The organism is Colwellia sp. RE-S-Sl-9 (assembly GCF_048296855.1).
In the GTDB taxonomy this organism is placed as follows: Bacteria; Pseudomonadota; Gammaproteobacteria; order Enterobacterales; family Alteromonadaceae; genus Pseudocolwellia.
Window position 1 is genome coordinate 2,709,772 of the sequence record NZ_CP182631.1, and the last position, 57,671, is coordinate 2,767,442.

General features: G+C 36.7%; 56 protein-coding genes, 1 tRNA gene and 3 rRNA genes (2 of these 60 only partly in view). 33 read left to right on the top strand and 27 right to left on the bottom strand.

Annotation, left to right across the window (positions count from 1 at the left end; all coding sequences use genetic code 11):
- From priA to rraA, 6 genes are all read left to right on the top strand, one after another.
- Positions 1–456, top strand: the final stretch of a protein-coding gene (gene priA, locus ACM9HF_RS11665; RefSeq protein WP_473608278.1) for a primosomal protein N'. The gene continues 1,761 nt to the left of window position 1, outside the view; only the last 456 of its 2,217 coding nucleotides appear in the window; its start codon lies beyond the left edge, outside the window; its stop codon occupies positions 454–456.
- Between the two features lie 129 nt (positions 457–585).
- Entirely contained in the window at positions 586–1,143 is a 558-nt protein-coding gene (locus ACM9HF_RS11670) for an SPOR domain-containing protein (RefSeq protein ID WP_473608281.1), read from the top strand.
- A gap of 109 nt (positions 1,144–1,252) precedes the next feature.
- Positions 1,253–1,771: an ATP-dependent protease subunit HslV gene (hslV, locus tag ACM9HF_RS11675; RefSeq protein WP_076417304.1), complete on the top strand. Its 519-nt coding sequence runs from the start codon at positions 1,253–1,255 to the stop codon at positions 1,769–1,771.
- Positions 1,772–1,794: 23 nt separating this feature from the next.
- Entirely contained in the window at positions 1,795–3,123 is a 1,329-nt protein-coding gene (hslU, locus tag ACM9HF_RS11680; protein ID WP_473608287.1) for an ATP-dependent protease ATPase subunit HslU, read from the top strand.
- A gap of 72 nt (positions 3,124–3,195) precedes the next feature.
- Entirely contained in the window at positions 3,196–3,591 is a 396-nt protein-coding gene (locus tag ACM9HF_RS11685) for a gamma-butyrobetaine hydroxylase-like domain-containing protein (RefSeq protein WP_473608291.1), read from the top strand.
- Between the two features lie 107 nt (positions 3,592–3,698).
- Positions 3,699–4,184, top strand: coding sequence for a ribonuclease E activity regulator RraA (gene rraA, locus ACM9HF_RS11690; protein ID WP_473608294.1), 486 nt, complete (start codon positions 3,699–3,701; stop codon positions 4,182–4,184).
- 84 nt (positions 4,185–4,268) lie between these two features.
- Here the strand turns inward: rraA and ACM9HF_RS11695 are convergent, their stop codons facing one another.
- From ACM9HF_RS11695 to ACM9HF_RS11720, 6 genes are all read right to left on the bottom strand, one after another.
- Positions 4,269–6,353: an EAL domain-containing protein gene (locus ACM9HF_RS11695; protein WP_473608299.1), complete on the bottom strand. Its 2,085-nt coding sequence runs from the start codon at positions 6,351–6,353 to the stop codon at positions 4,269–4,271.
- Positions 6,354–6,594: 241 nt separating this feature from the next.
- Positions 6,595–6,783: a hypothetical protein gene (locus ACM9HF_RS11700; RefSeq protein ID WP_473608303.1), complete on the bottom strand. Its 189-nt coding sequence runs from the start codon at positions 6,781–6,783 to the stop codon at positions 6,595–6,597.
- A gap of 212 nt (positions 6,784–6,995) precedes the next feature.
- Positions 6,996–7,841 carry a Rossmann-fold NAD(P)-binding domain-containing protein gene (locus ACM9HF_RS11705; protein WP_473608306.1) on the bottom strand — a complete coding sequence of 282 codons (846 nt, stop codon included), beginning with the start codon at positions 7,839–7,841 and terminating at the stop codon, positions 6,996–6,998.
- A 44-nt stretch (positions 7,842–7,885) separates the two neighbouring features.
- Complete coding sequence (gene dtd, locus ACM9HF_RS11710; RefSeq protein ID WP_473608310.1) at positions 7,886–8,323, bottom strand: D-aminoacyl-tRNA deacylase; 438 nt, start codon at positions 8,321–8,323, stop codon at positions 7,886–7,888.
- 8 nt (positions 8,324–8,331) lie between these two features.
- Positions 8,332–9,300 (bottom strand): prolyl aminopeptidase, encoded by a 969-nt coding sequence (pip, locus tag ACM9HF_RS11715; RefSeq protein ID WP_473608314.1) that lies wholly within the window; start codon positions 9,298–9,300, stop codon positions 8,332–8,334.
- Between the two features lie 13 nt (positions 9,301–9,313).
- Positions 9,314–10,177 (bottom strand): virulence factor BrkB family protein, encoded by an 864-nt coding sequence (locus tag ACM9HF_RS11720; protein ID WP_473608318.1) that lies wholly within the window; start codon positions 10,175–10,177, stop codon positions 9,314–9,316.
- Positions 10,178–10,375: 198 nt separating this feature from the next.
- Between ACM9HF_RS11720 and ACM9HF_RS11725 the strand changes: the two genes are divergently transcribed.
- Positions 10,376–10,600 (top strand): hypothetical protein, encoded by a 225-nt coding sequence (locus tag ACM9HF_RS11725; protein ID WP_473608322.1) that lies wholly within the window; start codon positions 10,376–10,378, stop codon positions 10,598–10,600.
- 57 nt (positions 10,601–10,657) lie between these two features.
- Here the strand turns inward: ACM9HF_RS11725 and ACM9HF_RS11730 are convergent, their stop codons facing one another.
- Positions 10,658–10,831, bottom strand: coding sequence for a hypothetical protein (locus tag ACM9HF_RS11730; RefSeq protein WP_473608324.1), 174 nt, complete (start codon positions 10,829–10,831; stop codon positions 10,658–10,660).
- Between the two features lie 510 nt (positions 10,832–11,341).
- Positions 11,342–13,159 carry a translational GTPase TypA gene (typA, locus tag ACM9HF_RS11735; RefSeq protein ID WP_473608328.1) on the bottom strand — a complete coding sequence of 606 codons (1,818 nt, stop codon included), beginning with the start codon at positions 13,157–13,159 and terminating at the stop codon, positions 11,342–11,344.
- 330 nt (positions 13,160–13,489) lie between these two features.
- Here typA and glnA point away from each other — a divergent pair, with 330 nt between their 5' ends.
- The 4 genes from glnA to glnG all read left to right on the top strand — a co-directional run bounded on the left by glnA (position 13,490) and on the right by glnG (position 18,110).
- Positions 13,490–14,896 carry a glutamate--ammonia ligase gene (gene glnA, locus ACM9HF_RS11740; protein ID WP_473608331.1) on the top strand — a complete coding sequence of 469 codons (1,407 nt, stop codon included), beginning with the start codon at positions 13,490–13,492 and terminating at the stop codon, positions 14,894–14,896.
- Between the two features lie 111 nt (positions 14,897–15,007).
- Entirely contained in the window at positions 15,008–15,538 is a 531-nt protein-coding gene (locus ACM9HF_RS11745; RefSeq protein ID WP_473608334.1) for a DUF4124 domain-containing protein, read from the top strand.
- Between the two features lie 83 nt (positions 15,539–15,621).
- A complete protein-coding gene (gene glnL, locus ACM9HF_RS11750) occupies positions 15,622–16,707 on the top strand; it encodes a nitrogen regulation protein NR(II) (RefSeq protein ID WP_473608338.1) in 1,086 nt (361 codons plus the stop codon).
- Positions 16,707–18,110: a nitrogen regulation protein NR(I) gene (gene glnG, locus ACM9HF_RS11755; RefSeq protein ID WP_473608341.1), complete on the top strand. Its 1,404-nt coding sequence runs from the start codon at positions 16,707–16,709 to the stop codon at positions 18,108–18,110. The genes glnL and glnG overlap by 1 nt, the downstream gene beginning before the upstream one ends.
- Before the next feature lie 3 nt (positions 18,111–18,113).
- Here the strand turns inward: glnG and ACM9HF_RS11760 are convergent, their stop codons facing one another.
- From ACM9HF_RS11760 to ACM9HF_RS11785, 6 genes are all read right to left on the bottom strand, one after another.
- The gene (locus ACM9HF_RS11760) at positions 18,114–18,494 is read right to left on the bottom strand and encodes a MerC domain-containing protein (RefSeq protein WP_473608345.1); all 381 of its coding nucleotides are present in this window, start codon (positions 18,492–18,494) and stop codon (positions 18,114–18,116) included.
- A gap of 74 nt (positions 18,495–18,568) precedes the next feature.
- Positions 18,569–19,546 (bottom strand): elongation factor P--(R)-beta-lysine ligase, encoded by a 978-nt coding sequence (gene epmA / locus ACM9HF_RS11765; RefSeq protein WP_473608349.1) that lies wholly within the window; start codon positions 19,544–19,546, stop codon positions 18,569–18,571.
- Positions 19,547–19,958: 412 nt separating this feature from the next.
- Positions 19,959–20,073, bottom strand: a 5S ribosomal RNA gene (rrf, locus tag ACM9HF_RS11770).
- 141 nt (positions 20,074–20,214) lie between these two features.
- A 23S ribosomal RNA gene (locus tag ACM9HF_RS11775) occupies positions 20,215–23,105 on the bottom strand.
- A gap of 458 nt (positions 23,106–23,563) precedes the next feature.
- Positions 23,564–23,639, bottom strand: a tRNA-Ala gene (locus tag ACM9HF_RS11780).
- Between the two features lie 105 nt (positions 23,640–23,744).
- Positions 23,745–25,287: ribosomal RNA gene (locus ACM9HF_RS11785) — 16S ribosomal RNA — on the bottom strand.
- The 16S, 23S and 5S rRNA genes sit together here with 1 tRNA gene alongside, the layout of an rRNA operon.
- Before the next feature lie 811 nt (positions 25,288–26,098).
- Between ACM9HF_RS11785 and ACM9HF_RS11790 the strand changes: the two genes are divergently transcribed.
- Both ACM9HF_RS11790 and trmA read left to right on the top strand, forming a co-directional pair.
- Positions 26,099–26,539 (top strand): RNA recognition motif domain-containing protein, encoded by a 441-nt coding sequence (locus tag ACM9HF_RS11790; protein WP_473608353.1) that lies wholly within the window; start codon positions 26,099–26,101, stop codon positions 26,537–26,539.
- Between the two features lie 234 nt (positions 26,540–26,773).
- Entirely contained in the window at positions 26,774–27,868 is a 1,095-nt protein-coding gene (gene trmA, locus ACM9HF_RS11795; RefSeq protein WP_473608357.1) for a tRNA (uridine(54)-C5)-methyltransferase TrmA, read from the top strand.
- Between the two features lie 3 nt (positions 27,869–27,871).
- On the opposite strand, the gene fabR is transcribed toward trmA, so the two are convergent.
- Positions 27,872–28,495 carry an HTH-type transcriptional repressor FabR gene (gene fabR / locus ACM9HF_RS11800; protein WP_076420104.1) on the bottom strand — a complete coding sequence of 208 codons (624 nt, stop codon included), beginning with the start codon at positions 28,493–28,495 and terminating at the stop codon, positions 27,872–27,874.
- A gap of 150 nt (positions 28,496–28,645) precedes the next feature.
- Between fabR and ACM9HF_RS11805 the strand changes: the two genes are divergently transcribed.
- The 3 genes from ACM9HF_RS11805 (at position 28,646) to ACM9HF_RS11815 (ending at position 31,522) form a co-directional block, all read left to right on the top strand.
- A complete protein-coding gene (locus tag ACM9HF_RS11805) occupies positions 28,646–29,764 on the top strand; it encodes an acyl-CoA desaturase (protein WP_473608363.1) in 1,119 nt (372 codons plus the stop codon).
- A 103-nt stretch (positions 29,765–29,867) separates the two neighbouring features.
- Positions 29,868–30,359, top strand: coding sequence for a histidine phosphatase family protein (locus tag ACM9HF_RS11810; protein ID WP_473608367.1), 492 nt, complete (start codon positions 29,868–29,870; stop codon positions 30,357–30,359).
- Between the two features lie 95 nt (positions 30,360–30,454).
- Positions 30,455–31,522, top strand: coding sequence for a trypsin-like peptidase domain-containing protein (locus tag ACM9HF_RS11815; RefSeq protein WP_473608371.1), 1,068 nt, complete (start codon positions 30,455–30,457; stop codon positions 31,520–31,522).
- A 67-nt stretch (positions 31,523–31,589) separates the two neighbouring features.
- On the opposite strand, the gene murA is transcribed toward ACM9HF_RS11815, so the two are convergent.
- From murA to mlaF, 7 genes are read right to left on the bottom strand one after another with little or no spacing between them, the layout of a single operon-like run.
- Positions 31,590–32,849 carry a UDP-N-acetylglucosamine 1-carboxyvinyltransferase gene (gene murA / locus ACM9HF_RS11820; RefSeq protein WP_473608375.1) on the bottom strand — a complete coding sequence of 420 codons (1,260 nt, stop codon included), beginning with the start codon at positions 32,847–32,849 and terminating at the stop codon, positions 31,590–31,592.
- A gap of 24 nt (positions 32,850–32,873) precedes the next feature.
- Complete coding sequence (locus ACM9HF_RS11825; RefSeq protein ID WP_076420108.1) at positions 32,874–33,131, bottom strand: BolA family protein; 258 nt, start codon at positions 33,129–33,131, stop codon at positions 32,874–32,876.
- 47 nt (positions 33,132–33,178) lie between these two features.
- Entirely contained in the window at positions 33,179–33,478 is a 300-nt protein-coding gene (locus ACM9HF_RS11830) for an STAS domain-containing protein (protein WP_473608380.1), read from the bottom strand.
- Positions 33,478–34,176 carry an MlaC/ttg2D family ABC transporter substrate-binding protein gene (locus tag ACM9HF_RS11835; protein ID WP_473608383.1) on the bottom strand — a complete coding sequence of 233 codons (699 nt, stop codon included), beginning with the start codon at positions 34,174–34,176 and terminating at the stop codon, positions 33,478–33,480. Before ACM9HF_RS11835 ends, ACM9HF_RS11830 begins: the two co-directional genes overlap by 1 nt.
- 21 nt (positions 34,177–34,197) lie before the next feature.
- Positions 34,198–34,665, bottom strand: coding sequence for an outer membrane lipid asymmetry maintenance protein MlaD (gene mlaD / locus ACM9HF_RS11840; RefSeq protein ID WP_473608387.1), 468 nt, complete (start codon positions 34,663–34,665; stop codon positions 34,198–34,200).
- Between the two features lie 55 nt (positions 34,666–34,720).
- Positions 34,721–35,497 carry a lipid asymmetry maintenance ABC transporter permease subunit MlaE gene (gene mlaE, locus ACM9HF_RS11845; RefSeq protein WP_473608390.1) on the bottom strand — a complete coding sequence of 259 codons (777 nt, stop codon included), beginning with the start codon at positions 35,495–35,497 and terminating at the stop codon, positions 34,721–34,723.
- Between the two features lie 2 nt (positions 35,498–35,499).
- Entirely contained in the window at positions 35,500–36,303 is an 804-nt protein-coding gene (mlaF, locus tag ACM9HF_RS11850) for a phospholipid ABC transporter ATP-binding protein MlaF (RefSeq protein ID WP_473608393.1), read from the bottom strand.
- Positions 36,304–36,617: 314 nt separating this feature from the next.
- Here mlaF and ACM9HF_RS11855 point away from each other — a divergent pair, with 314 nt between their 5' ends.
- The 12 genes from ACM9HF_RS11855 to mgtE all read left to right on the top strand — a co-directional run bounded on the left by ACM9HF_RS11855 (position 36,618) and on the right by mgtE (position 46,085).
- Complete coding sequence (locus ACM9HF_RS11855; protein WP_473608397.1) at positions 36,618–37,598, top strand: calcium/sodium antiporter; 981 nt, start codon at positions 36,618–36,620, stop codon at positions 37,596–37,598.
- A gap of 126 nt (positions 37,599–37,724) precedes the next feature.
- The gene (locus ACM9HF_RS11860; protein ID WP_473618293.1) at positions 37,725–38,579 is read left to right on the top strand and encodes a KpsF/GutQ family sugar-phosphate isomerase; all 855 of its coding nucleotides are present in this window, start codon (positions 37,725–37,727) and stop codon (positions 38,577–38,579) included.
- A complete protein-coding gene (kdsC, locus tag ACM9HF_RS11865) occupies positions 38,580–39,125 on the top strand; it encodes a 3-deoxy-manno-octulosonate-8-phosphatase KdsC (RefSeq protein ID WP_473608400.1) in 546 nt (181 codons plus the stop codon). It begins immediately after the preceding gene.
- Positions 39,122–39,688: an LPS export ABC transporter periplasmic protein LptC gene (gene lptC / locus ACM9HF_RS11870; protein WP_473608405.1), complete on the top strand. Its 567-nt coding sequence runs from the start codon at positions 39,122–39,124 to the stop codon at positions 39,686–39,688. Before kdsC ends, lptC begins: the two co-directional genes overlap by 4 nt.
- Positions 39,654–40,193, top strand: a complete 540-nt coding sequence (gene lptA, locus ACM9HF_RS11875; RefSeq protein WP_473608409.1) for a lipopolysaccharide transport periplasmic protein LptA — start codon at positions 39,654–39,656, stop codon at positions 40,191–40,193. The genes lptC and lptA overlap by 35 nt, the downstream gene beginning before the upstream one ends.
- 3 nt (positions 40,194–40,196) lie before the next feature.
- A complete protein-coding gene (gene lptB, locus ACM9HF_RS11880) occupies positions 40,197–40,928 on the top strand; it encodes an LPS export ABC transporter ATP-binding protein (protein WP_473608412.1) in 732 nt (243 codons plus the stop codon).
- 77 nt (positions 40,929–41,005) lie between these two features.
- Positions 41,006–42,448, top strand: a complete 1,443-nt coding sequence (rpoN, locus tag ACM9HF_RS11885) for an RNA polymerase factor sigma-54 (RefSeq protein ID WP_473608416.1) — start codon at positions 41,006–41,008, stop codon at positions 42,446–42,448.
- Between the two features lie 33 nt (positions 42,449–42,481).
- Positions 42,482–42,769: a ribosome hibernation promoting factor gene (gene hpf, locus ACM9HF_RS11890; protein WP_473608420.1), complete on the top strand. Its 288-nt coding sequence runs from the start codon at positions 42,482–42,484 to the stop codon at positions 42,767–42,769.
- Between the two features lie 29 nt (positions 42,770–42,798).
- On the top strand, positions 42,799–43,254 hold the full coding sequence (ptsN, locus tag ACM9HF_RS11895; RefSeq protein WP_473608423.1) for a PTS IIA-like nitrogen regulatory protein PtsN: 456 nt from the start codon (positions 42,799–42,801) through the stop codon (positions 43,252–43,254).
- A gap of 27 nt (positions 43,255–43,281) precedes the next feature.
- The gene (gene rapZ, locus ACM9HF_RS11900; protein ID WP_473608426.1) at positions 43,282–44,136 is read left to right on the top strand and encodes an RNase adapter RapZ; all 855 of its coding nucleotides are present in this window, start codon (positions 43,282–43,284) and stop codon (positions 44,134–44,136) included.
- A 26-nt stretch (positions 44,137–44,162) separates the two neighbouring features.
- Positions 44,163–44,438, top strand: a complete 276-nt coding sequence (locus tag ACM9HF_RS11905) for an HPr family phosphocarrier protein (protein WP_473608430.1) — start codon at positions 44,163–44,165, stop codon at positions 44,436–44,438.
- A 288-nt stretch (positions 44,439–44,726) separates the two neighbouring features.
- Positions 44,727–46,085, top strand: coding sequence for a magnesium transporter (gene mgtE, locus ACM9HF_RS11910; protein WP_473618294.1), 1,359 nt, complete (start codon positions 44,727–44,729; stop codon positions 46,083–46,085).
- 328 nt (positions 46,086–46,413) lie between these two features.
- On the opposite strand, the gene pmbA is transcribed toward mgtE, so the two are convergent.
- Positions 46,414–47,769 carry a metalloprotease PmbA gene (pmbA, locus tag ACM9HF_RS11915; protein WP_473608434.1) on the bottom strand — a complete coding sequence of 452 codons (1,356 nt, stop codon included), beginning with the start codon at positions 47,767–47,769 and terminating at the stop codon, positions 46,414–46,416.
- Positions 47,770–47,909: 140 nt separating this feature from the next.
- On the opposite strand from pmbA, the gene yjgA reads away from it, so the two are divergent.
- Positions 47,910–48,428, top strand: coding sequence for a ribosome biogenesis factor YjgA (yjgA, locus tag ACM9HF_RS11920; protein WP_473608438.1), 519 nt, complete (start codon positions 47,910–47,912; stop codon positions 48,426–48,428).
- 57 nt (positions 48,429–48,485) lie between these two features.
- Here the strand turns inward: yjgA and ACM9HF_RS11925 are convergent, their stop codons facing one another.
- The 3 genes from ACM9HF_RS11925 to ACM9HF_RS11935 all read right to left on the bottom strand — a co-directional run bounded on the left by ACM9HF_RS11925 (position 48,486) and on the right by ACM9HF_RS11935 (position 51,826).
- Complete coding sequence (locus ACM9HF_RS11925; RefSeq protein WP_473608442.1) at positions 48,486–49,373, bottom strand: DMT family transporter; 888 nt, start codon at positions 49,371–49,373, stop codon at positions 48,486–48,488.
- Positions 49,374–49,438: 65 nt separating this feature from the next.
- Entirely contained in the window at positions 49,439–50,566 is a 1,128-nt protein-coding gene (locus ACM9HF_RS11930; protein ID WP_473608445.1) for a succinylglutamate desuccinylase/aspartoacylase family protein, read from the bottom strand.
- A gap of 27 nt (positions 50,567–50,593) precedes the next feature.
- Entirely contained in the window at positions 50,594–51,826 is a 1,233-nt protein-coding gene (locus ACM9HF_RS11935; protein WP_473608448.1) for a DsbA family protein, read from the bottom strand.
- Positions 51,827–52,012: 186 nt separating this feature from the next.
- Between ACM9HF_RS11935 and ACM9HF_RS11940 the strand changes: the two genes are divergently transcribed.
- Together ACM9HF_RS11940 and arcA are read left to right on the top strand one after the other, a co-directional pair.
- Positions 52,013–53,041, top strand: a complete 1,029-nt coding sequence (locus ACM9HF_RS11940; RefSeq protein ID WP_473608451.1) for a methyltransferase — start codon at positions 52,013–52,015, stop codon at positions 53,039–53,041.
- Positions 53,042–53,424: 383 nt separating this feature from the next.
- The gene (gene arcA, locus ACM9HF_RS11945; RefSeq protein ID WP_473608455.1) at positions 53,425–54,126 is read left to right on the top strand and encodes a two-component system response regulator ArcA; all 702 of its coding nucleotides are present in this window, start codon (positions 53,425–53,427) and stop codon (positions 54,124–54,126) included.
- Between the two features lie 27 nt (positions 54,127–54,153).
- Here arcA and ACM9HF_RS11950 read toward each other — a convergent pair whose 3' ends face one another.
- Positions 54,154–54,504, bottom strand: a complete 351-nt coding sequence (locus ACM9HF_RS11950) for an Hpt domain-containing protein (protein ID WP_473608457.1) — start codon at positions 54,502–54,504, stop codon at positions 54,154–54,156.
- Between the two features lie 309 nt (positions 54,505–54,813).
- Between ACM9HF_RS11950 and folE2 the strand changes: the two genes are divergently transcribed.
- Positions 54,814–55,740: a GTP cyclohydrolase FolE2 gene (folE2, locus tag ACM9HF_RS11955; RefSeq protein ID WP_473608461.1), complete on the top strand. Its 927-nt coding sequence runs from the start codon at positions 54,814–54,816 to the stop codon at positions 55,738–55,740.
- Between the two features lie 513 nt (positions 55,741–56,253).
- Positions 56,254–57,671, top strand: the beginning of a protein-coding gene (gene gltB, locus ACM9HF_RS11960) for a glutamate synthase large subunit (RefSeq protein ID WP_473608464.1). 3,049 nt of this gene lie beyond the right edge of the window; the window shows 1,418 of its 4,467 coding nt (coding positions 1–1,418); its start codon is at positions 56,254–56,256; the stop codon falls past the right edge of the window.

Here is a 57,671-nt window from a genome sequence, read left to right on the forward strand (position 1 = left end):
CTGGTTCAGGTGGCTGGTCGAGCAGGTAGGGAAAGTAAGCCAGGGAAAGTATTAGTACAAACCGCTTATCCCGAGCACCCATTATTACAAGATCTTGTTAATAATGGTTATAAACACTTTGCAGAATATGCGTTGACTGAACGTAAGCAAGCTTATTTACCTCCATTTGGTTTTCAAGCACTATTTAGAGCCGAAGCAAATTACCCTTCTTACCCTGATAAATTTTTACGTGAAATATGTGCGACTTCATACGAAGGATGTGAACTTGCTGGTCCCTTACCTGCAGCAATGGAAAAGCGAGGTGGTAAATATCGCTTTCATCTTATTGTGCAATCAAAAACCCGTAAGCATTTACATCAAGCCATTTACCAAATGTTACAATTGATCCCAAACAACGAATGGCAGTCAAAAGTACGTTGGTCTGTCGACATAGATCCAATAGATTTAAGTTGGTAACAACACCACTACTTAGTTGAAAATTCACTCTGATCTTATCTTGTATAAATGATATGAATAAAAACAGTATCATTTATTAACAAGTTCGTTAAAATTACTTCTTATTTTTTCCTGTAAAATTAGTTTCCCATGGCACATCAAGATTACGTTTCTCGCCCACGCAATACAAAAAAGAGTCCTTACAAAAAGGGCTCTAAAGAACTACCTAAAGGTTTACCGGTAAAAGTTAAACTTATCGGCTTATTTACCCTAATTATTATTTGTGCTTTCACGTATTTTTTATGGAGCATTAAAGATAATGATACTTCTCCACAAGAGACTACGGCACCTTTAGTAGAAGAAAAAGCTAAAGCGGAAACAAGCTTACCTACTCCTCCAAAAGAAAAATGGGCTTACCGCAAAGAGTTAGAAGACAAAAAAATTGAAGTAGGCCAATATGATGTAAAAAAAGGTGGCCCATATAAAATGCAATGTGCATCTTTAAGAACCCTTAAACAAGCTGAAGTACTAAAGGCCCAAATAGCCTTTGTGGGACTTTCTGCACAAATAAGTAAATCAGTGGGTTCTAACGGTACTTATTATAAAGTTTTTCTTGGTCCGTATGAAAAAAAACGTGATGCAGAAAAAGACAAACACAAACTAAAAAACAACAAAATTAATTATTGTCAAATTTGGTTATGGAAATAATTACACTCCTATCCTTGAAAACCCCACCTAGCACCCCTACTTATTGAACATACACATACATTAAATACCGGCATACATAAGTATGCTGGTTAATCTATTAGGGGTTAATGTGACTACTATCGTTTCAGTAAGACGCAATGGCAAAGTAGCTATTGCTGGTGATGGCCAAGTATCGCTTGGCAATACCGTAATGAAAGGAAACGCTCGCAAAGTTCGACGTTTATACAATGATAAAGTGCTAGCAGGTTTTGCCGGTGGCACTGCTGATGCATTTACTTTATTTGAACGCTTTGAAAGTAAACTAGAGCAACACCAAGGCCATTTAACAAAAGCTGCGGTAGAGCTCGCTAAAGATTGGCGAAGTGACCGTGCTTTAAGAAAGCTTGAAGCGCTTTTAGTCGTGGCTGATGAAACAGCATCATTAATCATTACCGGTAACGGCGACGTTGTTCAGCCTGAGCACGATCTCGTTGCTATTGGTAGTGGTGGTAATTTTGCTCAAGCAGCGGCAACCGCACTATTTGAAAATACCGACTTATCAGCCAGAGAAATTGTTGAAAAATCGCTAAAAATAGCGGGCGATATTTGTGTATTTACCAATCATCAACATACCATTGATGAGTTATAAATTATCAGTTTTAAGGAATTAGCATGTCGAACATGACACCTCGTGAAATTGTTTCCGAATTAGATAGCCACATAGTTGGTCAAAGTGACGCCAAAAGAGCCGTTGCTATAGCCTTACGTAACCGATGGCGTCGTATGCAACTTAATGAAGAGTTGCGCGCAGAAGTAACCCCTAAAAATATTTTAATGATTGGACCTACAGGTGTAGGTAAAACAGAAATTGCACGTAGGCTTGCAAAACTTGCTAACGCCCCATTTATTAAAGTAGAAGCGACTAAATTTACTGAAGTAGGTTATGTCGGTAAAGAAGTTGAAAGTATTATTCGTGATCTTGCCGATATGGCAATTAAGTTAACGAAAGAACAAGAAATGGCTCGCGTTAAACATTTAGCTGAAGAAGCAGCAGAAGAACGTATTTTAGATGTGCTTATCCCTAATCCTCGCGACTCTTTCGGTAATGAAGAAGAAACTAACAATTCAAGTACTCGCCAAGTATTTCGTAAGAAATTACGTGAAGGACAGCTTGACGATAAAGAAATTGAATTAGACTTAGCAGCACCACAAATGGGTGTTGAAATTATGGCTCCTCCTGGCATGGAAGAGATGACGTCGCAATTGCAAAACATGTTTCAAGGCATGTCTAACGACAAAACCAAAAAACGTAAATTAACTATTAAAAAAGCCTTTAAAATACTTCAAGAAGAAGAAGCGGCCAAAATAGTTAATCAAGACGATATCAAACAAAAAGCGATTGAGTCTGTTGAACAAAACGGTATCGTATTTATTGATGAAATAGATAAAATCTGTAAGCGTGGAGACTCTTCAGGCCCTGACGTTTCTCGCGAAGGTGTTCAACGTGACTTATTACCTTTAGTAGAAGGCTCAACAGTAAGCACTAAGCATGGCATGATCAAAACAGATCACATCTTGTTTATTGCTTCTGGCGCATTCCAAATGTGTAAACCTTCAGACCTAATTCCTGAGTTACAAGGGCGTTTACCTATTCGTGTAGAACTCAAAGCATTAACCACGCAAGACTTTGTTCGTATATTAACAGAGCCAAATGCATCGCTTACTGAGCAATATATCGCATTAATGGCTACTGAAGGATTAACGATTGAGTTTACTGAAGACGGCATAAGCGCATTAGCAAACGCAGCTTGGCAAGTTAACGAAAGTACAGAAAATATTGGCGCACGTCGTTTACACACTATGATGGAACGACTTGTTGAAGAAGTTTCATTTAATGCTGACGAACGTTCAGGTGAAACCATCAAGATTGATAGTACTTACGTAGAAAACACCTTAACTGAGTTAGTGAAAAACGAAGACTTAAGTCGTTTTATTTTATAACTTAATAAACCATAAGAGAGAAATTTGATCACTTAAATTTCTCTCTTATTTATTCATAGTGGGATTAGTAAGATGTCAAACATATCAAAATTTGTACTTAAGGCTAATCAAAAAGCATTAAACATCGTATTCAACGATATACCACCTCAACAAAATAAAACCCTTTCATTAAATTATGAATATTTACGAATATTCTCGCCTACAGAATGTCATAAAGCTAATTCACCTAAAAGTACCACAACTATCCCTAACGTATACCATAAAAAAAATGTCCGCATTATTTCGATAGAGCCTTTAGGAAAACATGGTCATAGATTTAGCTTTGATGATGGCTTTAACGACATTTATTCTGATAACGAATTACTTCTTTTATCAAACGATTTTGAATCTAACTGGTCGCAATATACTACAAGTTTATCAAGCACTAACAGTAGAGAAGAGTCTATTAACTTCAAACCAATAACCTAAAAGTGCTTAAATGCCCCTTCTTTAAAAAATAGATAGTTGAACCTTATCTCAAGCTAGTTATACTAAAGCTTCTTAGGAAACTTGTTACATAACGCTAGGAAACACCCATGGAATATAATACTACCGAGCTATGCTCTATCTATACTGATTTAGTTGATGTAGTCGACCCTATATTTAGTAACTATGGTGGACGTCATTCTTTCGGCGGAAAAGTAGTTACAATAAAGTGTTTCGAAAATAATGGCTTAATAGCTAAACTTGCTGCCACAGATGGTGAAGGCAAAGTTATGGTTATTGATGGCGGTGGTTCAACCCGCAGAGCGCTACTTAATATTAATATTATTGAAGCAGCTGCAGAAAATGGTTGGGAAGGCATTATTTGTTATGGAAGTGTATGCGATGTAGATGCTTTAGAAGAAGTTGACATTGGTATACAAAGCTTAGTTTCTATCCCCGTAGGCGCATCAACAAGCGAAGCCGGTGAAAATGATTTAGCCATTAATTTCGGTGGTGTCACCTTCTTACCTGATGATTATTTATATGCTGACAATACTGGCATCATCCTCTCTCCAGATCCATTAGATATTAGTTAATCTTAACAATTTAACATTTGAAAATTACATTAGTTTGCCATAATAATTTTATTGTTATGGCAAACTAAATAACCTTTTTTCACTTTAAGCTGGGTTATACAAGCCATTCCACGTGGTAACCCAAGTATCTATTTTATCGGTTGTAACGCCCTTATCTACCACATCTCCTTGTGCAAGTTCACCGCCAATTAAAGTAAATGCTTGTTCTGTTAATTTATCGTTTATTGACGTACCAATTAGGGGTAAATTCATTTTCTGAGTTAAATCGACAAGTGCTGTAATAATCGCCTTTTCAGAGTCATCATCGGTTCTCCCTATATGTTCACAATCAATTTTCACCTGATGAACAGCCATTTTCCTTATATAACGAAGTGACTCATAACTTCCTGAAAAGTCGGAAATTCCTATATTTATATTTAATGATTTGAGCTCATCAATAATTGTCTTTGCTCTAACGCCGGCAGAAAGCACAACCTCTTCGGGTAACTCTATAATTAAATATTTAGCAGGCACATTATATGTTGCTATTTGTTTTTCTATAAAACTCACTAAATCAGGTTCTAATAAATACTGACTCCATAATTTAATAGAAACAGTTTCATAATTTGAAACTCTCTGTAGTTTTAAAATCAGCTTAAATGCTCGTGTGATCATTTGCTTGGTTAATAAATATATTTCACCGCTATGTTCAGCTATATCAATAAAATCTTGGAAAGTAAGAGGAACATTATCAGTATTATGCCATTGTACTAATAACTCAAACCCTACCAGCTTTCGGTCTCTTAATCGTGTTTGAGGTTGTACATACCAATAAAGATTATCTTCGATAATATCGTTTTTCAAACGCTCCATTTGTAATAAATGACGTTCAGTATAAATCACTTCATCTTTATTAAAATAACTTAAAGGAAGCTGCTTATTTTCTGATGAAAGTAATGCATCTTCAGCATGGGCAATTACCTGAGATAAGCCATTTCCTTGCTCACCTAAAAAAGAAATACCGAAAGTTAATTCGAAGTTTAATGAAAAACTCTTAAAACTCATCGCATCAGGGACCGCAAGCATTAATTCTTGGCAAAGCTGTTCGACTAGGTCATTCTCATAGGTGTCATTCTCTTTTAATTGTAAAGCAACTAAAAAATGCAACCCTTGTAAACGCGCAACACGGATAGGCTCATTACGACTATTAAAATTAATGAGACGGTCATTGTTTTCGACACTTTTTTGTAAGCAGTAAGCGAGCTGGAGAAGTAGTATGTCTGAGTTATGATGACCCAATATTTTATTTACTTGTTTAAAGTTGATAGGCTTAAATACAATAATGGCAAGATTAGTATTTTTTTGATTTTTTAATAACTTATTTATAACTTGAACTGCTTCTTGCTGAGAAGGTAAATTAGTCGAAACATCTTTTGGTGTTTTAGCCAAGCCCATTTGTGCTAACCCTAACCTTCCCCCATGCTCAGCATTTTCTTTATTAATTTTTTTGATTACTTTCCAAGAATTTATAAGTAATAATATTGCATAAGACCCCACACTGTTTATGATGAACCATTGCGTATCAATTTCGCCATAAACCCATAAAAACACCGCAACAGAAAAATAAAAAGCAGGCCCCCATTGCATTACAATTTCATGCATAAAAGTAGCTAAATTTTCGCAAGCATACTTAATTTTAACGGCAATTAACGCAAGCACAATTCCACTCGCCACAACCCACAGAATATAACCATTTGTATTAGAGTAAAAACAAATAACTGCTATGTATGTTGCCGCTAAAATCAAGACCATAGCATGACTAATTATTGCTATATTTATTGGCGAATCAATGTGTTTGTGTGACTTACTAAAATAGAGAAACACAAGATATAACATCGAAAAAGTTAAAGGTATTGTTATGCCCGCTTGCCCGTAAAAGGCCACAAAATATAATATCCCCATCAAACTAAATGTTTGCAAAATAAAAAAACGTAATTTAAAAGCGAGTTTAGATTTATACAACAATGCGATCAGTGTTACAGGGAAACTTAATCCCAAAATAAAAGCTAAACTTATTGTTGTAAAAGTTGAGACCGATGTTGCAGAAAAAGCAGGAAAAGACATAAAAAAAAGAATACCTAGGAATAGACCTAAGCTGGTTTGAGAAAAACGCTGAATAAAAAAGTCCATATTTATACTCTGTTCACAAGGAATAAAATATATAATTTCTAATCAAAAACGATAGAAAAAACCACAATTAATACAATAATTAGATTAGAACTTAGCGACTCATTTGTACAGGTTTAAATCACAACGTCCCTTTCATTAATACTATTAATGGGTTACATCAAACTAACAATCAAGTTGTGCGAGTTGTTCTATACTCAAGAAGCGCCTATTTTGCATAGTAGTGGCTATAAATATTAACTCACTAAACCAGTACAAAACCAATGCCTAAGATAAGCACTACAGACCATATTACCCATGTAAAGTCGCTCACTTTCGTATTCGTTTTCCTATAACTACTCATACCCACATTAAGCAGAACATAAAAACCAACACTGACAAAAATAATAAGAAGATGAGTAACAATCGTTTTAATTTCTAGGTTTTTATCCACTAAAAAGACTAGCCCTTTATTCGTTACAAAAAAAAGGTCGAGTAGAGAAACGTGTGTTAATAACACAACAAACAAATAAAATGTTTTGTTTTTGAACCATGTCATAAGTTATTAAAATACTGTAGGTTAATTGGAAATTATTGAATTTATATTTAAGTCTTTACTACAACTAAATATACTAATACTGGTGAAATTTTATCATAAACAGTTAACTAATGATTCTCTAACCATATTAATAAATCATCATGTTGAAAAGTGTAATTTAGTTTTTGTCTTATTTTACTTGATATGATTTTTTTACTTAACTGAAGTGAGTCACTTTTTTTAAGGTCAGGCTCTAAAAACTCTGGTTTAGAATAGCCAATAGCCTGAGCCGCCTTTTCATAGTAATCACGCTTATAAACATGCGTATAACTAGAACCATTATAAATAGCGGTATGATAAGGTTGATTAATTAAGCCAAGTAATAAACCTACGGCATCTTGCTGATGAATAAGATTAGTGATTGCGTTAGGGTCTGATAATTTCCTACCATCTTTTAAAAATTTACCTGGGTGCCTCTCTGGCCCCACTAAACCCGAAAACCTTAGAACAATAGTTTCGCCTTGAAACTCCATAGCTTGCTGTTCAGCTTGATGGATAATTTCTGTTTTTTCTGAAGAGAGTTCTAACTCAGCATTTTCATCTACATCACCAGTTAAACCATTATAAATGGCAGTAGAGCTGATCATAATAAGTTGCTTTACACTGCCTGCTTGTGCAAGTTGCACAATATGCTTTATTTTATCCGGATAATCTGTTTTACCTTGACGGATCATAGGAGGTATAGCGATGATCAAACAAGACTGTTGGAATAGAGATAACTTAAAATCATCTGCTGTTGGTTTGATATTAGATAAAGTAAAACATTCAACTTGAGCACCTAGTTCTGATAAAGCGGCTGCCTTTTCTTGATGCTGAGTAGAAACAACGACCGAATACTGCAGATTCACTAACTCACGTGTTAACGCTTTACCTAACCAGCCACATCCGATAATACTCGCACTGTTTTTTGTCATTCGTTTGACTCGTTTTATACAGAATTTGAACTTAAGTTAAATAACTAGCAGGTTAACCTAAAAGTAACAGGACCATCATTCAATAAGCTCACTTTCATATCGGCACCAAAAATACCTGTAGGTACTTTAAACCCTAAAGATCTTAAGTTTTCACAAAAGCTTTCATACAAGCCATTACTTATTTCAGCTGGTGCAGCATGAGTAAAACTTGGTCTCATACCTCTTGATGTATCAGCAGCTAAGGTAAATTGAGAGACAACTAAAATTTCTCCTTCAACTTGTTTTACGTTAAGGTTCATTTTACCTTGTTCATCTTCAAAAACACGATAACCAGCAACTCTTTCAGCTAAACGCTTTGCCTTTGCTTCACAATCTGTTGGCTCAACTGCCACAAACACTAATAACCCTTTGCCTATTTCACCGGTAATTTTATCATCTACGGTAACGCTGGCTTGCGACACTCTTTGTAATAACGCAATCATATAATTATTTACTTTGTTTTTTCATTTAAAAATTCAGCCATGGTGTCTGTCGCTTTACAAAAAGCGTCTATGGTTTGTCTTTCAAAACCACTATGACCAGCACAAGGCAGAACATGAAGATGTGCATTATCCCATTGGTCAGCAACTTTTTGAGCAATATATAATTGGCATACCATGTCATATCGACCATGTATCAAAATAGCGGGAATATCCTTAATTTTATAAAGGTTATTCAAAATATAATTCTCTTGTATAAAAGCATTTTGAATAAAGTAATGACTTGATATTTTAGCCATGCATAGTGCTTGATGAGCATCTTCTACCTGTAGCATACCAATATGGTGATGCTCTAAACTAGAAAGCCTTAATTCCCATAAGTACCAATCTTTACTGGCTGAAATAGCTGCAATTTCATTTTCTGAATGCAGTTTTTTATGATAATAAGCAAGCGGGTCACACTGCTCATCTTCTGTCATATGTTCAATAAATTCATTGTAGTATTCAGGAAAAAAACGTTGTGCTCCTGCAGGCCTATACAACCAATCATACTCAGCTTGCGTCCCTAAAAATATACCTCTTAATATAAAACCTAGTACATTTTCGGGATGAGCAATACCGTAAACCATAGCGAGTGTACTTCCCCATGAACCGCCACTAATGAGCCATTTAGTGACGTTTAAGTGTTCTCTTATTTTTTCTATATCATTAACCAAGGCTTGAGTATTATTATTGTTAATACTGGGAGCTGGTTTAGATTGCCCGCAGCCTCGTTGATCAAACAAAATGATACGATAAAGATTAGGATCAAAATAACGCCGATGATTTTCACTCGTTCCGCCACCTGGACCACCATGCAAATACAACACAGGTATGCCATCAGGATTGCCTGATTGCTCCAGATACAATTGATGACCATCTCCTACTTCTAACCATTCTTGCTTATAGTCAGTTATTTTAGGGAAAAGTGTTCTAGACATAATTCACCTCACATTATTTATTATTTTGTTCTACTTGTTCATCACTAAAATCCTGTAAAGCTACCGTTAAAACAGCCCCAACCAAGGTAACTAGCCAAGAAAGATAGACCCACAAAAATAAGATAGGAATGGTACCCAATGCTCCGTAAATAGCTTGATATGAAGGTAATTGAGTTACATAAAATGCAAAACCTTTTTTAGCAAACTCAAATAAAATGGCTGCAGTTACGGCACCAGTTAATGCATATTTAAAAACTACCATTTTGTTCGGAACAATCATATATAAAACTAAAAATCCGCCAGCTGAAGCCAGTAAAGGTAATAATCTTAAAAAAATGTTAGCAACTCCGTATACATCATAATCACCTAAAGACACCAACGACGCAATATACGAGGTAACAACAATGCTGCCACCAGCAAGAATTGGCCCTAATGTTAGCACCATCCAATACATTGAAAATGAAGTGACGATTCGTCTAGGTTTATTCACGTTCCATATCCGATTAAACGTTTTATCTATAGCTGAAATAAGCAGTAAAGCGAATAAGAAAAGAAAGGAAACAGCAATAGCTGACATTTTAGAAGCATTATCAACAAAGCCTGTAAGATGATGTTGAACAACATCGCCAGAAGTTGGCACGAAGTTATTATAAATAACCCCTTCTACAACCTCTTTAATATCTGAAAATATAGGAAAGGCCGTCATGATAGATAACATAACCACCATAAGGGGCACTAGCGACATTAAAGTAACATAAGACAAATAACCAGCAACAACGTGTATTTGTTCATATTTCACTCTTTTAAATAGGTAAATAGCGAATTTTGCGATTGTTTTCCAATGTGCGTAATTTCTTACTTTTTCGTAAAAATTCATATTTTCACAATTCGATTTTTAAAAAGTCCATCAATAATAGTATGATAGACTTATTCTTAGTAACACGAAACGAAATTATACCAAGCCTGTAAGTTTTTAATGTGTGGCGAGCTGTAAATACAAATAAAGATAAACGACTTTTCTGTATAAATGGTTATAATTTAGTAAATCAATATATCTATTTAACGAGGTTTAATTATGTCAGATCAAGGTTCGGGCGGTAATGTTTTAGCTGCCATTTGTAATATATTCATTCCCGGCTTAGGGCAATTAGTACAAGGCAGAATATTAGCAGCCATCTTATTTTTTGTATTTACTACAGCAGCTTGGGCAACGACAATCATACTTATAGGGTGGGTATTAGGACCTGTTATGCATTTATGGGCAATTATTGATGCGGCAAGATATAGATCATCTGAATAGATGTTATTTTAGTATGGTAATGGCTTAAGTTTTACTTCTGAAAGCTTTAAGCCATAATTACCCAACACGTTTCTCTGAATACAAAGGCGTAACTTTATTAACCCCTTCCCTGTCCTCATCAATAAAAGTTTTATAAAGCTCTGTTAGCTCTCTTTGTTCTTTCATATTGGCTCCGTTAGATACCATTTTTTCAAAAAGTAAATTCAATCTTGTCATTTCTATTTTTTTCATATTATCAACCTACCTTAGCCTATTAATAAAACAGTTAATTCTATTAATAAATTTATAAAAGCTAAGTTAAGTGTAGTTCGGTTTATAGTTTCAGCCAGTCATAAAAAGAGACTATCAGCACATTAATTCCATAATATATAGGTGAATTTAATTAACTTATTTAAAGAAAAACAGTATAAACAAGTGTTTATATCTGTATAAAAATAAAACATTGTCAGTTGAATTTTATTGCTTACATTTTTTTAAGAGATGTCGCACACACTTGGCTGTTATCACTTACTCAGAAAGCAATAGGGCTTTTATACCCATACCTTAATTTTTATACAATATCTCTTAAGAGTATTAGAATGTGTAGACCTTTGCGGTATATTTGTACAACAAATTTATACCCAAAAGGTCAACATGCTCTCGTGAGATAATTTAATGAACTTGGTATTACCTGTTCTATTATTAAAGACAAAAAAAAGCCATCGCTATTAGCAATGGCTTTTACAATAAATATTTTAAAAACTATTTAGCTGAACGACCTTCACGTTTACGCTCATTCTCTTTCAAGAACTTTTTACGTATACGAATGCTATCAGGTGTTACTTCAACAAGTTCGTCATTATCAATAAACTCTAGAGCTTGCTCTAAAGACATGATAATAGGTGGCGTTAATGTTTGCGCTTCATCTGTACCAGAAGAACGAACGTTAGTTAATTGCTTACCTTTTAACGCGTTAACTGTTAAGTCATTATCACGGCTATGAATACCAATGATTTGACCTTCATAAACATCTACACCATGACCGATAAATAAACGTCCACGAGATTGTAAGTTAAATAATGCGTTAGTTAATGCTTTACCAGTAGCGTTAGCGATAATTACACCATTCAAGCGCTGACCGATTTCACCACCTTTATGAGGTCCGTACTCTAGGAAAGTATGGTAGATCAAACCAGAACCCGACGTTAATGTCATAAATTCAGTTTGGAAACCAATTAAACCACGGCTTGGCATAATAAAGTCCATACGAATACGACCTTTACCATCTGGTGCCATATCAGTTAATTCAGCTTTACGAACCCCCATTTTCTCCATGATAGGACCTTGATGCGCTTCTTCAACATCGATAGTCACTGACTCATAAGGCTCTTCAAGTTGACCGTCTACTTCACGGATAATAACTTCAGGACGTGAAACAGCTAATTCATAGCCTTCACGACGCATGTTTTCAATTAATATACCTAAGTGAAGTTCACCACGGCCTGATACTTTAAACTTATCAGCATCATCTAATTGTTCAACACGTAAAGCAACGTTATGAATAAGCTCTTTATCTAAACGCTCTTTGATATTACGTGACGTAACAAACTTACCTTCTTGGCCACAGAATGGTGAAGTGTTTACTTGGAACGTCATGTTGATAGTAGGTTCATCAACAGATAATGGCGGTAATGCAACAACTTCATTTGGACAACAAATGGTATCTGAAATTTTAAGTTCACCCAAACCGGTAATAGCAATAATATCACCAGCATGAGCTATTTCACTTTCGTGACGCTCTAAACCTAAGTAACCAAAAACTTTACCTACTTTGCCGTTATGTAATTTACCGTTAGCACCTTCAACAGTAACTTGTTGATTAGGTTTAACAGAACCACGCGTAATACGACCAACACCGATAACACCTAAATAAGAGCTGTAATCAAGTTGAGAAATCTGCATTTGGAATGCGCCATCCGCATCAGCATTTGGAGCCGGTACTTCGTCGATTATTGTTTGGAATAAAGGAGTCATATCTTCGCCAACAACATCTTCTTCTAAAGAAGACCAACCGTTAATTGCTGAAGCATAAACCACTTTAAAATCTAACTGATCGTCCGTTGCACCTAAGTTATCAAATAAATCAAAAACTTGATCCATAACCCATTCAGGGCGAGCACCAGGCTTATCAATTTTGTTAATAACAACAATTGGTTTTAAACCTTGAGCAAACGCTTTTTTAGTTACAAAACGAGTTTGTGGCATTGGACCTTCTTGCGCATCTACAATAAGAAGCACAGAATCAACCATTGACATAACACGTTCAACTTCACCGCCAAAATCAGCATGACCAGGAGTATCTACGATGTTTACTCGGTATTCTCCCCAGTTAATTGCTGTATTCTTCGCTAAGATGGTGATACCGCGTTCTTTTTCGATATCGTTTGAGTCCATCGTACGTTCTTCTAGACCGCTTCTTGCGTCTAACGTACCTGATTGACTTAATAATTTATCGACTAGGGTAGTTTTACCATGGTCAACGTGGGCGATGATCGCAACATTACGTAATTTCTCTAACACAGGCTTCTTTGCTCAATAGGCTATAATTGGGCGCGAATTATACAGCACAGATGAACATAAATATAGTCGAATAACGTGAAATATAATTTTCTATTCCTCGAATAAATAATCACATTATGCTAATGTTTACGCGTTCTCTTGAGCAGGCTTAATGCGACGCACCAAAAAAGAGCAACAATAACACCAAAATGGTGCAAAATAACATTTTAGACGAACTTAAACCATTGTATATCAAAGACTTAAATTTGGCATGGTTTTAGCTTCAGCTATAATAAAGTAAATACACTGTGTTTATAATTTTCACAAAACATATATCTCTGGAGACTATCAATGTCACAAGCAGTTTTAGATTTAATTAAAGAAAACGATGTTAAATTCGTTGATTTACGTTTTACCGACTCAAAAGGTAAAGAGCAACACGTTTCTATTCCTCATCATCAAGTAGATGCTGACTTTTTTGAAGATGGTAAAATGTTCGATGGTTCATCTATTCAAGGCTGGAAAGGTATCAACGAATCAGACATGGTTATGATGCCTGACGCTGAATCAGCTGTTCTTGACCCATTTACAGAAACACCTACATTAAACATTCGTTGTGACATTTTAGAGCCTGCAACAATGCAAGGTTATAGTCGTGATCCTCGTTCAGTAGCTCATCGCGCTGAAGAGTATATGCGTTCTACTGGTATTGCAGACACTGTTTTAATTGGTCCAGAGCCTGAATTCTTCCTTTTTGATGATGTTCGTTTCCATACAGATATGAGCGGTTCATTCTACAAAATTGATGATAAAGAAGCCGCTTGGAACTCTGGTACTGAATATGAAGAAGGTAACATGGGTCACCGACCTGGTGTTAAAGGCGGTTACTTCCCAGTATCTCCAGTAGATTCATCACAAGATATTCGTTCAGCTATGTGTTTAGTAATGGAAGAAATGGGCTTAGTTGTTGAAGCACATCACCATGAAGTAGCTACTGCTGGTCAAAACGAAATTGCTTGTCGTTTTAATACGTTAGTTAAAAAAGCTGATGAAGTACAAATTTACAAGTATGTTGTTCATAACGTTGCTCACGCATACGGAAAAACAGCTACATTTATGCCTAAGCCTTTAGTAGGTGATAACGGTTCTGGTATGCATGTGCATCAATCTCTTGCTAAAGATGGTGTTAACTTATTCTCTGGTGATAAATACGGCGGATTATCTGAATTAGCTATTTACTACATTGGTGGTATCATCAAGCACGCTAAAGCGCTTAATGCATTTACTAACCCATCAACTAACTCATACAAACGTTTAGTGCCTCATTTTGAAGCACCTGTTATGCTTGCATACTCTGCACGTAACCGTTCAGCTTCTATCCGTATTCCAATTGTTCCATCTCCAAAAGCGGTACGTATCGAAGCTCGTTTCCCAGATCCTGCAGCTAACCCTTATTTAGCATTCTCTGCTTTATTAATGGCGGGCCTTGACGGAATTAAAAATAAAATTCACCCTGGTGACGCTATGGATAAAGATCTATATGACTTACCAGCTGAAGAAGCAGCACAAATTCCACAAGTTGCGACTTCTCTAGGAGATGCATTAGACGCGCTTGAAGCTGATAATGAATTTTTAACTGCTGGTGGCGTTATGGATATCGACATGATTAACGCTTACATAGATTTAAAACGTGAAGAAGTTTCTTTACTAAATATGACAACTCACCCAGTTGAGTTTGATATGTACTACAGTGTTTAATTAGCTTTTTTGTCTAATTAATTAAAAAGCCCACTCAGGTGGGCTTTTTTTGTGGTAATAATCTGATATTTTGCTAGATTATATAAGTATTTAGAAATTGGACGTTACTCATTGTATATTTTAAAAGTATTTGTTTTATTCCTGTTAATCTTATCATTGCTTACCCCAGTGTATGCAACCTCAGCCAAAGTATATGTATGGCGAGATGAAACGGGTGTATTAGTCTTTTCTGACAGCCCAAAACCTGGTGCGGAAGAAATAGAAATCAATTCAGAGAATCAAAACATTTCACCTTCAATAGATACATCAATTCTAGATATTAAACCCAAGAAAATTGAAGATAAATTTGAAGTTGAGATTATCAGGCCTACCAACAATTCAACTATTCGAGACAATACTGGCTCTGTACATGTATCAGGAAGAATAATACCTGTATTCAAACAAGGTTTAACCATTCAACTTATTATCGACGATACCCCTTATAAAGCACCTCAAACTCACTCAATGTTTGCATTACGAGATATAGAACGTGGCGAGCATCAAATAAAATTAGTTCTATTAAACGCAAAAGGCAAGGTTATTGCATCATCAAAACCAGTCACCTTTTATATGCACCGCGCGTCAGTCATTAAAGCTAAATAACTTTTAAATAAAGTAATATTGCTTCATTTTAGATAAACTGACAATGGCAGCGCACCAACTCAGTGCATTCAGAGTTAATTTAAATGTTAAGTAATAATTTTGAAATTCAGCAAAACAAAAAAAACTTCCAGCAAGTACTGCCTGTACATATGGTAACAGCTGTTATGCTTCTCGATCAGCATTTAGTTATTCAATATATTAATCCCGCAGCCGAAGCAATATTAATAAAAAGTTTAAATACCTTATATAACCAATCAATAGAAGATGTGTTTAGAAGCACCTCGATTAAAAAAGAACGTTTCACACAACTATTATCCTCTGGGCAAGAGTTTAATGATGGTGATGTTATCTTAGAGTTCTTAGATCAATCACAAATAACCATAGAATTAACAGCATCTTCTATCGAATTTAATAATGCTCCTCATATTTTATTAGAATTTAAGCAAATTGATCAGCAAAAGCAGATCAGTGCTGAAGCATTTCAACAACAACAATGGGAGTCTGCAAGAGATCTTATTCGAGGTCTAGCACATGAAATTAAAAATCCTTTAGGAGGTTTAAGAGGTGCAGCTCAATTGCTCGATAATGATTTAAAAGGTGAACAAAAAGAATACACCGCCATGATTATTGAGCAAGCAGATAGATTAACTAACCTTGTGGATCGACTTTTAGGTCCAAATCAACTACCTAATATTACAAAACAAAATATTCATGTAGTTTTAGAAAAAGTTAGTCAGCTTGTTAATTTTAATAACCCGAAGGGAATAAAACTTTGCAAAGACTATGATCCATCAATACCTGACATTGAATTTGACGAAGATAAAATACAACAAGCCATTCTTAATATTGTTAATAACGCGATTCAAGCAATAGAAAGTGATAACACAATTTTACTTAAAACTAGAGTGGCTAGTAATCAAATAATTAATGGTAAGCGCATTAAGTTGGGTGTGCAAATAAGCATAATAGATGATGGCCCAGGTATACCAAACGATATACAAGACACCCTTTTTTATCCTATGGTTTCTGGCAGAAATAACGGTACCGGACTCGGCTTATCGATTTGCCAAACTCTTATCCATCAGCATCAAGGTAAATTACTTTGTACTAGCCAACCCGGCAAAACTGAATTTACCATTTTATTACCCATTCATGGAGACAACGCATAATGAACACTGAACAGATTTGGATTGTAGATGACGATAGTTCAATACGATGGGTGTTAGAAAAAGCGTTTAATAAAGCAAACTTATCAGCCGCTTCTTTTGATAATGCAAAAGACTTACTTACTGCATTAGATCATTCTCAACCCGAAATTATTATTTCCGACATTAGAATGCCAGGTATTGATGGTATGGCGCTTTTAAGCCAAATTAATGCAGACCATCCCAATATACCTGTCATCATAATGACAGCTCATTCTGATTTAGATAGTGCCGTTAATGCGTATCAAGGGGGGGCATTCGAATATCTTCCTAAACCCTTTGATATTGATGAAGCAATTTCTTTGAGTAAGCGTGCTTTAACTCATGCTCGTGAACAAAATGCCAAAAATAGCCAAAAAGACTCTTCGGTTTTATCTGTAGGAATAATTGGCGAAGCACCTTCAATGCAAGAAGTATTTAGAGCAATCGGTCGCCTATCAAGATCTAGCATCAGCGTTCTTATTAATGGTGAATCAGGAACAGGAAAAGAGCTTGTGGCCCATGCCTTACATACTCATAGCCCTAGATCAAAAGGTCCGTTCATTCCACTTAACATGGCCGCAATACCCAAAGACCTTATTGAGTCTGAATTATTTGGCCATGAAAAAGGAGCCTTTACAGGCGCTAACTCAATTCGACAAGGACGATTTGAGCAAGCACATAATGGTACCTTATTCTTAGACGAAATTGGTGATATGCCGTTAGATATCCAAACTCGTTTATTACGTGTACTAGCTGATGGACAGTTTTATCGTGTTGGTGGGCACTCACCAATACAAGTTGATGTAAGGATTATCGCAGCAACACATCAAAATTTAGAAGATCAAGTAGCAAAAAATGAATTTCGAGAAGATCTGTTTCACCGCTTAAACGTTATAAGAATACACCTACCAAGTTTAAGAGAAAGAAAAGAAGATATTGCACAGCTAGCTTCACATTTTTTAATGCAGGCAGCAAACGAACTAAGCGTAGATCCTAAATCGTTACATAAAGATGCAGAACAGTTTCTTAAGCGTTGCGATTGGCCAGGTAATGTAAGACAGTTAGAGAATTTATGTCGCTTTTTAACCGTTATGGCTAGTGGACAAGAAATACTTATTGAAGACCTACCAGACGAATTAAGTAATAAAAAAGATTCAGCAAGTACTGTTTCCTCAAGCTGGCAACATGCCTTTAGCTTATGGATGGATGAACAATTGAAAACAGGGAATGCTAATATACTAGATACTGCTTTGCCTGAATTTGAAAAAATAGCCTTAGAGCGCGCGCTTCAGTTTACCCAAGGTCATAAGCAAGATGCATCTAAAAAACTAGGTTGGGGACGTAATACACTAACCAGAAAGTTAAAAGACCTAGACCTTAACTAATAGCTAAGAATGACACTCATCATCGGCGCATTGTTTACAACTATTACATAATTTTAAATTTATAACATGCGCCGCAACAATTAAAGATGCACCTAATATAATAAAGTATGGCTCTAGCTCTTCAGAAAAATTATGTTTTATCCAATAAATCCCAACCCCAAGAAATAAAAGATAAAAAGGATAAAGACGCTTGTGATATTTTTTAAAACCTGAAAATAAAGCAAATGAGCCTAAAATAGCTGTCATAATTAAAAAAACATGTTCCCATGTATGATCAGCCAAAAAACTTAAGCCTAATAGAGGCAAAGCAGGCAGTAATACTGGGAGTAAAATGCAATGTAATGCACATAAACTAGTAGCAGTTATACCTATACGATCTAACATTTGTTGTCACTCAATCAAAATATCTTTATTAATATGAGATAATATCACAATTGATATGTTATAACATATCTTTATTAAGCTCTATCGACAGTAAATGTTATTACCTCATCAATCGATTTTTTATCTAAAGCCAACATTAACAACCTATCAACCCCTAAAGCTACTCCTGAACAACTTGGTAGGCCAACTTTTAAAGCTTCAATAAAACGAGGGTCTATGGACTTTTGTTCTAAACCTATATTTTCTCTATAAATATTATCTTTATTAAAACGTTGTAACTGCTCAATATGGTCGGTGAGTTCACAAAACCCATTTACAAGCTCAATACCTTTAAAATAACACTCAAAGCGCTCAGCAACTCTTTCATCAACTTTATTTTTTCGCGCTAAAGAAGCTTGGGATAATGGAAAGTTATAGATAAAAATTGGCTTATACTTGCCTATATTTGGCTCAATTAACTCAGCCATAATAAACTGCAATAAAACATCTATCTCATTCTCATTAACTAACCAATCACTCATTATATTGGCATTAAGAATTAGAGTCTTAAGCTCTTTAACGCTTGTATTAAGTGGATCAACATTAACATTATTAATAAATAGGTTTTGATAAGAAATTATTTCAGGTTCTTCGCAATGAAGTGTTTTTTTTAAAAGGTCTGAAACCTCTTTAATTAAATCTTCCTGTGTAAAGCCTAAACGATACCATTCTAAGATAGTAAACTCAGGATTATGATAACGCCCCTTACCTTCATGCCTAAACGCTTTAGATATTTGATAAATAGATTGATAACCAGATGCTAATAACCTTTTCATACAATATTCGGGGGAAGTCTGAAAATACATCTTCCTAAAATATTGGGGGCCACTATCAGAAAAGTAATTGAATTGTGTTTTAAATGCTTCTAGGTGTATATCTGTTACCGTAAATTGACCCAATAAAGGAGTCTCAACTTCAATTACATCGAGCTCATAAAAAAAAGCTCTAATCTTATTTAAAATATTAGCTTTTTTCTTAGCATCTTCCCAACTTAATGTAGCTTGCCAATCCATATACATATTCTCTTAAATAGATATTTAATAACACTTATACTAAACAGATAAATTAACATCGGATATTGATAACTTTTATTGAATGAAATAAACCAATACTTCGTTAAGTAAAAATTAGAACTGAAGATTTGTACAAACCTTTGTATTGAGCAATTTAATAGTGGAACTGCCATCAAACAATAAAACAAACTGTGTGGAGATATATTTTATCAAACACACAAGAAAAGGCTAGCAATGTCCTGCTGACATATAGAATATACTAATGTCGTCGCGCGCGCATAAATATACAGGAACAAACTCATATAAGAGAAAGCAACGCTACACACTTTCGACCTTGGAACGACTGCTGCAATGTTTAACACCAGACAGCAAAAAGCCCGACTCTTTCGAATCGGGCTTTTCTTAATGAGAAGCCTAGCAATGTCCTACTCTCACATGGGAACTCCCACACTACCATCGGCGCTAATGCATTTCACTTCTGAGTTCGGAATGGGATCAGGTGGGTCTACATCGCTATTGTCGCTAGACAAAAAAGGTCAATCTTGAAAGCCTTTCAACAAAAAATTATTTTCATTGAACTATAAATACGTTTTAATCTCTTATTCGCACATGTGTACGTGTCACTCATAGAGTGTGTCAAACTTCATACAAAACTATTTAGGTGTTGTATGGTTAAGCCTCACGGGCAATTAGTATCAGTTAGCTCAAGGCCTCACAACCCTTACACACCTGACCTATCAACGTTGTAGTCTCCAACGACCCTTTAGGGAGCTTAAAGCTCCAGTGAGAACTCATCTCAAAGCCTGTTTCCCGCTTAGATGCTTTCAGCGGTTATCAGTTCCGAACGTAGCTACCGGGCAATGCTATTGGCATAACAACCCGAACACCAGCGGTTCGTCCACTCCGGTCCTCTCGTACTAGGAGCAGCCCTCTTCAATTCTCAAACGCCCACGGCAGATAGGGACCGAACTGTCTCACGACGTTCTAAACCCAGCTCGCGTACCACTTTAAATGGCGAACAGCCATACCCTTGGGACCGACTTCAGCCCCAGGATGTGATGAGCCGACATCGAGGTGCCAAACACCGCCGTCGATATGAACTCTTGGGCGGTATCAGCCTGTTATCCCCGGAGTACCTTTTATCCGTTGAGCGATGGCCCTTCCATACAGAACCACCGGATCACTATGACCTACTTTCGTACCTGCTCGACGTGTCTGTCTCGCAGTTAAGCTGGCTTATGCCATTGCACTAACCGTACGATGTCCGACCGTACTTAGCCAACCTTCGTGCTCCTCCGTTACTCTTTGGGAGGAGACCGCCCCAGTCAAACTACCCACCAGACAGTGTCCCCAAGCCCGATGAGGGCCCTAGGTTAGAACATCACGCATACAAGGGTGGTATTTCAAGGTTGGCTCCAACACATCTGGCGACGCATCTTCAAAGCCTCCCACCTATCCTACACATGTAGGAGCAATGTTCACTGTCAAGCTATAGTAAAGGTTCACGGGGTCTTTCCGTCTAGCCGCGGGTATACGGCATCTTAACCGCAATTTCAATTTCACTGAGTCTCGGGTGGAGACAGTGTGGCCATGATTACGCCATTCGTGCAGGTCGGAACTTACCCGACAAGGAATTTCGCTACCTTAGGACCGTTATAGTTACGGCCGCCGTTTACCGGGGCTTCGATCATGAGCTTCGCAGAGCTAACCCAATCAATTAACCTTCCGGCACCGGGCAGGCGTCACACCGTATACGTCATCTTTCGATTTTGCACAGTGCTGTGTTTTTAATAAACAGTTCCAGCCACCTGGTTACTTCGACTCTCCTGTGCTTACTCCGCAAGGGATTCACACCAGAGAGCGTACCTTCTCCCGAAGTTACGGTACTATTTTGCCTAGTTCCTTCACCCGAGTTCTCTCAAGCGCCTTAGTATTCTCTACCTAACCACCTGTGTCGGTTTGGGGTACGGTTCCTATATATCTGAAGCTTAGAAGCTTTTCCTGGAAGCATGGCATCAATGACTTCATCTCCGTAGAGACTCGTCTCGACTCTCAGTGTTAACAGCAACCCGGATTTACCTAAGTCACCCACCTACAATCTTTCACACGGACTACCAACGCCGTGCTCACCTAGCCTACTCCGTCCCTCCTTCGCAATATATAGAAGTACAGAAATATTAATCTGTTTCCCATCGACTACGCGTTTCCGCCTCGCCTTAGGGGCCGACTTACCCTGCCCTGATTAACATGGGACAGGAAACCTTGGTCTTTCGGCGGGGGAGTTTTTCACTCCCCTTATCGTTACTCATGTCAGCATTCGCACTTCTGATACCTCCAGCATGCTTTACAACACACCTTCAACGGCTTACAGAACGCTCCCCTACCACTTGAACCTAAGTTCAAATCCGCAGCTTCGGTGACTAGTTTAGCCCCGTTACATCTTCCGCGCAGACCGACTCGACTAGTGAGCTATTACGCTTTCTTTAAAGGATGGCTGCTTCTAAGCCAACCTCCTAGCTGTCTATGCCTTTCCACATCGTTTCCCACTTAACTAGTACTTTGGGACCTTAGCTGGCGGTCTGGGTTGTTTCCCTCTTCACAACGGACGTTAGCACCCGTAGTGTGTCTCCCGCATATCACTCATTGGTATTCGGAGTTTGCAAAGGGTTGGTAAGTCGGGATGACCCCCTAGCCTTAACAGTGCTCTACCCCCAATGGTGTTCGTGCGAGGCTCTACCTAAATAGATTTCGGGGAGAACCAGCTATCTCCCGGCTTGATTAGCCTTTCACTCCGACCCACAAGTCATCACCGCATTTTTCAACATACGTGTGTTCGGTCCTCCAGTTGATGTTACTCAACCTTCAACCTGCCCATGGGTAGATCGCCGGGTTTCGGGTCTATACCTTGCAACTAAACGCGCAGTTAACACTCGCTTTCGCTACGGCTCCCCTATTCGGTTAACCTTGCTACAAAATATAAGTCGCTGACCCATTATACAAAAGGTACGCAGTCACCCGACTAAATCGGGCTCCCACTGCTTGTACGTATGCGGTTTCAGGTTCTATTTCACTCCCCTCACAGGGGTTCTTTTCGCCTTTCCCTCACGGTACTGGTTCACTATCGGTCAGTTAGGAGTATTTAGCCTTGGAGGATGGTCCCCCCATGTTCAGTCAACGTTTCACGTGTGCCGACCTACTCGATTTCATGGTAAGTTTATTTTCGTGTACGGGGCTATCACCCTGTATCGCTCTACTTTCCAGTAGATTCCACTAACTTACAAACCACTTAAGGGCTAATTCGCGTTCGCTCGCCGCTACTAACGAAATCTCGGTTGATTTCTTTTCCTCGGGGTACTTAGATGTTTCAGTTCTCCCGGTTCGCCTCGCTACCCTATGTATTCAGGTAGCGATACCCGCCTTACGACGGGTGGGTTTCCCCATTCGGATATCTTTGGCTATAACGGTTTTTATCACCTCACCAAAGCTTTTCGCAGATTAACACGTCCTTCATCGCCTCTAACTGCCAAGGCATCCACCACATACGCTTAGTCACTTAACCATACAACCCTAAATAGTCTCGAAAGAATATTAAGTACACCGTGGTGACTAAACCACAGTAATTGTAAAGTCTGACATTTTCACGCACACATTGTGTGTCTTGAATAAGAGTTGATATATTCTTACGAATATATCGGGTTGATAGCGTCTCCGAGGAGGAGCCACTATCACCATCATCACTTCCCGATAAAAGAAGTAACAATAGCTTGGTATTTATACGTTACAAACAACAGCGCGACACCGTTGAGTGCTATATAAATACCGGTATTTATATCAGCTTTCCAGATTGTTAAAGAACTTAATCTCAGCACGCATTCGGCTAAAATTTTGGTTTGACCTCCACGGATGGAGGAAAATCCGAGAAACGTACGGAACGTTTCCGGTAAAAAACCAAATCTAAACTATCTCGTTAAACGTTGAGATACGTTAAATTTGGTCTCTATTCTTTCTTTGAAGAAGTGGTGGAGCTAAGCAGGATCGAACTGCTGACCTCCTGCGTGCAAGGCAGGCGCTCTCCCAGCTGAGCTATAGCCCCATATTTTATGAGGTGTGCACTTCTTCTATTTCGTTATCAGGCAATTTGTGTGAACACTCTGAAATAGCTTTACAGCTATTCCCATTAAAACGTTTTACTTCAAGATAAGGAGGTGATCCAACCCCAGGTTCCCCTAGGGTTACCTTGTTACGACTTCACCCCAGTCATGAATCACAAAGTGGTGACCGTCCTCCCGAAGGTTAAACTAGCCACTTCTTTTGCAACCCACTCCCATGGTGTGACGGGCGGTGTGTACAAGGCCCGGGAACGTATTCACCGTAGCATTCTGATCTACGATTACTAGCGATTCCGACTTCATGGAGTCGAGTTGCAGACTCCAATCCGGACTACGACAAGCTTTGTGGGATTCGCTCCACCTCGCGGTATTGCTGCCCTCTGTACTTGCCATTGTAGCACGTGTGTAGCCCATCCCGTAAGGGCCATGATGACTTGACGTCGTCCCCACCTTCCTCCGGTTTATCACCGGCAGTCTCCTTAGAGTTCTCGCCATTACGCGCTAGCAAATAAGGATAGGGGTTGCGCTCGTTGCGGGACTTAACCCAACATTTCACAACACGAGCTGACGACAGCCATGCAGCACCTGTCACTACTTTCCCGAAGGCACGAAACCATCTCTGGTAACTTAGTAGGATGTCAAGGGATGGTAAGGTTCTTCGCGTTGCATCGAATTAAACCACATGCTCCACCGCTTGTGCGGGCCCCCGTCAATTCATTTGAGTTTTAACCTTGCGGCCGTACTCCCCAGGCGGTCAACTTAGCGCGTTAGCTACGCCACCCACAGATCAAGTCTACAGACGGCTAGTTGACATCGTTTACGGCGTGGACTACCAGGGTATCTAATCCTGTTTGCTCCCCACGCTTTCGTGCCTCAGTGTCAGTATTTGTCCAGGTAGCCGCCTTCGCCACTGATGTTCCTTCCAATCTCTACGCATTTCACCGCTACACTGGAAATTCCACTACCCTCTACAATACTCTAGCTTGCCAGTTCAAAATGCAGTTCCCAGGTTGAGCCCGGGGCTTTCACATCTTGCTTAACAAACCACCTACGCACGCTTTACGCCCAGTAATTCCGATTAACGCTTGCACCCCTCGTATTACCGCGGCTGCTGGCACGAAGTTAGCCGGTGCTTCTTCTGCGAGTAACGTCACAGATGCAGAGTATTAGTCTACACCCTTTCCTCCTCGCTGAAAGTGCTTTACAACCCGAAGGCCTTCTTCACACACGCGGCATGGCTGCATCAGGCTTTCGCCCATTGTGCAATATTCCCCACTGCTGCCTCCCGTAGGAGTCTGGGCCGTGTCTCAGTCCCAGTGTGGCTGATCATCCTCTCAAACCAGCTAGAGATCGTCGCCTTGGTAAGCCTTTACCTTACCAACTAGCTAATCTCACTTGGGCTAATCAAATGGCGAAAGGTTCCGAAGAATCCCCTCCTTTGGTCCGTAGACGTTATGCGGTATTAGCAGTCGTTTCCAACTGTTGTCCCCCACCATTAGGCATATTCCCAAGCATTACTCACCCGTCCGCCGCTCGACGCCGAATAGCAAGCTATTCTCGTTTCCGCTCGACTTGCATGTGTTAAGCCTGCCGCCAGCGTTCAATCTGAGCCATGATCAAACTCTTCAATTATAAATCGTTTGTGCATCTTGCGATGCTGCTCAATGAATTCTGTCGTGTTACTAACCGAAGTCAGTAACTACATAAAACGTACAATCTAATCAAAGATTAAATTATACTTTTTTGTGTGACATCAACATAAGCTGTTTTACGTCTTTCTTATTACCTAAGTAATAAAACCGACTATGTAAAATCAATCTTAATGTGAGTGTTCACACAAATTGCATGATAACTAATTTTTAAAGAAAGGCTTCTTTTTATAAAAGAAGCAAGAGGTTAATCGCATTCGTTAAGCTCTTGTGCTGCAGGCCTTGCCTGAAGCGAGATGCGCATTCTACGCGTCTCAGTTTTGATGTCAACAACTTTTTGAAATTCTTTTTAAAAGATTTTAAAAGTTATCTTTCGTTTAATTCGTCAATTAAGCCTAACTAAACCTATCAAAACGTCCACTTCGCTGTCCTTATTCAGTGAACTTAGTATTTCCTATACTTACCTTCTCTGGGTTTCCCTGAAGAAGTGGAGCGCATTCTAACGATCTTTTCTGTCCACGCAAGCTTTTTTTGTTCTTTTTTCTCTTTTTTCGTTTGTTTGATTGTTTTGTGGACATTTTGATGACTATTCATGCTAGTAGCCCTTATAAATAGCCTTTATTATAAGGATCCTTTGTCATTTGATTCCTTTAACTTATTTTTATAGATAATTCTTCCTATATACGTATTTAATTTAATTGAATAAAAATGACACTATATAGTTGCACATTAGAAAAAGCTGGGTAACATGGAATTGCTTTTATATTTTAAATAATAATAATTAGGTATTCATAATGAAATCTCCTCAAGTATCAACAGTAATTATCGCACTAGTTTTTGCGGGTTTAGCATTTTTTCTTTTTAGTTTAATCGAACCTACTCAAACCAATGTTGCCATTGCTATATTCATCGCTGCTTTTGTAGCACCTTTAATAGGTATTAATGACTCATCTGAAAGCTCAGCTTCTGATGACGTTAAAACCCTTTATGTAGGAAACCTTCCTTATAGAGCTAATGAAGCATCTGTTAGAGAATTATTCTCTACTATTGGACAGGTTCATTCAGTTCGTTTAATGAAAGATAAACACACAGGTAAAAGACGTGGTTTCGGTTTTGTTGAAATGTCGGCTAATGATACTGATAAAGCAGTAGAAGCATTAAATGATAAAGAGTTTCAACAACGTACTTTGAAGGTTAGGGAAGCTAAAGAGCGCCCTGAAAAAGAAATAGAATAATGTTCAATTCGCCTACTTATTTCATAATTATAAAATAAGTAGGCGAATTATTTTATTCTAGTTATTTAAATGTATTTTCATATTAAAATTTTTCTTTATATTTATTCCCCGTTTACTTCTTTAATTCAGCTAATTATTAGATCCCATACTCACTAGCATCTATTTAAAACTAGACAAAATGTTCACTCGCGCTAAAATCTGCGCTCATTTTAAAATCATCTTTAAAGGCAAGCCATGTTTAGTCATATAAATCCCAGTAACTATCTTCAACAATTAGAGGATAAAAAAAATGACATAGCTCGTTTGTTTTCTAATTATGATTTACCTACTTTTGATATTTTTGAATCTGAACCAATAAATTATCGTTACAGAGCTGAGTTTAGAATTTGGCACGAAGGCGATGATCTTTATTACATTATGTTCGATAGTGAAACCAAGCAGAAATACAAAGTTGAATACTTCCCTGTAGCATCAAAGCTCATTAATAAGTGCATGTCGCAATTGTTGGTTGAAATAAAAAACAATGAGCTATTAAGACAACGTTTATTTCAAGTTGATTTCTTATCAAGTAAAAGTGGTGAAGTACTCATTAGCCTCCTCTATCACAAACAGCTCAGTGATGAATGGCAAGTTGAAGCAGAACAACTTATAGAAAAATTATCTATCATTGCTCCAGTGAATATTATTGGCCGAGCCAGAAAACAAAAAGTAGTACTTCACAAAGATTATTTGATGGAAAAACTCACCGTTGGCGATAAATCCTATGTTTATCATCAAGTCGAAAACAGTTTTACTCAACCCAATGCGTCAGTTAATGAAAAAATGTTGTTATGGGCTCAGCAAGCAACTCTTAACTCTGAAGGTGATTTAATTGAACTTTATTGCGGTAATGGTAATTTTAGTATTGCTTTAGCGCAAAACTTCGAGCGTGTATTGGGTACTGAAATAGCAAAGTCTTCCGTAAAGTCGGCACAGATAAATATTGCTGAAAACAACATTGATAATATTAATATTGTAAGAATGTCGAGTGAAGAATTCAGCCAAGCGATGAATAACGAACGTAAGTTTAGGCGATTAGAAGGTTTCGATTTAACTGCTTATAATTACGACACGGTATTAGTAGATCCACCAAGAGCAGGATTAGATCCTGAAAGTCTTGAGTTGATTAGTCGATTTAATCAGATTATTTATATTTCATGTAATCCTCATACATTACATGAAAACTTATCTCACCTAGTTAAAACACATAAAATTGAACAATTCGCTTTATTTGATCAATTTCCTTATACCGATCATGTAGAAACAGGGGTAATTCTTTCGAAGATTTAACTTCTATCGTTTTAACAAATCAACTCGGCCATTAAATTCAGTAGCTCCTTTAGCAATAAAACGTAGCTGCTGAATAGTTTGATTAGCCAGTTGCCCATAATCTTTAGCGTCAATATCTAGCGCATCTGAACCCGCACTGAATACAATCGTTACAGCTGCATTGGCTTGTAAATAAGCTACTTCAGCATCGAGTTGATTCGCTTGTTGTAAGTAATCACATAACTCCATAGTAAAATAACGTATCTCTCTATTTACGGCGGCCCTAAAAGCTGGTGATGTACCTGAGCGTTCACGTAATAGTAATCTGAAAATATTTCCGTTATTTTCAATAAATTCCATAAAGGTAATAACAGAAATTTGAATAACAGACCCTCCTTTTTCAATACGCTGACGCGCTTGTCGCATTAATTGTCTTAGGGTTAGGCCCGCTTCATCAACAAGTGTTAAACCCAATTCATCCATATCAGTAAAATGACGATAAAAAGACGTAGGCGCTAATCCAGCTTCTTTAGCGACTTCTCTTAAGCTTAAGCTTGAAAAGCTTTTCTCACTACTTAATTGACCTAATGCAGCATCAATTAGTTGACGACGTGTCTTTTCTTTTTGCTGGGCACGAATACCACTCATGAAAAATAACCTAAAAATGTAGATAGTTTCTGATTATAATACTATTAAACCTTATCTAATATACATATTCCACTTGACGAATGTTTAGCGATGAATAAAAATGGTGTACACGCGTACGCTGAAATTCATTACAATTGCTTGGAACACTTCATGAATAAACCACCAATAATATGGTTAAACGTTTCTGTTTTTATCATTACTTTTTTAGTTGCAGCAATTGCGGTGCCCTATAGAGCGATTACACATGGCTTCGATTCAACAGAAATCACATTAACAATTCTTTGTTTTATTTATTGCGGAATGTCTATTACTGCTGGTTATCATAGATTATGGTCTCATAGGACTTATCAAGCCCATTGGAGTTTACGTTTTATTTTTGCAATAGGCGGAGCATTTGCCTTACAAAATAGTATTTTGCATTGGTCTTCTGATCATCGAGTACACCATAAACATGTAGATAATAACGATGTAGATCCTTACTCGGCTAAAAAAGGTTTTTGGTATTCACACATTGGCTGGATGATAAGACGATACCACCCACAACGCTACGCTGATTACACTAATGTACGTGATTTACAAAAAGATAAGATCGTGATGTGGCAACACAAAAACTACCTACTGCTATCTATTCTAACTAACTTTGGTATCCCTCTTCTAATTGGCTTTATTCATGGTGATATTATTAATGCACTATTACTCGTTGGTGTTTTACGATTAGTATTAAACCATCACACCACTTTTTTTATCAACTCGTTAGCCCACATATGGGGTAAACAAACTTACACTGATAAAAATACAGCGCGAGATAATGGCATTTTAGCTTTCTTTACTTTTGGTGAAGGCTATCATAATTATCATCATATTTTCGAAAATGACTATAGAAATGGGATCAGATGGTGGGATTTTGACCCAACTAAGTGGTTAATCAAATTTAGTGAATATGTAGGTTTAGCTTCTAAGTTAAGAGAGACCCCTGAAGAAAAAATAGAAAAAGCGCGATTAGCTATGGTACTTCAAAAAAGCCAGCTAAAACTTAAATCTCACCCTAATGCTGAGCAACTACTAGCAACATTGCAAAATGAATACGATCTACTAATATCAAAAATTAATGCCTTTTATGAAGCAAGAAAAAAACTCATTGCAGCGCAACGAAGCAATTTAATTAAAAATGTTGAAGACTCTGAACTGTTTGCGCAATACAAAGAATTAAAAAACCATTTAGCCAAGCAAAAACAAGATTGGCATGGATTTTTAGCTGAACTAGCTTAAATATTGCCACTAAGATTACTCAAAGGGTTTGATTGATTATCACTTAATAATCAGACAAGCCCATAATAAGTGATTTTAGCCAATAAAACACACAAGGCAAATCATGAAACTGCTACTTTTATTACTTCTAAGTTTCCAATGTGTTGCTAACGACAGTGCTAAAAGTCCTCACTATATATATTTAACCACTCATGCAGAAACTCAACACAAAAAGATAAACCCTCCCCTTTCTGGATGTGGCCGTTTAAGAGCCCTACAACTATCTACATTATTGAGCTATTCCAATATTGAAAATATTTATAGCACAACTCGTTTAAGTGCGATGGAAACAGCAAACCCTATCGCTAGAAGCTATAAAATCCCTATAAAAATATTCACAGAAAATTTACTCGACAGTTTAGCTATTAGAGTAATAAAAGATGATAAGAATGTATTGATTGTTGCTGATAGCGATACAATTAAATTTCTTGCAGAATTTATTAGTAAACAAGAACTATCGAGTTCACACAAAAATAATCAGCACCTGCTATATCAAATTATGCTTTTAGATGAACACAAAATTTTAACTATATTAAAACAGCCGTTAGAATGCTAAGCGCTACATCGAAAGACTAGTTTTTACGCTCCATTATTTATTGTATGGATAGTTTTATGTTACGCTTTAATAAAGCCTAATTAGACTATAATCTTTTGAAATTTATCTCATCTTTAAAATATGTTATTCACTCCGCATTTTACGGTGTGGTTATTGCTATTGCTCTCATATTATTATTTCCACATTTACGTGATACCACTTTTTCTGGTATTGAATTATTTAATCCACCAGATCCCATTATCCAGCCGTTGTCTTATGCTAAAGCTGTTCAAAATGCAGGTCCTGCCGTTGTAAACATTTATTCAGAAGAGATACAAACATCTCAAGGATATGGAAGGAAAAGCTCAAGAAGTATTAGTTTAGGCTCAGGCGTTATCATGGATAGTGCCGGTTATATTCTTACAAATTATCACGTTGTTCAAAACGCTAATTCAATTATTGTTTTATTACAAACAGGACAATCCTTATCAGCTGAACTTATCGGCTTTGATATTTTTACCGATTTAGCAGTATTGAAAGTCAATGCGATTAATTTACCCGTAATTCCACAGCGTGAAGGTTTAATATCACGAGCAGGCGATGTTGTTTTAGCCATTGGTAATCCTTTAAATTTAGGGCAAACCATTACTCAAGGCATTATTAGTGCAACAGGAAGAACAGGTGGCGGCTTAAGTATTACAAGCTACTTAGAGTTTTTACAAATGGATGCGGCGATTAATGACGGCAACTCAGGTGGAGCGTTAATTAATACTAATGGTGAATTAGTAGGTATTAACTCCCGTAAATTTATTGATGACAAACATAATATTCAGGGAATATTTTTTGCTGTTCCCTATAAATTAGCCCATAAGGTAATGCAAAAAATTATAGCTACCGGTAGAGTAACCCGTGGTTGGTTAGGTATATCAACTAATTCAGTTAATAGCGCAAATAGTAAAGGGATCGTGATTGACGCTGTTGAAGTAAATAGTCCCGCTCAAAAATCAGGACTAAAAATAGGTGATACTATTTATCAGATTGAAGATGAGATAATCACCACTGTTGCACAAGCACTTGATTTAGTAGCAGAAACAACGCCTGGAGATAAATTAGTATTTAAAATATTCCGTAAAAACAAATTATTGGAAATTTCGATTACTATTGAAGAGAAACTAGCAGATTAAACCTGTTTTATGATGTCATTCCACCTAGATAATAAGTGGAATGACATGAATATATATTGCGCAGTGATTAAACGCGGATCCGTTTAATATCAGCACCTAGTTTTGTTAATTTATCTTCTATATGTTGATAACCACGATCAATATGATAAATTCTATCAACTTGCGTTTCAGTAATTGCAACCAAACCAGCAATCACCAAACTTGCCGATGCTCTTAAGTCTGTAGCCATAACTTGTGCGCCAGTTAAGGTATCAACTCCCCGACTGATAGCAACATTACCTTCTAATGAAATATCTGCACCCATCCTTTGTAATTCAGGAACATGCATAAAACGATTTTCAAAAATAGTTTCAGTCGTTGTTGCCATACCTTCAGCAATAACGTTTAAAGTAACAAACTGTGCTTGCATATCGGTAGGAAATGCAGGATGAGGTGCTGTACGGATATTGACAGCTTTAGGCCTTTTATCCATAGTTAACTCAATCCAATCAATCCCCGTCTCAACGACAGCACCCGCTTCTTGAAGTTTACTTATAACGGCATCTAACGCTTTAGGATCTGTGTTCAAACATTTTACTTTCCCTTGAGTTACCGCTGCAGCCACTAAAAACGTCCCTGTTTCAATACGATCTGGCATTACGGAATACTCTGAACCTGTTAATTCAGCTACGCCTTCAATAACTAATGTGTCAGCACCGGCACCTGTTACTTTAGCTCCCATAGAGTTTAAACAATTAGCTAAATCTACAATTTCAGGCTCTCTAGCAGCATTTTCAATAATAGTTGTACCTTCAGCTAATGCTGCAGCCATCATTAAATTTTCAGTTCCTGTAACACTAACCGTATCCATGAAAATAGTAGCGCCAGATAAACGGCCCGAATTTTTCGCATTAATGTAGCCATTTTCTACTTTAATGTCGGCCCCCATTAATTTTAATCCATGAATGTGTAAATTAATGGGCCTAGCACCAATAGCACAACCACCGGGTAAAGAAACTTCAGCATGACCAAATCGAGCAAGTAAAGGACCAAGCACTAAGATAGATGCCCTCATAGTTTTTACTAATTCATAAGAGGCTTTACAGTGATCAATCGTACTTGCGTCAATCATTATCGAATTATCACTAATCCATTGGGCTTTAGCACCTAACTGATTCAGTAATTTAATGGTTGTTTCAATATCATTCAATTTTGGAACATTATGAAAAGTTACGGGTGTTTTTGACAATAATGCAGACATTAAAATAGGTAATGCTGCATTCTTAGCACCAGAAATAACTACTTCGCCACGTAGTGGATTACCACCGTTTATTTTAAATGCGTCCAATGTTTTCTTCTTTTAAGATTAAATTTATAGAGGGAGGTTAAACATTTTTTCACGCTTCCATTCAGTCGTGGTAAATGTTTTTATAGTTACTGCGTGTATAGCACCTTCTTTAATAGCATTTGATAAAGGCGAATAAATAGTTTGTTGTTTTTTTACTCGGCTTAATTCACCAAGAAAATCAGCAACCGCAATAACTTTACATTGAGAGCCGTCAAATTTCACATGTAGTTCATCAAGTTTAACAGCATCATTAATTAATTTTTCTATATCTGAATTTTCCACAGGATTACCTTAAGTATGTAACTAACTTAGTGTTAGTTACATTTTTATTAAATTTTGGTTGGAAGGAATAAATCAACCGCGCTTAGCTTTGCTAATTTTAACAAATCTTGCGGTATATTGTGAAAACTTATTTCAGACTTTGTTTTTTTTGCTTCTTCAACTAAACGTAAAAGCCAAGCTAAACCAGCCGTATCAGCTTTTACAATACCACCTAAGTCAACAACCAAACTTTTGTTATGAAAGGTATCAACGGTTTTATTCTCAAAAGCGATATCAATAGTATTCATTGAAAGTTCACCTTTAAAAACCGCAGTATCTTGTTCATATATCCAATCGATTGTTGCCATTAATGGTCACCATCTTTGAAAACAATATCTCTATTACTTTTTTCTTTTAGCATTTCAGTAACGTGAGGTAAGCCTTTTTGGCGAATAATACTAGATAGCTCTGCTTGTTTGCTATCTAGCAAACTAACACCTTCAGCTACCATGTCATACGCTCTCCAATCATTCGTTTTATTGTTTTTACGCACTCTAAAAGAAATGTTAATAGGATCTCGTCCCGGTTCAATAACTGCAGTATCAACCGAAACGATCTTTTCATTAGTTAATGTTTTTGGTGGTTCAAAAGTTACTTTTTGCTGTTTATACAAGGTGAATACTTGTGCGTATGAAGTAATTAAATAATCTCTAAAAACAGGAACAAATGCTTTACGTTCTTTATCAGTAGTTTGCTTAAAGTTTTGAGCCCCAATGACTTTATATGCCGAATATTTATAATCAATATATGGCATCAATTCTTCACTCACTATAGTTTTTAGCAAATTTGGCGTTTCTTGAATAGCCGACTGCTCATTAGCAAAACGTTTAAATGTTTTTTTAGCGACTTTTTCTATCATCAAGTATGGATCTTTTTTATCAATACGCTCGCTTGATGACGGCTGACTATAAACTGTCGTAAGTTCTTGAGACAATTTTGGTGCTTCGTTCGCCATTAAAGACGTTGTAATTGATAATGGTAATACCGTTAATAATACTTTAATCATAATAAACCTACCTTATTAAGGTTAATCGTTTCCTTGACTGAATAAAAACTGCCCAATAAGCTCTTCGAGTACTAAAGCAGGTTTAGTATCTTCAATAAAGTCACCTGATTGTAATGTGCCCACTGATTCGTCCATAAATCCAGGTAATAACCCAATATATTGCTCTCCTAATAAACCAGCCGTTAAAATAGAAACGGAAGTTGCTTCAGAAAAATTGTTATACTGGGCATCAATATCTAACGTAACAACGGGTGTGTAATCTTGGGCATCTAAAGCAATATTACTTACTCGACCAACAAGTACACCACCTACTTTTATAGGTGAGCGAACCTTTAAACCACCTATATTGTCAAACTTGGCATACAGCTGGTAAGTTTCCCCACTACCTGAAATTCCACTATCTGCAACCTTTAATGACAACATCAATAAAGCGGCAATACCAAGAGCTGCAAAAAGCCCAACCATTAATTCAATTTTTTTAGACAACATGTCTTTCACCAACCAATAATAAAATTTAAATACGTTATGTATACTATGACGAAAACTACTTAGTAAACATTAATGCGGTTAATACAAAATCTAATGCTAAAACGAGTAATGACGACTGTACAACGGTTTGCGTTGTTGCTTTAGCTATACCTTCTGACGTAGGTATACATTCATACCCTTTATAAACAGCAATCCATGTTACAACAAAAGCAAAACATAAACTTTTTATAACACCGTTCATAATGTCTTTACTAAAGTCCACTTGTGATTGCATAACAGACCAAAAAGTACCGCCATCTACACCAAGCCAATCAACACCTACAAGGTGTGCACCTAAAATACCAACAGCTGAAAAAATAGCGGCTAATAAAGGTAAACTAATAAAACCTGCCCAAAATCTTGGAGCTATCACTCGTCTTAAAGGATCAATAGCCATCATTTCTAAACTAGAAAGCTGTTCAGTTGCTTTCATCAAGCCTATTTCAGCGGTTAAAGCTGACCCCGCTCTACCCGCAAATAAAAGGGCCGCAACTACAGGACCTAATTCTCTTAATAAAGAAAGTGCCACCATAGGCCCTAAGCTAGCTTCAGCACCATAGCCAACAAGTATAGTGTAACCTTGCAAAGCCAGCACCATGCCAATAAATAAACCCGACACCATCACAATAATTAATGATTGTACTCCTACCGCATAGAGTTGGTTAATCAATAATGGTGTTCCCTTTCTAACATTAGGAACATGAACCAAAGCTGAACCAAGCAACATAATGGCTTTACCCAAACCAATTAATCGATTGATAACTTTACGGCCAAGTAATTGAATAAAATTCATTTTCAAACTCCTTTGCCTATTAATTCATCGTGATAAGAAGGTGCAGCATAATGAAATGGCACGGGCCCATCTGATTCACCTTTAATGAATTGTTGAACTAAAGGAGACGTTTGCGCTGAAATTTCTTCCGGTGTTCCTTGCCCAATAATTTTTTGTTCGGCAATAATATAAATATAATCAGCAATACTCATCACTTCAGGTACATCATGTGAAACAACCACAGAAGTTAGCCCTAAAGCATCATTTAAAGCGCTAATTAATCGAACAATTACTCCCATTGAGATAGGATCTTGACCCGCAAAAGGTTCGTCATAAAGTATTAATTCTGGATCTAACGCTATAGCACGCGCCAAAGCAGCTCTTCGTGCCATGCCACCTGATAATTCGTTAGGGTTCAAATGACGAGCGCCGCGTAAGCCAACAGCTTCCAACTTCATTAATACTATTTTTTCGATCAGTTTTTCAGATAAATTAGTGTGTTCGCGAATAGGGAAAGCGATATTGTCGTAAACAGACATATCGGTAAAAAGCGCACCACTTTGAAAAAGCATACTCATGCTTTTACGTAACTCATATAAGTCATTGCGAGCAAGCTTTGGTATATCTTGCCCTTTAAACATAATACTGCCTGACTGCGGTTTTAATTGCCCGCCAATCAATCTTAATAAAGTTGTTTTACCAATTCCACTTGGCCCCATGATAGCCGTAACTTTTCCCTTAGGAATGGATAAGCTAATGTCATTATAAATTACACGTTCATCACGCTTAAAAGACATATTTTTAATATCAACAAGATTATCTGGCATATTATTAAAGGACATCACTGTAAATTAGTTTAAGTACGAAAGAATTCTAACCCAGCACGTGAAATACTTCATTAGAAATTAGTGATTAAATGTGTTCAAAGAACGTTAGGAAACGTCTATAAGTGTAAGAAATTGTAAGAACCTCTTAGCTAAGTTTTTAAATGCATGCTTTATTATCATCATATTCCTCGCTATTTAGTTAAAAATTGATTAATCAATGAGCATAATTAAAATTTTTCTGTAGGTTTTGATAAAACTTCTTTTTATTTTGTCCTCAACCAGCGACAATTTACCTTAACTGATGGGAGTCGTTAATGTTCATTCAAGTTTTAATTTTACTGGTAGCACTTGTAGTTTTGGTATGGAGTGCTGATAAATTTGTATTTGGTGCCTCTTCACTTGCGAGAAATTTAGGTATTTCTCCAATGATAATAGGTTTAACTATAGTTGCCATGGGGTCATCAGCTCCTGAAATGATGGTTGCCGCAACAGCTTCACTACAAGACAATCCTAATACAGCTATTGGCAATGCGATAGGCTCTAACATAACCAACATAGCCCTTGTTTTAGGTATTACGGCATTGCTTCAACCATTAACGGTTTCTTCAAGCACCGTAAAACGTGAAATCCCACTTATTTTAGCTGTTACAGCATTAGCCTATTGGATGCTGTCAGATTATCACTTTAGCTTTACTGAAGGCTTAATTCTTATTATCGGTTTTTTTGCCTACATAATTGCACTACTGGTTATTACATTAAGAAGAGCTAAAACAGCGCCAGTAGATGACCCTTTAATTTTAGGTGCTGAAAGTGATGTTCCTGAACCAGTTAGCACTGGCATGTCTGTACTTTGGTTAGTTGTTGGCATGATACTCCTCCCTTTAAGCGCCTCTTATTTAATAGATTCAGCTGAGTTTATTGCACGCTCTTTTGGAATAAGTGACTTAGTCATTGGTTTAACAATTGTGGCTATTGGTACTAGTTTGCCAGAACTTGCAGCGAGTATTGCTAGTATCATTAAAAAAGAGGATGATTTAGCTTTAGGTAATATCATAGGATCGAATATATTTAACATCTTGGCTGTATTATCATTAACTGGATTGATAGCGCCGGGCGATATTGATGAAAAGGCAGCGACGCGTGATGCGCCTATTATGTTAGGAGTGACTTTACTGCTCTTTGTTATTTGTTTTACTCGTAAGTTAGGTAATTTCAGAATCACTCGTCTCAAAGGCTTACTTTTACTGGGTATTTTCATTGCGTATCAAATATTACTTTTCTCGCCATTGAAATAAATTAACGAGACGACATCCATGAAACAATTTAAACAACTGGCTCTCAATGTTATTGATATTGAAAAACAAGCCATCGAAGATATTAAACAATATATAAACGATGATTTTGAATTAGCTTGTCAGTTAATGTTTAACTGTACAGGACGAGTTATTGTTATTGGTATGGGAAAATCTGGCCATATTGGTGGGAAAATAGCAGCGACATTAGCCAGTACAGGAACACCCGCTTTTTTTGTTCACCCTGGTGAAGCAAGTCATGGTGATTTAGGCATGATCAGACAAGATGATGTTGTGTTAACCATATCTAACTCAGGCGAAACCGCTGAAGTTTTATCTATAGTTCCCGTAATTAAACGCATGGGCAGCAAGTTAATTGCCATGACAGGTAATGCAAATTCAACGTTAGCTGATATAGCTGACACTCACATTTGTATTAAAGTTTCTCAAGAGGCTTGTCCTTTAGGATTAACGCCTACATCAAGTACCACTGCCACTTTAGTTATGGGAGATGCATTAGCTGTAGCCTTACTCAACGCGAGAGGTTTTACTGCTGACGATTTTGCATTATCTCACCCTGGTGGTAGCTTAGGTAAAAGATTATTACTACGATTATCTGATGTAATGCATAGCAATGAGCGCGTACCGGTAGTACAAAGTACGGCAAAAATTAAAGATGCACTCGTTGAAATGTCATTAAAAGGTTTAGGAATGACGGCTATTGTTGATGACAACAAATTGGTTGGATTATTTACTGACGGCGATTTACGTAGAATCTTAGATCAAAAAGTAGATATTCATCAAGATGAGATAACAAGTGTAATGACGAAGGATCCTACAGTCGCACCTCCCGATATGCTAGCCGCTGAAGCATTAAAAATAATGGAAGACAAAAAAATTAATGGTCTTATTATTGTTAACGAAAACAATACTCCTATTGGTGCGATGAATATGCACGACCTTCTGAAATCGGGGATCATATAAATGAACACACTTTACGGACATGTCGAACAAATCATTCTAGACAAAGCCAAACAAATAAAACTTTTTATTTGTGATATCGACGGGGTATTTTCAGATGGACGAATATATTTAGGAAATAATGGCGAAGAGCTAAAAGCTTTCCATACCAAAGACGGTTATGGCATAAAAGCATTAGGTGCAAGCGGAGTTGATGTTGCAGTAATTACTGGCCGACAATCAAATATTGTACAAACAAGAATGACGGCTCTCAATGTAAAATATATTATTCAGGGCCAAGAAAATAAATTACCCGCATTAAAAGAAATATTAACCCAAATGAATTGTGCGCCTGAACAAGTCGCTTATATTGGTGATGACATGCCTGACTATGAATGTATGGCTTATGTTGGCTTAAGTATTGCCGTAAATGATGCTCATCCTCAAATATTACAACTTGCTCATTACACCACCTATACCAAAGGTGGTTTTGGTGCAGTACGAGAAGTGTGCGATTTAATTATGCAAACTCAAGGGACACTTGAACATGCAACTGGCGCTAGTATATGACTCGGCTATATAGCTTAGCTTTTTTTGCTTTATTATTAGCTGGTATTGCATACGGCTTAGTTGAGTGGTTGCAATCCAAAGAACAAATAACTGAAAATGTTGCTACTGAATTAACACCTGATTTTATTGCCGAATCGTTAAAAAGTAACACATTTAATAATAAAGGCGGGCTAAGCCATATAATTGATGCTCAAAGAATGGAGCACTATTCAGATATAGAAGTTACACACTTTGAGTTTCCAAGCTTAACGATATATCCAGAAAATAAAAATGTTCCATGGAAAGTCAGTTCAAAAGAAGGCACACTGTTTAAGAACAACCGTGTAAGCTTAAAAAACCGAGTAAAAATAGAAGCTACTGATCCTGATAGCTTGATACAAGAAATTCATGGTAAATCAATAGAATTAGATTTAAATACAAATATTATTAGTTCAGAACAAGCTATCGTCGTTTTAGGTAATGGCTTTACTATGTATGGCTCTGGGCTAATTGTTGATATTAACACCAAACAGATGACACTAACCGAACATGTGCAAACTATTTTCAAAAAAATTAAAAAGTAGCTTACTACTGCTTTTACTATCGTCATTAGCAAGCACGAGTGCTTTAGCTAAAAAAATTGATTTAAATCAAGAGCTAAGTATTGACGCCAGCCGTCAGTCAGCTGATCTTAAAAACAAAATATTCAGCTACATCGATAATGTTGTTATTAAACAAGGTACATTGATCATCAAAGCTGATTTAGTGCAAGTACTTACAGACACAACAACAGGTGAAAAAACCTATATAGCAAAAGGTAAGCCTGCAACCTTTGAACAAACATTAGAAGACGGTAAACCTATTAATCTTCAAGCTAATGAAATCAGATATGAACCGTCTTTAAATACCGTAACCATATCTGGGCAAGCGTTACTGAAACAAGATGGTAGCGAAGTAAGCGGTAGTAAAATTACCTATAACTCAGAAACAGAATACGTAAATGCTGAAAGTAATAAAAACGATAAAGTAAAAACAGTTATTCAGCCCAAAGAAAAAACAAAACCCACTTTATCTCAGGACATTCAATAAGTCATGACTACCTCAACGTTAATCGCAAAAGGTTTAGCTAAATCTTACAAAGGTCGTAAGGTTGTAAAAAATGTAGGGTTAAAGGTCAACGCTGGTCAAATCGTAGGTTTACTAGGGCCTAATGGTGCAGGAAAAACCACTTCTTTTTATATGATAGTCGGCCTTGTTCCTAACGATGAAGGCTCTATTGTTCTTAACGATGAAGACGTCACCTTATTACCTATGCACGAACGCGCTAGAAAAGGTATTGGATATCTGCCACAAGAAGCTTCAATTTTTAGAAAGCTAAGTGTATACGATAACATTATGGCCATCTTACAAACTCAAAAAGGCCTTAATGAAATCGAACGAGAAGAAAGATTAGAGCACTTATTGGAAGAATTTAATATTGGTCATATTAAAGATAATTTAGGTATGAGCTTATCTGGTGGTGAACGCCGCAGAGTCGAAATAGCCAGAGCACTTGCCGCAGACCCAAAATTTATATTATTAGATGAACCGTTTGCCGGCGTAGATCCTATTTCTGTTGGCGACATAAAAAAAATTATTATTCACTTAAAGCAACGTGGTATAGGTATATTAATTACAGACCATAATGTTCGAGAAACACTCGATGTTTGCGAGCATGCGTATATTGTAAGTCATGGTGAACTGATCGCTGAAGGGACCTCTGAAGAAATACTTTCCAATCAGCATGTAAGAGATGTATACCTTGGTGAACAATTTACGCTATAGTTATCTATAAGCAGTCAACAATATTTATATTGTTTTATCGTTTTGTATTATTAATGAATAGGATAAAAAATACGTAGATGCGCCCTTCTTTACAACTCCGTATCGGACAACATCTAACGATGACACCGCAGTTACAACAAGCCATCAAGCTGTTGCAACTCTCTACGTTGGATTTACAACAAGAAATTCAAGAGGCATTGGAGAGTAATCCTTTGCTAGAAGTTGATGAAAGTCCTTCTAATACCCAAGATGAATCAGTCAATAATTTAGAAGATGCATTTTCCGCAAATGCGACAAAAGAAATAGATTCAAAAAAAACAGACGGCACTGAAGACTCTTCCCCAACTATAGATGAAATGACAACCACAGAAGCCATGGGAAACACAGATATTCCTGAAGAGTTAAACATGGATACTACGTGGGACGAAAGCTACAGTGCTGGCGTATCAAACACAGGTAGCATTAGCTCTCCTTCTGAAGATTATACCTACCAAGGCGAAACTAAAGACTCGCTGCAAGATCACCTTTTATGGCAAATGGAATTAACACCTTTTAGTGACACAGACAAAACCATTGCAATAGCGATTATTGAAGCCATAGATGAATCTGGATATTTAACCGTTTCCTGTGAAGATATTTTAGACTGTGTTGGCATTGAAGGTGTTGAACTCGATGAAATACAAGCAGTACTAAAAAGAATTAACGTATTTGATCCTGTAGGTGTAGGGGCTCGTTCAGTCTCTGATTGTTTATTGATTCAACTGAATCAATTTGAACTAACAACGCCTTGGTTAAAAGAAGCCAAGCAAGTTGTTAAAGATTATATCGATCTACTAGGTAGTAGAGATTATCGTCAGTTAATGCGTAAAACACGCTTAAAAGAAGATCAATTACGTGAAGTCCTTCGCTTAATTCAATCATTAGATCCTCGTCCTGGTGACAGCGTAGTTAAAAGTGACGATCAATATGTTATTCCTGACGTATCCGTTGAAAAGAAAAATGGTCGTTGGGTTGTTGAGTTAAATCCAGATACCGCGCCTAAGTTGTCTGTTAACCAACAATATGCAGCAATGACACGTACCATGAAGTCAACAAACGATACACTATTAAAAGTGTCTAATTGTATTGTTCAGCGCCAGCAAGGCTTTTTTGAGCATGGCCCTGAATCTATGCGACCTATGGTTTTAAACGATATAGCCGAAGCCGTTGAAATGCATGAATCTACTATTTCACGTGTAACAACACAAAAATATATGCATACACCAAGAGGTATATTTGAACTTAAATACTTCTTCTCCAGCCATGTTAGTACCGAAAATGGTGGCGATTGCTCCTCAACAGCAATCAGAGAGCTTATCAAAAAACTTGTCGCCGCAGAAATTCCTGCCAAACCATTAAGTGATAATAAAATGGCAGAAATACTCGCCGAGCAAGGTATACAAGTGGCTCGTCGAACCGTAGCAAAATATAGAGAATCGTTGTCCATTCCACCATCAAACCAACGAAAAAGTTTAATTTAATTTTTCAAATATCACTAAAAGAGGGTTTAACTTATGCAAATCAATTTAACTGGTCATCATGTAGAAATCACAAACTCTTTACGCGAATACGTTAATACGAAATTTTCAAAATTAGAACGTCATTTTGATCAGATCAATAATGTTCATGTTGTGTTAACCATTGAAAAATCAAATCAAATAGCTGAATCTACTGTTCATTTAAAGGGAACAGAAGTACATGCTACAGCAGAAAACCATGATATGTATGCCTCAATTGACGCTTTAATCGATAAACTAGATCGTCAAATATTAAAACACAAAGGCAAAACAACCCACCATTAACCTATAAAAAACAGGCTTTAGTAGTAATTATGACTTTGCAAGATATCTTAATGCCAGATTGCACATTTTGTGCAGTATCTGGCTCTAGCAAAAAGCGCGTTCTCGATAAAATTTGTACCATAGCAGCAGATAAAATTGTTGAACATAGTGCATACGAATTACTCGAAAGCCTAATCGCAAGAGAAAAACTAGGATCAACAGGAATAGGCAACGGTATTGCTATTCCTCATGGTCGTTTACCTAATGCAAAATCAGTTGTAGCAATTATTGTAACTACCGATATACCTGTAGATTTTGACGCAATCGACAACAAGCCTGTTGATATTTTTATTGCGTTATTCGTTCCCGAAGACGCTTGTAAAGAACATTTAACCACTTTGCAGAGTATTGCTAAGCTATTCAGTGATAAGCAAATAGCAAAACAAGTGCGTAAATGCCAAAGCAATGAAGCTTTGTATAATCTTATTCAAGAAAATAGAAATTAGTCGTTATAAAAAGGAACGAACAGTTCAATGAAGTTAATCATAGTAAGTGGACGTTCTGGTTCAGGAAAGTCTGTCGCATTAAGAGTGTTAGAAGATCTAGGTTATTATTGTGTCGACAATATTCCAGTTAATTTACTACCGGCACTAACACATACCGTTATCAATGATTATGAAAATGTCGCAGTGAGCATTGACGTACGTAATTTACCTAACAACCCTCAAGATGTTTCTGAAATATTAGACTATCTCCCTAGTACTGTTGATTTAAATATTTTATACCTAGATGCTGATGACAGTGATTTAATTAGACGATTCAGTGAAACAAGAAGGTTACATCCTCTCATTAAGCAAAATATAGCTCTCGATCAGGCTATCGCCTTGGAAAAAAAATTATTAGAACCAATATCTACCCGTACAGGTTTATACATTAATACCAGCCAACTATCGCCTCACCAACTTGCAGATTTAGTAAGAGAGCGTATTTTGGGTAAAAAGTCTGGCTCTATGGTGGTTGTATTTGAATCATTTGGTTTTAAGCATGGCGTACCGCAAGATGCTGATTATGTGTTTGATGCACGCTTTCTTCCTAATCCCTTTTGGGATAAAGAATTAAAAGCCTATACAGGATTAGATCAACCGGTAAAAGACTATTTATCAAGCCAACCCATAGTCACTAAATTTATATGGCAGATTAATAGTTTTATGATGACCTGGTTACCTCACTTAGAACGTAACAACCGAAGTTATGTTACCATTGCTATTGGCTGTACTGGCGGAAAGCACCGTTCAGTCTACATAGCTGAGCTTCTAGCAAATAATTTAAGAAAAGAACGCGAAGATGTTCAATCACGACACAGAGACATCACCATAGCAAGTACCTAAGGGTGGCGTAGATATAAGGTTATCCCATGAAAAAATGTGAAAAAACCCTAGTTATAACTAATAAACTTGGCTTACATGCCCGCGCGGCAACAAAACTGGCACAGTTATGTCAAAAATTTAATACCTCAGTAACTGTTTCTTTAGATGATAACTCTGCTGATGCAAGTAGTATTATGGGGTTAATGCTATTAGCTGGTAGCCAAGGTAAAACCGTTACAGTTGTAACGGAAGGTGTTGATGCGGAAGAAGCAATAAAAAGTATTTGCCAATTGTTTTCTGACAAATTTGACGAAGAAGAATAACCGCGTTGTAAGTTCTCTATCACAACATTCACTAGAAAAAAGCTGAAAAAACAATTAAGTTAAGTTAAACTAACTGTCATAAGTACCCCCAAATATTGTCATACTCAATACAGATAATGTGTACTATTTAGCGTTACTCATAAATGATACCAAGTTAATTAATTGGCCACTTAGCCATTTATGATTCAACTTGATATAACACAACATCAATTATTACGAGTTCTTTTTCAGTAGAATTCAAAGTATGAAGTAAACATAATCCGCCTAAGAAGCTAAATGAAGGGTTTTATGCCAGAAATTGCAGAACAAGAATATAACCAACAAAAACTCCTAGAAGTTAATGCCGCACTCGGTAGCGGTATGTTTGTTTACGTTCGAAAGTTACTGCAAAACATGCCCTCTTATGACTTAGCTTTAATTTTAGAGTCATCTCCTCCTAAAAGTCGTACTGTTTTATGGCAACTTATCGATCCCGACAATCATGGGGATGTTCTAGAAGAACTAAATGAAGAAGTTCGTAAAGGCATTCTAAAAAGTATGCATCCTGAAAAGCTCGCAGCTGTTGCTGAGGGCATGGATGTAGATGATTTAGCGGAAGTACTAAGAACATTACCCGATAGCGCCTATCAAAGCGTATTAAACTCAATGGACTCTCAAGACAGAAGTCGTGTGGAGCAAGCATTATCATACGAGGAGGATACTGCTGGCGGTATTATGAATACCGACACCATTACCATTCGTCCTGATGTGTCGGTAGATGTGGTATTAAGGTATTTACGTTTAAAAGGTAAGCTACCTGAGTCTACCGATTCTTTTTATGTGGTGGACAGGTCTGATAAATTTATCGGTTCAGTGTCTCTAGCCGCAATAGTAACAGCAAAGCCAGATGTTATAACATCAACCCTTATCGACAAAGACATAGAAGCGATTTCAGTTAACATGCCTGAAAATGAAGTTGCTCAATTATTTGAAAGGTATGACTGGTTTTCTGCACCCGTTATTGATGATAACGGACATTTACTAGGTCGTATTACTATAGATGACGTTATCGATATAATTCGTGAAGAAGCTGAGCACTCTATGATGAGTATGGCGGGTTTAGATGACGAAGCCGATACTTTCGCTCCCGTATTAAAAAGTACGCAACAACGTTCTATCTGGCTAGGTGTTAACTTAATCACGGCGTTACTCGCAGTAGCCGTTACCAGTATGTTTGAAGGATTATTTGAACAACTTGCTATTTTAGCCGTACTTAACTCTCTTGTACCTAGTATGGGCGGAGTTGCAGGAAATCAAACATTAACGCTTGTCATACGCGGTATGGCACTAGGACATGTCGGTGAAAGTAACTCTAAAACCTTATTATTAAAAGAGCTTGCTGTTGGTTTTCTTAATGGCCTCATTTGGGCGCTACTCATTGCGAGTGTTGTCGCTATATGGAAACAAGACTTTACTTTAGGTGCTGTTATCGCCTTTGCTATGTTAATGAATATGACAGCAGCAGGAATAGCTGGCGTATCAGTACCATTATTACTTAAACGTATGAATATTGATCCTGCCTTAGCGGGTAGCGTAATATTAACCACAGTAACAGATGTAGTAGGTATATTTGCCTTTTTAGGCACAGCGACCTTACTTTTAACTTAGTTAACCTGAACTTTGGTTAAGCTACTTTACTCAATAACGCTATTTAAGCGCCTATCTGCGTTGTTTTTACTTCCAATAAACCAGTTATTGTTATTGATACGCAAACACGCCTTGATATACTCTTAAATTCCTCACTGAGCTTAATTGTCTTATAAAAACTCAAGGTATACCAAGTGCTTTTTATAAATATTTATTATAAATCAAAATATTATAAAACCCGTTAACCAAAGTTCAGGTTAGTTATAAAAAACGCCCATTACCTTAGTAGTGAGCGTTTTTAATGATAATGAAAAGTCATTGAGTATTAATTCACTCAAGTTCGGATTAATTAATTTCCAGCAACCTGCATTTCATTCATTAATAAAGAGCCTGTACGGATACTTCCTCTCATATCAACATCATCACCTACAGCGATTAAACCTTTAAACATATCTTGCAAGTTACCCGCTATCGTCACTTCAGAAACAGGAAAAGCTATCTCGCCATTTTCTACCCAAAAGCCTGCAGCACCACGCGAATAATCACCATTTACAACATTCACACCTTGGCCCATAAGCTCAGTAACTAAAAAGCCTGTACCAAGCTTTTTCAACATTTGATCAAAATTACCACCTCGACCTTCGCCTTCGGCATTTAATACCCAATTATGAATGCCTCCCGCATGCCCTGTGGTTTCTAAACCAAGTTTTCGAGCTGAATATGTGGTTAATAAATATGTTTCTAAACAGCCTTTAGTAATAATTTCTCTATCAATAGTTTTAACACCTTCACTATCAAACGAGCTACTGGCTAACGCCCCTTTAATATGAGGTCGTTCACTGATATTTAAAAAATCAGGGAATACCGACTTACCCACACAATCTAACAAAAATGACGATTTTCGATATAAGTTACCACCGCTAATAGCTGCAATAAAGTGGCCAAAAATAGTATTAGCAATATCCGCTCTAAACATTACAGGCACTTTACCCGTAGGTAGTTTTTGTGGATTTAATCTTGATAATGTTTCAATCGCAGCTTGTTTACCTACGGTTGCAGCAGCATCTAACAGATCAAACTTTCTATTCACTGTATAAGCGTAATCACGTTGCATATCGTCACCTTCACCAGCGATCATTACGCAGCTTAAACTGTGTCGAGTACTCGGATACCCCACTAGCTGTCCATGTGTATTACCATATACTTTAAAACCTTCAAATGTATCTAAACTTGCTCCATCTGAATTTGTAATACGCTTATCGTAAGCTAATGCACTTTCTTCACACGCCTTGGCTATTTCAATGGCTTGATCAGTATTCATTGCTTTAGGGTGATATAAATCTAAGTTTTCTGGCTCCATGGCAAGTAAAGACTTTTCAGCTAAACCAGAACAATCATCAATAGAGGTATACTTAGCAATATTTACCGCTGCTTGCACAGCTTGCTGTAATGCTCCTTCCGAAAGGTCTGCAGTTGACGCGCTACCTTTACGGCCTCCAATATATACTGTTAGCCCTAAAGCACCATCATTGGTAAATTCGACCGTTTCTACTTCGCCCATACGAGTACCAACACTTAAGCCTTGTTGTCTGCTCATCGCAACTTCAGCAGAATCAACACCGAGTGACTCAGCTAATTCTAATACTTTAGATACGCGATCTTTTACTTGTTCAAGTTGGCTAATAATACCGTTTGATTCTGTCATGGTTAAATTTAAGTCTCTAATATATTTAGTGGTTGATGAAATACTTACAATAAGCTTGCCTACTATTTTGTAGATTATCTATTTTTGGATTACCTAGGTGTAGTATACTATTGCTAATTTCAATTATATTAACAAACATTATGCCCCAGTCTGCTAACGATATCGACGAATTAGATGAAGATTTAAAAAGTAAATCTGAAATAAAACGTGAAATGCACAAATTACAAGATTTTGGACAAAAATTAGTAGAAATGTCTAAACATCAACGTAGTCGTCTACCCTTAACTGAAGAGCTAAAAGACGCTATGATTCTGGCAGACAAAATTCTCAACAAGCATGAGGCATTACGTAGACACATTCGGCATATTGCAAAAATATTGGCCGAAACAGATCTGGAACCTATTCATCAAGCTATGGATGTTATGGCAAATAAACATCAACAAGAAGCGGTTAAGCATACTCGATTAGAAGCGCTAAGAAATGAGCTAATTGAGGGCGGTAATGAATCTATCGAGTCTTTACTTGCTGAACATCCTACAATGGAAAGACAAAAGCTTCGTCAGCTAGTACGTCAAGCAACTAAAGAAGCAAAAGCAGAAAAGCCCGCGAAATATTTTAAAGAGTTAATCGCTTACCTCAAAGCTAACATCACTTTTTAGTCATTACACTCCACAAGCTTACATTGCTACATTGAATGATCAGTTATACCTATTTTATTATTGAGATTGGTATAACCGCTTACTCAGTAGAACAAGGGCAATCCCTCCTAGCACCATTATTGTCGATATTTGTAAGCGGGTTGTCATGACTTCATTCATAAATAAAACACCACCTAAAGTTGCGATAACGGGTACTAAAAGCTGAAGTACTGCAGCTTTAGTTGTTGTTAAACCTGTTAAAGCACTATACCAAATAGCATATCCTATTCCCGACATGACAGCGCCAGATAAAACAGCAAGTAAAATACCGCGATGAGAATACTCTGTAGTAAAAATAGTAAGTAGCGTCAACACAAGAACAAACGGGATAGTACGGAAAAAATTATAACAAGTATCCATTAGAGGAGACTTTGACCCCTTACCGATTAAAGTGTAACCCGCCCAAGCAATGCCAGATAACATCATTAAAATAAAGCCAATCAAAGAAGGTGTCGTTAAATCCGGATAAATAAGATAAATAAAGCCAATACAAGCTAAGCCTAAACCACACCATTCTGCTTTTAGTAATTTATGCTTAGTAAGTAAAACAGATAAAACCATACATATTTGAACAGAACCAAACAAAATAAGTGCCCCCGTTCCAGTATCTAAATATCCATAAGCATAAGAAAATGAAAGCGCATAAACAAATAACAAAACACTACCTAACCAGCTACCTTTAGCCAACTTAGAACTAATTCCATTTCCTTGTTTATCGGTACTTTTCTCTTCTTTTTGACGATATTGCTGAAAAATCAAGATCAGGTAAAGAGCAATGCTGCCAGATAAAAGGCGAATAATAGTAAACCCTGCGGGATCAATATAGTCTTGGCCTAATGCTATGCGACAAAGAACTGAATTAGCAGCAAACGCCACTAAAGAGAGTAAGGTTAATATAAAAACCATTATACAATCGTTATCTTATTTTTATTAATCATAGATATAGGTAGACCTGTTCAGAATGAATTAACTTACAAAGTAAAATAACGAGTAAACACTTTATACAATTCAGTACCTTGATTTACGCTTGCTGATGCAAAGTGCAATATGGGTAATACATCGTAATCTAAGGTGATTTTATGTAACGGCTCACCATCACCGTAATTATCCATACGTAAAATTTGAGCTAAAGGCTTTCCTGCTGGTAATGGTGTTCCAAATTCAGCAAGATAATCGACCATTCCTCCCATGGGAGAATAGTAAGCTTTATAATCTTTTAAATAGCATGCGTAACGTTTTATACTTTCTGGTTTTAATGACGGATTTTCAATCACATTTTTACTTTGTAGGTAAGTTAAAATACTTAAGGCATCTTGATAAGCTTCCGCTAAATCTATTTGCTCTTGAGAACCAAGCTCTACAGTAAAACTTTCTTTAACGCACGTTTTCGAGCTTATTGAAAAAGTATTTCCTGCGTTATTCAGTGCTTCTTGTAGTGTCCACCACGAACAAAATGTCGCCTCATCTAATGCGCCGCTAAAAACATTTGGGATCAATATGGTATGAGGAATATTAAAATACGATGCACTTTCTTGCGCATATTCAGGGCAATATAAGTGTTTACTAGAAATGGGCCCTGTATGTAAATCTAAAACAATATCTGCTTGATGGGCGAGTTGCTGTAACTGGTAAGCAATTCTTTGCCCTGTTGTAAGACCAAACTCGTTGTTTTGAAGTTTTTTATCAATACTATCGATAAGTTGTTGTTTGAATGCGGCTTGAATATCAGACGGTTGTGCATTTTTATATTGTTCAACAAAAGGAGCAATGATACTTTCATCAAAATAATACATGCGATTCCAATTCACTCCCGTAATAGGATCAAATCGGCCTAACGTATATTCACCATTTTTATGATTACAACCTACAGGGTTTGCGTAAGGAACAAAGGTGATGTCACCATTAACTTTTGTATCTTTTAAAATTTCAAGCAATTGAAATATAACTGCATTGCCTTGAACTTCAGCGCCATGCATATTGGCTTGAATATACACGCTAGGAAAACCTTCACGACCTTTAATTCTATATACTGGAACGGTTAATTGCGCACCGCTTGCCATCTCACCAACGTGCATGACTTCTTTAGAAATGTTATTCAACTCACTACCCGTAATAAACGATTACATCTAGCTCGCTAATATAGCATCTTCTATTTGCACTAATCTATCCTGTCCCCAACAACTTACTTCCTTATATTTAAAACAAGGAACACCCCATAAGCCCATATTATTTAATGTAAGATGGTTATTGTCTGACCATAGTTGCCAGTCGTTATCTTTGCCATATTCGATAGCATCTTCATAACTAATACCGGCCTGAGCACAAATTTTCTTTATATTTTTATCTAGAGATAAATCAAGTTCTTCTACGAATACCGCTTCAAAAGCAGCTTCAATAAATTCGTACGACTTATTGTTTTTCTCTGCAAACACAAAAATTTTATATATGTTTATAACCCCTTCTTTGAGTGGATTAACATAACCTTTAAAAGAAATATTTAATTTTTTTGCCTCTCTTGCAGCATCTAACAGCATATATCGCTGCTTATACTCTGGCATTACAACACCTCTCATACTCATAGGAACTAAAGGTTTTATCACAAGAGGAACTTGATATTTATCGCTTAACTTCTTTGCTTGTATTAATCCTATATAAGCAAACGGACTATTTATAGAAATATAAGCTTCAAGGGTAGTTTCTAAGGACTTTACTGACTTATTATCAAATAATTGTAAGGTGTTTTTGTCATAGATAACTGTTTCATTTTCTTTAGACAATCCCTTATCATTTAAAAGAAACTCTAAGTGTTCTAAACGATCTATTCCTAAAAACCATTCGCCACAAAAAAATATTGAACCAGTAGCATGGCTTCCTCTTCTAAAAAGCCTCCGCTGGTTATTTATTTGTGCAGTGATCACTGGAGTCGATAAAGGAAAATGATCTGTATAATTATCTAACCACGTATCATTAAAAACCGTTAACGCATCTTGTACGTTTTTTACAGTTAACAACCACGTTTGCTGCCCTGTTACTAACGCTTTTACTGTTGGGAATGATTTAACGCTAGATAAAGCATATTTACTGGCAATATAATTCGCATCTTTGAGCGCCCATTGTTTTACTAAGGGTATATTTACTTCAGAACTCGGCGTGGTTTCTGCAACTAAATATAATTTAAACGTTAAATTAAATCGCTTTTCGATATCTGCAAGCACTTGCACCAGCATAAAACTATGCGGATCGTTTAATGACAGATACACATCTGCTATAGGTTTATTACCAAAAAATAAAGGGAGATTATAAAATCTGTAGGTTAAAAATGACCGACGCATATGACTTTGTAACCAATGTACTTTCATCCATGCTTTTAATTTGCTAAAAATAAGTTACTCCATAACTGTCGATCAATAATATAATGTTATTTTAACGTTAAAAAAATGTAAATAAAATGTTTTTTTCAATTAGCAATTGATCAACCCATTAGGATCAGGCTAATGATTACAGTAGAATGCACGATAATTATATAGTCGTATCAGTGAACCCGTATGTCTTCAAATAATGTAAACCAAATTTTATCAAGAAATATTAATAGCCTAGAGGCCATCCAACCTTTATTTATCAACCTAAAGCATGATGGTTTTATTCAAGAATATTTATTGCATTTCCCTCAAGCTAGTCTTTCTTGCTATAACACAAATTTTGAAGATTATTCCTTACATCTACACAACAAAAATATTCACTGTTCATTTTCAGCTAATTATCAAACAGAAAAAAAACACGATTTAGTTATTATCGCATTTCCCAAGAGTAAAGCAGAGCTAAACTTTACTTTAAGTATGATTGCTCACGCAACAACGCCAAATACGAAAATAATTATAGTTGGTGAAAACAAAAGTGGCATAAAATCACTTGAAAAGGTGGCTGAAAAAACCTTAGTTAATTGTCAAAAATTTGATTCTGCGCGGCACTGCTTGCTGTTTGCTGCTAGTCTCGCAACTATCCCTCCTTTTAAACTAGATGACTGGTATAGTTATTACGACGTTGATATAAACAAAGTCCAAATAAAAGTTGCAGCATTACCTGGTGTGTTCAGCCACAAAGGTTTAGATAAAGGTACTCGAGTGTTACTAGAACACCTACCCACAATTAAAAGCGGAGATATGCTAGATTTTGGTTGTGGTGCAGGAGTTATAGCAAACTTTATCGGGAAAAAGTATCCAGAGGTAAAACTCAACTTATTAGACGTAAATGCGCTCGCACTGGAATCATCACACAAAACACTAAAATTAAATAATTTATCCGGTAACGTATTTGCTTCTAATAGCTTATCCGAAGTAAAAAATAAATATGACGTTGTTGTGTCAAACCCTCCTTTTCATCAAGGCGTTACGACTAATTATCAAGCTACGGAAAGTTTTTTAAGTGGTATCAAACAATATTTACGTAATAATGCTCATGTTTTCATTGTGGCTAACAGCTTTCTCAAATATGAACCTATCATGCAAAAGACTATCGGTAAAACATCACGCTTACTCTCCGAAAAAGGTTTTACAATATATAAATGTGGAGCCTGATATTTCTCAAAATATTTTATTAATGGCATTGAGCATACACTCGTTAAGATTAAGTAATTAAAATACGATAAAATAAACACTTAACGACACTAGACATATAAGATAAATACTTTTATTTAAAAAATATCTTAATATTAATGTAGCTAATTAATGCAAAATGTAAAATTTGTGTTAACTTAAATAGTATAGAGGATGGTTAGATTATTTCTTAGCCAATATAAATATATTTTTATATTTTATACACCTATAGCAGCATTGTGTTTTAGCTCAGGGTTATATAACATAATATACAATCGGCTAGTTAACCAATAATAAACATACTGATTCTCGATTTATAGCTTTTATTACCTATAAGTACGTGGAATTAACCTGGACGAAATCAAATGCAAAAAACTCATATACTTATCGTAGAAGACGAAGAAGTTACACGATTTAGCCTACGAAATTTATTTGAAGCAGAAGGTTATCTTGTATCTGAAGCAACAGATGGCGAAAGCATGGATCAACAGCTACAACAGCATGCTATTAATCTCGTTATTATGGATATAAACCTCCCTGGGAAAAATGGCTTACTACTCGCTAGAGAATTAGCAAGTAATCGTGATATGGGCTTGATATTTTTAACTGGCCGAGATAGCGATATAGATAAAATACTTGGATTAGAAATTGGTGCAGATGATTATTTAACCAAACCATTTAATCCACGAGAACTCACTATAAGAGCTAGAAATATCTTAAGTCGCATTTCAAGTACGAGTTCTGAATCAGACAATGCGGTTATTACCTTTAATCAATGGACACTAGATGGCAATTCAAGAAAAATGACTTCGCCAAAGGGTGATGTTATTGCCATACCAAGAGGTGAATATAGAGCGTTACACCTTCTCATTGAAAATGCAGGTCAAATAGTAACAAGACAACAATTAATTAAAGAAATGACAGGCCGAGATTTACGTTCTAATGACCGAACAGTTGATGTAACAATCCGACGTCTTCGTAAACATTTTGAATCTATAGAAGGTTCTACTGAATTAATCAATACCATTCATGGTGAAGGATATAGATTCATTGGCACCGTTGATTAATTAAAATCAGAGAATGGTTAAAAGCATCTACGATGCTTTACTTAACCATTCTCTAAATTCATTGTAAGCATTCGTATTCAATTCATTTAATTCTTCTAAATACATTTTTTTAGTCGCTTCAACTTCTTCACTTTTCTCAATAGCAGCCAATTTCTTGTGTACAAGTAGCAGACCTACACTTCCTGCAGCTCCTTTCATCTTATGGCAACTCTCTTGCCAAAGCTTTTGTTTTTCAGAAACCACTGTATCTGAAATTTCTTCAATATAAATAGCGGACTGACCTATATAAAGATCTAGCATCTGTTGAACAACAGATTTACCTAAATTATCAATATAACCTTGTAACAAACTTAAATCTAAGTGCTCAGTTTGATTCACTTTTATTCCTTTTTATTTGATCTACTTTTAATAAAAACTATTGTACCAAGCCAGTAAAAAAAGTTATACGAACATTTACTTTTATCATCGATAACCAGCATAAATATTGATTTTAAATGAGCTTTCCGTCAGAATAGCCGCGATTTAGATATGGGCGCAGTATTCCATTATTACTTATTGTTCTACACGATAAATTTTTAGTTCTTTATCCATATTAAAAATACGATAAACTCTGTGCCTTGAATTTTAATGCTTAAGTAACCACATAATAAGCCATTACAACATTTAGCTATAAATAGCGGAGTATAAATGCCAACATCAATGCCTGATATTGCCAATCACACTACAGCACAAACTGAAGGTACTTTAGATTGGGTAGGTATGAGCAATATCGAGATGCCTATTGTAGTCGCATCGAAAAACGAATCGGAACGTATGGTTTCGGCACATGTTGACGCATTTGTTAATCTTAAAGAGCCAAAAGCTAAAGGTATACACATGTCTCGTTTATACCTTCAATTAGACGATTTATCGAATAATGGCGTACTGGATCATCAAAGTTTAGTCACACTACTTGATGGTTTTATCAGTAGCCATCAAGATTTGAGTGATAATGCCAAGGTGCAATTCAACTTTGACTATCATTTGCGTAGAAAGTCACTGATCAGTGGCAAGCAAGGCTGGAAAGCCTACCCGGTTACCATTACAGGTCGAGTAAATAAAGGTAAACTAACTGTAGAGTTAAGCATAGATATAAGATATTCATCTACATGCCCATGTTCTGCGGCACTTGCTAGACAGCTGATTCAAAAAGCATTTTCGGATAAATTTAGCTCACAAGAGCAAATAGATTTAGAAGACGTACATGCTTGGTTAGGGACAACAGAAGGTGTTGTTGCTACACCACATAGTCAACGCTCTGTTGCTGAAATTAAAGTACTACTAAATAATGAATCACAAGAATTTCCGATCACATATTTAGTCGATCTTGTTGAAGGCGCCTTAAAAACTCCTGTACAAGCTGCAGTAAAACGTGAAGACGAACAAGAGTTTGCTCGCTTAAACGGTCAAAACTTAATGTTTTGTGAAGATGCAGCTCGTCGATTACAACATGCGATGAACCAAACAACTAACATTGATGATTTTTGGCTGAAAATAAACCATTTAGAATCTTTACATGCTCATGATGCTGTTAGCATTACGACTAAAGGTATTCCAAACGGTTACCAAGCTTAATTATGTTGAAAAGCAAAGTAGTTTCTTTAAATAAAAAACCACTTTGCTTACTTTAAATCAAAAAGCATAAATCATCTTAAATTACATTAACTTAACTCTGCATCAACAAATAAACATCTTTCTTTTTATTCAATACATTCAATTAAAGTGAATAAAAGCCCAATAAAAACTGAATATATAAGCTATAACCTATAACCAAAACGACTATGTAATAAATTTACATACAATTGAAGAATATAACTAAAAAATGTACCAAACTGCTCATTTATCCTTCTTATCACTCCATAAATAACTAAAAAAATAAAATAAAAGTACAATATATTCATATAGATACATAAATGTAAGTAAGTTACGAGCAAATACTCTATTTTTATTGACCTTTTTATAAAAAGTGTTTAATCTAGCGGGTTCCTCTTGGCTAAAAAATAGGGTGTTTATGCATTTTTTACATAACTTTATTCTTTTTTTTAATTCCTGTATTGCCAAGACGATATAATAATTAGGAGAGACAACATGCAGCTTTATGATCCCAACTTCCAAAAAGACAATTGTGGATTTGGTTTAATCGCTCATCAACATGGTGAAACGAGCCATAAGCTCATTAAAACCGCTATTCATGCTTTAGACCGTATGCAACACCGTGGTGGCATCGCTGCCGACGGTAAAACAGGCGACGGTTGTGGTTTATTAATGCAAAAACCCGATTCATTTTTTCGCGCTATTGCCGAAGAAAACAATTGGCAATTAGGTCGTAAGTACGCGGTAGGGATGATCTTTTTAAATCCCGATCCAATCGAGGCTGCTCTTTCTAAAAGGATTTTCGAAGAAGAATTATCAAGAGAAACACTAACATTAGTTGGCTGGAGAGAGGTTCCTACTGATAAATCAATTTTAGGTGAAATTGCTGCAGGAAATTTACCGGCTATTGAACAAGTATTTGTTGATGCTCCTCCAGGATGGCGTAATCGCGATCTAGAGCGTCGTCTATACATGGCGCGTCGTCGTGCTGAAAAACGTATTACTGATGAACGTTTTTATGTTGCAAGCTTATCTTGCTCTGTAATAATCTACAAAGGCTTAGTCATGCCTGTAGATTTACCAAATTTTTACTTAGACTTAGCTGATATTCGCTTACAAAGCGCGATCTGTGTATTCCATCAACGTTTTTCTACAAATACATCTCCACAGTGGCATCTAGCGCAACCTTTCCGCTTTTTAGCTCACAATGGCGAAATTAATACCATTAAAGGTAACAGACAGTGGAGTCGCGCGCGTACCTACCGCTTCCAATCACCTTTGTTACCCGATTTACAAGATGCTGCACCATTTGTTAATGAAAGTGGTTCTGACTCTTCATCATTAGATAACATGCTTGAGCTATTTTTAGCCGGTGGCATGGATTTATACCGTGCAATGCGCTTGCTTATGCCTCCTGCGTGGCAAAATAGCCCTTGTATGGATGATGACCTAAAAGCATTTTATGAATTTAACTCAATGCACATGGAACCATGGGACGGCCCTGCTGGGGTTGTTATGACTAACGGTCGTCATGTTGCTTGTAACCTAGATAGAAATGGCTTACGTCCTGCTCGTTACGTTATTACACGTAATGGCTTCATTACACTAGCTTCTGAAGTAGGTATTTGGGATTACGGCGAAGATGAAGTGGTAGAGAAAGGACGTGTAGGTCCTGGAGAAATGCTTGCTATAGATACCTATACAGGTAAAGTATTCAATTCTGCCGCGATCGATAATGAATTAAAAGTACGTCACCCATACAGAGAATGGTTAGATAGTAATATTCGCCGCTTAGTACCATTTGGTGAATTAGCGGGTGATCTCATTGGTAAACGTGCTTTTGACGATAAAGAAATATCTACATACCATAAATTATTCAACTATAGCTATGAAGAAATTCATCAAGTAGTTAA

What these genes read in the sequence shown, in the direction of transcription:
- ACM9HF_RS11925 (WP_473608442.1), bottom strand. Translation starts at nt 49,373, where the DNA reads ATGGTTTTTATATTAACCTTACTCTCTTTAGTGGCGTTTGCTGCTAAT.
- fabR (WP_076420104.1), bottom strand. Translation starts at nt 28,495, where the DNA reads ATGAGTGGTATTCGTGCCCAGCAAAAAGAAAAGACACGTCGTCAACTA.
- glnL (WP_473608338.1), top strand. Translation starts at nt 15,622, where the DNA reads ATGTTAAGTAATAATTTTGAAATTCAGCAAAACAAAAAAAACTTCCAG.
- mlaF (WP_473608393.1), bottom strand. Translation starts at nt 36,303, where the DNA reads ATGCCAGATAATCTTGTTGATATTAAAAATATGTCTTTTAAGCGTGAT.
- epmA (WP_473608349.1), bottom strand. Translation starts at nt 19,546, where the DNA reads ATGGATTGGCAAGCTACATTAAGTTGGGAAGATGCTAAGAAAAAAGCT.
- pmbA (WP_473608434.1), bottom strand. Translation starts at nt 47,769, where the DNA reads ATGACAGAATCAAACGGTATTATTAGCCAACTTGAACAAGTAAAAGAT.
- ACM9HF_RS11730 (WP_473608324.1), bottom strand. Translation starts at nt 10,831, where the DNA reads ATGAAAAAAATAGAAATGACAAGATTGAATTTACTTTTTGAAAAAATG.
- hpf (WP_473608420.1), top strand. Translation starts at nt 42,482, where the DNA reads ATGCAAATCAATTTAACTGGTCATCATGTAGAAATCACAAACTCTTTA.
- ptsN (WP_473608423.1), top strand. Translation starts at nt 42,799, where the DNA reads ATGACTTTGCAAGATATCTTAATGCCAGATTGCACATTTTGTGCAGTA.
- rpoN (WP_473608416.1), top strand. Translation starts at nt 41,006, where the DNA reads ATGCGCCCTTCTTTACAACTCCGTATCGGACAACATCTAACGATGACA.
- ACM9HF_RS11705 (WP_473608306.1), bottom strand. Translation starts at nt 7,841, where the DNA reads ATGACAAAAAACAGTGCGAGTATTATCGGATGTGGCTGGTTAGGTAAA.
- arcA (WP_473608455.1), top strand. Translation starts at nt 53,425, where the DNA reads ATGCAAAAAACTCATATACTTATCGTAGAAGACGAAGAAGTTACACGA.
- mlaE (WP_473608390.1), bottom strand. Translation starts at nt 35,497, where the DNA reads ATGAATTTTATTCAATTACTTGGCCGTAAAGTTATCAATCGATTAATT.
- ACM9HF_RS11805 (WP_473608363.1), top strand. Translation starts at nt 28,646, where the DNA reads ATGAATAAACCACCAATAATATGGTTAAACGTTTCTGTTTTTATCATT.
- ACM9HF_RS11905 (WP_473608430.1), top strand. Translation starts at nt 44,163, where the DNA reads ATGAAAAAATGTGAAAAAACCCTAGTTATAACTAATAAACTTGGCTTA.
- glnA (WP_473608331.1), top strand. Translation starts at nt 13,490, where the DNA reads ATGTCACAAGCAGTTTTAGATTTAATTAAAGAAAACGATGTTAAATTC.
- ACM9HF_RS11695 (WP_473608299.1), bottom strand. Translation starts at nt 6,353, where the DNA reads ATGGACTTTTTTATTCAGCGTTTTTCTCAAACCAGCTTAGGTCTATTC.
- rapZ (WP_473608426.1), top strand. Translation starts at nt 43,282, where the DNA reads ATGAAGTTAATCATAGTAAGTGGACGTTCTGGTTCAGGAAAGTCTGTC.
- ACM9HF_RS11725 (WP_473608322.1), top strand. Translation starts at nt 10,376, where the DNA reads ATGTCAGATCAAGGTTCGGGCGGTAATGTTTTAGCTGCCATTTGTAAT.
- lptC (WP_473608405.1), top strand. Translation starts at nt 39,122, where the DNA reads ATGACTCGGCTATATAGCTTAGCTTTTTTTGCTTTATTATTAGCTGGT.
- kdsC (WP_473608400.1), top strand. Translation starts at nt 38,580, where the DNA reads ATGAACACACTTTACGGACATGTCGAACAAATCATTCTAGACAAAGCC.
- hslU (WP_473608287.1), top strand. Translation starts at nt 1,795, where the DNA reads ATGTCGAACATGACACCTCGTGAAATTGTTTCCGAATTAGATAGCCAC.
- pip (WP_473608314.1), bottom strand. Translation starts at nt 9,300, where the DNA reads ATGTCTAGAACACTTTTCCCTAAAATAACTGACTATAAGCAAGAATGG.
- lptB (WP_473608412.1), top strand. Translation starts at nt 40,197, where the DNA reads ATGACTACCTCAACGTTAATCGCAAAAGGTTTAGCTAAATCTTACAAA.
- ACM9HF_RS11670 (WP_473608281.1), top strand. Translation starts at nt 586, where the DNA reads ATGGCACATCAAGATTACGTTTCTCGCCCACGCAATACAAAAAAGAGT.
- mgtE (WP_473618294.1), top strand. Translation starts at nt 44,727, where the DNA reads ATGCCAGAAATTGCAGAACAAGAATATAACCAACAAAAACTCCTAGAA.
- ACM9HF_RS11860 (WP_473618293.1), top strand. Translation starts at nt 37,725, where the DNA reads ATGTTTAACTGTACAGGACGAGTTATTGTTATTGGTATGGGAAAATCT.
- rraA (WP_473608294.1), top strand. Translation starts at nt 3,699, where the DNA reads ATGGAATATAATACTACCGAGCTATGCTCTATCTATACTGATTTAGTT.
- ACM9HF_RS11835 (WP_473608383.1), bottom strand. Translation starts at nt 34,176, where the DNA reads ATGATTAAAGTATTATTAACGGTATTACCATTATCAATTACAACGTCT.
- ACM9HF_RS11720 (WP_473608318.1), bottom strand. Translation starts at nt 10,177, where the DNA reads ATGAATTTTTACGAAAAAGTAAGAAATTACGCACATTGGAAAACAATC.
- ACM9HF_RS11855 (WP_473608397.1), top strand. Translation starts at nt 36,618, where the DNA reads ATGTTCATTCAAGTTTTAATTTTACTGGTAGCACTTGTAGTTTTGGTA.
- ACM9HF_RS11830 (WP_473608380.1), bottom strand. Translation starts at nt 33,478, where the DNA reads ATGGCAACAATCGATTGGATATATGAACAAGATACTGCGGTTTTTAAA.
- trmA (WP_473608357.1), top strand. Translation starts at nt 26,774, where the DNA reads ATGTTTAGTCATATAAATCCCAGTAACTATCTTCAACAATTAGAGGAT.
- folE2 (WP_473608461.1), top strand. Translation starts at nt 54,814, where the DNA reads ATGCCAACATCAATGCCTGATATTGCCAATCACACTACAGCACAAACT.
- ACM9HF_RS11810 (WP_473608367.1), top strand. Translation starts at nt 29,868, where the DNA reads ATGAAACTGCTACTTTTATTACTTCTAAGTTTCCAATGTGTTGCTAAC.
- yjgA (WP_473608438.1), top strand. Translation starts at nt 47,910, where the DNA reads ATGCCCCAGTCTGCTAACGATATCGACGAATTAGATGAAGATTTAAAA.
- mlaD (WP_473608387.1), bottom strand. Translation starts at nt 34,665, where the DNA reads ATGTTGTCTAAAAAAATTGAATTAATGGTTGGGCTTTTTGCAGCTCTT.
- ACM9HF_RS11790 (WP_473608353.1), top strand. Translation starts at nt 26,099, where the DNA reads ATGAAATCTCCTCAAGTATCAACAGTAATTATCGCACTAGTTTTTGCG.
- ACM9HF_RS11935 (WP_473608448.1), bottom strand. Translation starts at nt 51,826, where the DNA reads ATGAAAGTACATTGGTTACAAAGTCATATGCGTCGGTCATTTTTAACC.
- lptA (WP_473608409.1), top strand. Translation starts at nt 39,654, where the DNA reads ATGTGCAAACTATTTTCAAAAAAATTAAAAAGTAGCTTACTACTGCTT.
- ACM9HF_RS11685 (WP_473608291.1), top strand. Translation starts at nt 3,196, where the DNA reads ATGTCAAACATATCAAAATTTGTACTTAAGGCTAATCAAAAAGCATTA.
- ACM9HF_RS11760 (WP_473608345.1), bottom strand. Translation starts at nt 18,494, where the DNA reads ATGTTAGATCGTATAGGTATAACTGCTACTAGTTTATGTGCATTACAT.
- dtd (WP_473608310.1), bottom strand. Translation starts at nt 8,323, where the DNA reads ATGATTGCGTTATTACAAAGAGTGTCGCAAGCCAGCGTTACCGTAGAT.
- ACM9HF_RS11940 (WP_473608451.1), top strand. Translation starts at nt 52,013, where the DNA reads ATGTCTTCAAATAATGTAAACCAAATTTTATCAAGAAATATTAATAGC.
- glnG (WP_473608341.1), top strand. Translation starts at nt 16,707, where the DNA reads ATGAACACTGAACAGATTTGGATTGTAGATGACGATAGTTCAATACGA.